Here is a 57671-nt window from a genome sequence, read left to right on the forward strand (position 1 = left end):
ATGGTGCCCATCAATAACGTAGCCGCCGTGACGACTCCCGACGCACGCAGCATCGCCATCAAGCCGTGGGACAAATCCATGTTCCGCGTGATCGAAAAGGCCATCATCGACTCCTCACTGGGCATCATGCCCGAAAACAACGGCGAAATCATCCGTATTGGCATTCCGCCTCTGACAGAAGAGCGTCGTAAGCAACTGGCCAAGCAATGCAAGGGCGAAGGTGAAACAGCCAAGGTAAGCGTGCGCAACGCCCGTCGCGACGCTATCGACCAGCTGAAGAAAGCCGTCAAGGAAGGCCTTGCCGAAGATGCCCAGAAAGGTGGAGAAGAAAAGCTGCAGAAAGTACACGACAAGTACATCAAGCAGATCGACGACATGCTGGCCGCCAAGGATAAGGAAATCATGACCGTATAACAATTGATAATTGATAATGGAGAATGGATAAAGAGATTCACTGGCAACATTCTATTCTTAATTATCAATTCTCCATTATCCATTTTCAATTCTCAATTCAATGAAAGGGCTTGTCATCAAGAATACAGGCAGCTGGTATCTCGTCAAGACGGAAGACGGGCGCTGCATCGAGTGCAAGATCAAAGGCAACTTCCGCCTGAAGGGTATCCGCAGCACTAACCCTGTGGCTGTGGGCGACTACGTACAGATCATCCTCAACCAAGAAGGCACTGCCTTCATCAGCGAAATTGAAGACCGACGGAACTACATCATCCGCCGCGCCTCTAATCTGTCAAAGCAATCGCACATCATCGCCTCCAACCTCGACCAGTGCATGCTCATCGTCACCGTCAACTACCCAGAAACCTCGACCACCTTCATCGACCGTTTTCTGGCTACAGCCGAGGCCTATCGTATTCCTGTAAAGCTCATCTTCAATAAGATAGATGCTTACGATGAAGATGACCTCCACTACTTGGACAGCCTCATCCACCTTTATACCACCATCGGTTACCCCTGCTTCAAGGTATCGGCCACACAGGGCACAGGCATCGACCTCCTCAAGTCCGAACTTTGCGACCGCGTCACCCTGCTTTCAGGTCATTCAGGCGTTGGCAAATCCACTCTGATCAATGCCATCCTACCTGATGCCTCAGCACGAACGGGCGAAATATCTGCTGCCCACAACAAAGGTATGCACACCACCACTTTCTCCGAGATGTTCGCTCTCGAAGGAGGCGGCTACCTCATCGATACTCCAGGCATCAAAGGTTTCGGTACCTTTGACATGGAGGAAGAGGAGATAGGGCACTACTTCCCCGAGATTTTTAAAACCTCAGCCGAATGCCGCTATGGCAATTGTACCCATCGCCACGAACCAGGCTGTGCTGTGCGCCAAGCTGTCGAAAAGCACTACATTAGCGAATCGCGCTACCAATCTTATCTCAGCATGCTCGAAGACAAGGAGGAAGGGAAGTATCGGACAGGATATTGATTCCATATCCCCTGCATCTCCAACTAAGATTCTTCTGTTAATAAAGCATAATCTTTCCGTTCGACATTAAACTATTCCCTATCTTAGCTCTCTAAATCAAAAGGTTGATTTTATATACTAATACCACGAACAAACTGAAAGAATGAAGAAGAGAGTAAAATGGGGGCTCGTCGCCATCGTTGGTGCTGGGCTTATAGGTTGGGGTATCTATTCACAAATGCCCAAACCCAACGAAGAACTGGCCGAAGCCGACAAAGTAATGGCCAATCAAAAACAAGGGAAAAAAGCGCTAAATATCAATGCTATCATTGTAAAGCCACAAGTGTTAACCGACGAAATTCCGATCATCGGCAGCCTGATACCCGACGAAGAAGTAAACCTTTCGTTCGAGACGTCAGGCAAAATTGTTGAAATCAATTTCGAAGAAGGAACTACTGTAAAAAAAGGCCAGCTGCTGGCCAAAGTAAACGACCGCCCGCTGCAGGCACAGCTGCAACGACTGGTTTCGCAACTGAAACTGGCCGAAGACCGCGTATTCCGTCAGGACGCCCTGCTGAAACGTGATGCTGTCAGCCAGGAAGCCTACGAGCAGGTCAAGACCGAACTCGCCACGCTGAATGCCGACATCGAAAGCGTCGAGGCGCAGATAGCACAAACCGAGTTGCGCGCCCCCTTCGACGGCATCATTGGTTTGCGCCAGGTGAGTGTGGGTACCTACGCTTCGCCTACTACCATCGTGGCCAAGCTCACCAAGATTTCTCCCTTGAAGCTGGAGTTTGCCGTGTCCGAGCGCTATGCCCGCGACATCAAGGTGGGCACCAACCTGAGCTTCACGCTGGAAGGCTCGCTGGACACCTACCACGCACAAGTCTATGCTCGAGAGTCGAGTCTTGATATCAACACACACACACTGACCGTACGTGCCCTCTATCCCAATCCCAGCGGCATCATGCCAGGCCGTTACGCCTCCATCACATTGAAGAAACAGGAATACAAGGATGCATTGGCCATTCCTTCTCAAGCCATTGTACCCGAAATGGGTAAAGACAAAGTATTTGTCTATCGCTCGGGGAAGGCTGAACCAACAGAGATAATCACTGGTATCCGCACCGATGCACAAGTACAAGTAGTCAAAGGTCTGGCTACTGGAGACACGGTTATCATATCAGGTACTCAGCAACTCCGCACAGGAATGGACGTTACCATCGATCATATCGAATAAATAAAAAATGGGAAACAAAGGGTGAAGAGTTTTTACGTGTAGATTTTATAAATCAACCGTCCCCTCTCCCCCCACTTGAGTTCATTTGTAATTCCTAATATCTAATTCTTCATTTAAATGAATATATCCGAACTAAGCATACGCCGCCCCGTATTGTCAACGGTATTGACCATCATCATCCTGCTCTTTGGACTCATTGGCTATACCTACCTTGGCGTGCGCGAATATCCGTCGGTGGACAACCCCATCATCTCCGTGTCCTGTTCGTACACAGGTGCCAACGCCGACGTCATCGAAAACCAGATAACCGAACCGCTGGAACAGAACATTAACGGTATCCCTGGCATCCGCTCACTGACCAGTGTCAGCCAGCAGGGGCAAAGCCGAATCACCGTCGAATTCGAACTGTCTGTCGACCTGGAAACAGCCGCCAACGACGTGCGCGACAAGGTATCGCGTGCCCAGCGTTACCTGCCCCGCGACTGTGACCCGCCTACCGTATCGAAAGCCGATGCCGACGCCGTGCCCATCCTGATGGTAGCCCTGCAGAGCAACAAGCGCTCGCTGCTGGAGCTGAGCGAGATAGCTGACCTCACCGTAAAGGAGCAGCTTCAGACTATCTCCGACGTAAGTAGCGTGAGCATCTGGGGTGAAAAGAAGTACTCCATGCGACTTTGGCTCGATCCCACCAAGATGTCGGGCTACGGCATCACCCCCGTCGACGTAAAGAATGCCATCGATCAGGAAAACATCGAGCTCCCGTCGGGCAGTATCGAAGGGAATACGACCGAGCTTACCATCCGCACCCTAGGTCTGATGCATACACCCGAAGAGTTCAACAACCTCATCATCAAGGAAGATGCCAACCGCATCATCCGCTTCAGCGATATCGGCCGTGCCGAACTGGGAGCCGCCGACATCAAAAGTTACATGAAGATGAACGGCGTGCCGATGGTAGGTGTAGTCGTCGTTCCCCAGCCAGGTGCCAACCACATCCAGATTGCCGACGCCGTGTACGAACGCATGGAGCGTATGAAGAAAGACCTGCCCGAAGATGTGACCTACAGCTACGGATTCGACAACACCAAGTTCATCCGCGCCTCCATCAGCGAAGTGGAAAGTACCGTGTATGAAGCCTTCGTGCTGGTTATCATCATCATCTTCCTCTTCTTGCGCGACTGGCGCGTCACATTGGTACCCTGTATCGTAATTCCCGTGTCGCTCATCGGTGCCTTCTTCGTGATGTACGTGGCTGGTTTCTCTATCAACGTACTGACGATGCTGGCCGTCGTTCTCTCCGTAGGTCTGGTGGTGGACGACGCCATCGTGATGACCGAGAACATCTACGTCCGCATCGAAAAAGGCATGCCGCCCAAGGAAGCAGGCATCGAGGGAGCCAAGGAGATTTTCTTTGCCGTCATCTCCACCACCATCACGCTGGTAGCCGTGTTCTTCCCCATCGTCTTCATGGAAGGTACCACAGGCCGACTCTTCCGCGAGTTCAGCTTCGTCATCTCGGGTTCCATCATCATATCCTCATTTGCAGCCCTTACCTTCACGCCGATGCTGGCCACCAAGCTGCTGAAACGACAGGAACAGAAGAACTGGTTCTATCGCAAGACGGAACCCTTCTTCGAGGGGATGAACCGCCTGTACAGCCGTTCACTGGCTGCCTTCCTGCACAAGCGGTGGATAGCACTGGCGTTCACCTTGATTACGTTCTGCATCATCTTCGTGCTGTGGAACAGCATACCTGCCGAGATGGCTCCGCTGGAAGACCGCTCGCAGATCACCATCAGCACCATCGGTGCCGAAGGTGTGAGCTACGAATACATCCGCGACTATACCGAACGCATCAACGACGTGGTCGACTCCATCATCCCCGATGCCGAAGCCGTCACGGCACGTGTATCAAGCGGAAGCGGTAACGTGCAAATCACGCTGAAAGATATCCGCGAACGCGACTACAGCCAGATGGATGTAGCCGCCAAACTGACCCGCGCCCTGAAACCTGAAACAGAAGCCCGCGCCTTCCTGCGCCAACAGTCTTCGTTCGGCGGACGCCGTGCCAGCATGCCCGTGCAATATGTATTGCAGGCCACCAACCTTGAAAAGCTGCAGGAAGTGCTGCCGAAATTTATGGAACGCGTCTACGAAAACGATGTTTTCCAGATGGCCGACGTCGACCTGAAGTTCAGCAAGCCTGAAGCCCGCATCAGCATCAACCGCGACAAGGCCGGCGCCATGGGCGTCAGCACCAAGAACATTGCCCAGACCCTGCAATACGGCTTGAGCGGCCAGCGTATGGGCTACTTTTACATGAACGGCAAGCAATACGAGATTTTGGGAGAAATCAATCGCCAGCAACGCAACAAGCCGGCCTATCTCGTCGGTCTGTACATCCGTAACGATGCAGGCGACATGATTCAGCTCGACAACCTCGTGGAACTGGTCTACGGCACGGCTCCTCCGAAGCTGTACCGCTACAACCGTTTCGTATCGGCCACCGTTTCGGCAGGTCTGGCCGAGGGCAAGACCATCGGACAGGGACTGGAAGAAATGGACAAGATAGCCGACGAAGTGCTGGACGAAACCTTCCGTACGGCTCTGGCAGGCGACTCGAAGGACTATAGTGAGAGTGCCTCCAGTCTGATGTTTGCCTTCATCCTGGCCATCTTCCTCATCTATCTGATTCTGGCCGCCCAGTTCGAGAGCTTCAAGGATCCGCTCATCATCATGCTCACCGTGCCGCTGGCCATTGCCGGAGCCCTGATATTCATGTATTTCGGTGACATCACAATGAACATCTTCAGCCAGATCGGCATTATTATGCTCATCGGTCTGGTAGCCAAGAACGGTATCCTCATTGTGGAGTTTGCCAACCAGAAGCAGGAAGCGGGCGAAGACAAGTTGCAGGCCATCAAGGACGCCGCCCTCCAGCGTCTGCGTCCCATCCTGATGACCAGCGCCTCGACCGTCATCGGCCTCATCCCGCTGGCTTTCGCTACAGGCGAAGGTGCTAACCAGCGCATCGCCATGGGTACGGCTGTGGTAGGCGGCATGCTGGTATCCACACTGCTCACCATGTACATCGTGCCCGCCATCTACAGCTATGTGTCAACCAACCGAAGTAAAGTAAGAAAGATATGAAACGAATCGCCTTGTCTATGATAGCCGCATTCTATACCCTTTGTTCCTTGCAGGCACAACAAGCGGCCACCTATACCCTGAAGTCGTGCCTCGAACAGGGGCTGCTCAACAACTACTCCCTGCGCATCACGCACAACGAGGAGCAGATCAGTAAAAACAATGCCACCCTGGCCAACGCAGGCGCCCTGCCCACTATCGACTTGACAGGCGGCTACCGGGCCACGTTAGACAACACCAACAGCACCGTGCGGAGCACAAGCGTTACGGAAAAACAGCATAACGTGTTCGACCAGACCGTCGATGCCGGCATCGACCTGAACTGGACCATCTTCGACGGCTTCAACATCTCTACCACCTACCAGCAGCTAAAGCTGCTCCGCGAACAGGGAGAGACCAATACACGCATCGCACTGGAAGACTTCATCGCCTCGCTGGCCGCCGAATACTACAACTTCATCCAGCAGAAAATCCGCATGAAGAACCTGCTCTATGCCGTACAGCTCTCCAAGGAGCGACTGCGTATCGTGGAGGCACGCTACCATGTGGGAGACTTCTCGCGCCTTGACTACCAGCAGGCCAAGGTGGACTTCAACGCCGACAGCGCCCAGTACATGAAGCAGCAGGAGCTGCTGCACACCTCGCGCATCAACCTGAACGAGCTGATGGGCAACGAAGACGTGGACCAGCTCATCCAGACGCCTGACAGCATCATCGACGTGAACCAGTCGCTCGACTTCGAAGAGCTGTGGAAAGCCACCCTGAGCGTGAACTCCTCCCTGCTGAAGGCCGACCAGAACACCCAGCTGGCACAGATGGACTACAAGAAAGTGAATTCACGCAACTATCCCTACGTGCGCCTGAACGCCGGATACGGCTATACGTTCAACAAGTATGACATCAACAGCTACAGCCGCCGCAACAACTTCGGATTCAACGGGGGCATCACCGTAGGGTTCAACCTCTTCGACGGCAACCGCAAGCGCGAGCGGCGCAATGCCAGCATCGCCGTGAAGAACGCACGCCTGCAACGCGACGAGCTGGAACTGGCACTGCGGGCCGACCTGAGTAACTTGTGGCAAGCCTACCGCAACAACCTGGAGATGCTGAACCTGGAACGGCAGAACCTCATCGCCGCCAAGGACAACCACGACATCGCCATGGAACGTTACATGTTGGGCAACCTTTCGGGTATCGAAATGCGCGAAGCACAAAAGAGCCTCCTTGACGCAGAGGAACGCATCCTGACAGCTGAATATAACACTAAACTTTGCGAAATATCGCTCCTACAAATCAGTGGAAAAGTGACAAAGTACCTGGAATAAAACAGTTTTTCGCCATCCGAATCCAAATATTACGCTACTTTTGTGACAATCAAACAGAAACGAAAACAGGAATTCTATCATGAGAAAAATTGTCTTGGCCTGCATCGCTGCATTACTTAGTTCTACCCTGACACATGCACAAAAGTCAGAAGTAACGTATAAAAGTAAACAACCCTATAAGAGTTGGGTAAAAATGGCTCCAAAACTGAACGGTGACTTTTTTAAAACTAAAGAAGCCATTCGTATCGGTGACAATGTCCTACTCTACCAACAGACAACAGGAGGATGGCCGAAGAATATTTACATACCTGCCGAACTGGATGAAAAAGAACGGAAAGAAGTACTGTCTGAAAAAGACGATGTCAATCAAAGCACGATTGACAATACAGCTACTACAACTGAAATTACCTATTTGTCTCGCCTCTATAACGCCACAGGCATCGAGAAGTACAAGAAAGCCGCCATTAAAGGTATCCGATACCTATTCGAAGCACAATACGATAACGGTGGATGGCCCCAATTTTATCCACGTCCTACAGGCTACTACACCCACATCACCTACAACGACGATGCCATGATCAATGTCATGGAATTACTACAGGACATAGCCAACGACAAGGCACCCTACACATATTTGCCCGAAGATATCCGCAAACAAGCACAAGCCGCAGTAGACAAAGGTATAGAGTGTATCCTCCATACGCAAGTAAAACAGAACGGAAAACTAACTGCGTGGTGTGCTCAACACGACGAACACACTTTAGCCCCTGCCAAGGCCCGCGCCTACGAACTGCCCTCACTCAGCGGAGCTGAGTCGGACAACATTGTGCTTTTCCTGATGAATCTTCCTCACCCTTCGCCCGAGATTATCGCCAGCATAGAAGGAGCTGTCAACTGGTTCAAACAAGTACAAATCAACGGCCTGAAGCGTGAATATTTCACCAATGACGAAGGCCAGAAAGACTATCGCATGATACCCTGTCAGGAAGGCGAAGCGTGTGACCCGCTATGGGCCCGCTTCTACACACTCGAAGACAACCGCCCCTTCTTCTGCGACCGCGATGGTATCAAGCGCTATGACCTGTCAGAAATTGGTCATGAACGACGCAACGGTTACAGCTGGTATAACAATGGCGGTCTGAAAGTATTCAAAAAATACGAGCAGTGGAAGAAAAAGTTGAAAAACTAACCCAATACCCAACGCGTCTTTCGGCCGAACACCCGATAGGCTAATGCTACCAACAACCACGACACTCCAAATGCCACAACCGAAGCGCAAGGTATTTGAATGCAGATGGGTACATCCAACATACGCATCAATACGACAGAAGGCCCTGTAAAGAAATAGTGGATCATGTAAACTCCAAAACCACAAAGTGTCAAGTTGGCCAGCATCCGACGAAGCCGTTCTGAGTGTACCTCTATCTTCTTACAGCACATGAATACGGGAACGGTCATCAAGACTACATTCAGTGAACAATAAGTGAAGAACAGTTCCAACATTTCGTCTGTACAATCTGGCAGAGCTGTCATATGACGAAAACCCAAATAAGTCACTGCATACCCAACGATAAACATCGGCACACCTACCAGTAACAGCATCCGTCTACTCCACTCCCGCTGACGCAAGACATGACCTAATAGCAGATAACCATTAAATCCTGCAAAATAGTAAAGCATACCGAACGAGTTCCACGAACAAGATCCCCACAAGTATTCGGACACAAACTCATTATAATAAGGAAGCAACAAGGTCACTCCCCACAAAGCCAGGAACCACAGCTTGGCTCGATCCGAAGCCTGAGCTACCCATGCTGAAAAGACTGGTAAATAGAGATAAAGTCCTATCAACAGATAGATATACCACATATGCACAGCTAAAATAGAGAAATTAAACGGTATACCGGCAATATAGCCCAAGCTTACCTCCAGCGACTGACGCATCACGTCTTCACCTGAATAGGGAAAGAAATCGAGAATAACCCGCGGCTCTACCCCCAACAATCCTGTTACCCATGGAAACAGGTTATAAAGTACCGACCAAATAAGGAAAGGAAAGAATACACGTGTGATACGTTTCTTGTAAAAAAACCTGCTACTCTCACGAACCGGCAATAACAAGGCTCCTGTAATCATAACAAATAGCGGAACACAAGGACGCAATAAAGCTCCGTAGGCTGCTCCCCAGAACTTGATCTCACCGATTTCGGGCGATGTACCCGGATAAAAATTAAAAGGATCCGTACAATGACAGCACACCACCATAAACATAGCTGCCAAACGGACAATGTCCAGCCACACGATGTGTCCGGACTTCTGCTTCGAAACCGTTTTTTCCATAAAGTCTATTCTTCAAGATTTGAGGGCATAAAGATAGAAAAGGATGGTGGTATTTCCTAAAAAAAGAAGATATAAAAGTTTCTTTCATAACACAACAAATTTATTGGTCATATCATCGTCCTTTTCAACATTCCTTTTTAACTTTGCCTATACAACATACTACTCCACACTAAGACATATACTTCCAATAAAGAAACAACGAATAAAGACAGGTAAAACGATGCTTAACTCATTAAAAAGTACCCTTTTCCTCCTTTGCATAGGAGGACTGTTCAGCCTGCCCGCCTATCCGCAGGGCACAGTAGAAGACTATAACCGGGCTTATAGCCTTCGCGAAAAATACAACCCGAGACACGTGCTATACAGCAACGTCGTCCCCCATTGGGTGGAAAACACCGATGTTTTCTGGTACATCCGTAACACAACCCGAGGCAAGGAATACGTCAAGATTGACGCCAAACAATCCAAACGCTCCGCCTTGTTCAGCCAGGAGAAACTAGCCACGCTGCTTTCCAAACAAACAGGAAAACATACTGATGCCTACAACCTGCCCCTGAACCAATGCCACTTGAACAGACAGGCTGACACCCTGCGCTTCGAGTCAGCAGGCCGGTATTGGGCATACGCCATCAAAAAGAACACGCTCGTGACGGAAGGCGAAGTACAACCCCGCGGACCACAACCTCACTGGATGGAGGTAGACGACGAGAAAGGCCGCGGACCTGTCACCTCGCCCGACGGGAAATATACAGCCTTCATCAAGAATGACAATATTTACGTGCGCGATGTCGCCAGCGGAAAAGAAAACCAACTGAGTATCGACGGTACAAAAGGCAACTACTATTCATCCTACATCCAATGGTCGCCCGACTCGAAAGCACTGGCTGCCTGCCGCATCCGTCCCGCCGAGAAACGCTATGTCTATTACGTAGAATCGTCGCCCTCCGACCAGCTTCAACCCAGACTCCATAAGCAGGAGTATGCCAAACCTGGCGACGAACTGCGCTTCAAGGTGCCCTGCATCTTCGAGGTAGAGAGCGGACGCCGGCTGATTCCCTCCACCGAACTCTTCAGCCACCAGTACGACCTGTACGGCCCCACTTGGAACGCCGACAGCAAGGCTATCACGTTTGAGTACAACGAACGGGGACACAAAGTCTATCGGGTACTGGAGATGTCGGCAACCGACGGCAGCGTACGCACGCTGATTGAGGAAAAGGAAGAAAAATATGTCAACTATCCCCGTATCTACCGCCACTACCTTGCAGACGGGAAGCGCATCCTCTGGTCGAGCGAACGCGACAACTACAACCACCTCTACATGTACGACCGTACGACAGGAAAGCCGACTCACCAAATCACCCGCGGCGAATGGTACGTACGCGAAGTGCAGTACGTGGACGAGCAGAGCGGCCTCATCTACTTCTCGGCCAACGGCATGAACAAAGACGAAGATCCTTATCTCATCCGCTATTATCGCATCGGCTTCGACGGTTCCGGCCTGACCTGTCTGACCCCTGAAGAAGGTATGCATAAAGTCTGGTACTCATCCAACCATCAATACTTGGTCGACGTGTACAGCAAGGTTGACCAGGCTCCCGTGACCGTCCTGCGCAACGCGACCGACGGCAGCATACGCATGACGCTGGAGCAGGCCGACATATCGGCACTGGTACAGAACGGCTGGAAAGCCCCCGAGGTGTTCACGGCCAAAGGGCGCGACGGAAAGACCGACATGTGGGGACTCATCTACCGCCCCACCAACCTCGACCCGAACAAGAAATACCCCGTCATCGAGTACATCTACTCCGGCCCGGGCGACCAATACGTACCCAAAACCTTTACTCCCTACAACTGGTGGATGACCTCACTGGCCGAACTGGGCTTCATCGTGGTACAAGTGGACGGCATGACTACCTCCTTCCGCTCCAAAGAGTTCGAAGAAGTATGCTACAAGAATCTGAAAGACGCCGGCCTGCCCGACCACATCGCCTGGATCAAGGCTGCCGCCGAGAAGTATCCCTACATGAACATCGACCGCGTAGGCATCTTCGGCTGCTCGGCCGGCGGACAGGAGTCTACAGGCGCCGTACTTTTCCATCCCGAATTCTACAAGGCTGCCTACTCGGCCTGCGGCTGCCACGACAACCGCATGGACAAAATCTGGTGGAACGAGCTGTGGATGGGCTACCCCGTGGACGAGTCCTACAGTGCCTGCTCCAACGTGGATAACGCTTACCGGCTGACTCGCCCCCTGATGCTGGTCGTAGGCGAGATGGACGACAACGTCGATCCGGCTTCGACCATGCAGGTAGTCAACGCCCTCATCAAGGCTGGCAAGGACTTCGACCTGGTGGTCATTCCCGGTGCCCGCCACACGATGGGCGAGGACTTCGGCGAACACAAGCGGTATGACTTCTTCGTTCGCCATCTGCTGGGTGTGACACCACCGTCGTGGGATCAGGTACGCACCAAATAAACCGCCACATCTCACCTGCCTGCCCAACGACAGAATCCGCCTTAACGGTAATCGTTCTGCAATCTTACGTCCGTTCCCTCCGCAGGAAACGCTTGTTTCCAAAGCTTGGACACGCCCGTTCCCTCCACAGGAAACGGACGTTTCCTGCGTATGGGAACGACAGTTTCCTTATACGGGAACGAGCGTTTCCACTCTCCGCCAGGCACAAAAAAAGGATGCACCCACAATCGGATGCATCCTTTTCTATCTCAAATGCCGTCGCTTACTTGCAGCAGCGGGGCTTCAGTTGCTTGAAGAAATCGTTGCCCTTGTCGTCCACGAGGATGAAGGCGGGGAAGTCTTCCACCTCAATCTTCCAGATGGCTTCCATGCCCAATTCGGGATATTCCACGCACTCGATGCTCTTGATGTTGTTCTGTGCCAGGATGGCTGCAGGACCACCGATGGAGCCGAGGTAGAAACCGCCGTGCTTCTTGCAGGCGTCGGTCACGGCCTGGCTACGGTTACCCTTGGCCAGCATAATCATGCTGCCGCCGTGGCTCTGGAACAGGTCGACGTACGGGTCCATACGGCCGGCCGTCGTGGGGCCCATCGAGCCGCAGGCCATGCCCTTCGGTGTCTTGGCAGGTCCGGCGTAGTAGATGGGATGATCCTTAATATACTGGGGCAGGTCTTCGCCACGATCCAGACGCTCTTTCAGCTTGGCGTGTGCGATGTCGCGGCCTACGATGATGGTACCGTTCAGGCTCAGACGTGTAGCCACGGGATACTTGGTCAGCTCCTTCAGGATGTCGGCCATCGGCTGGTTCAGGTCGATGCGTACAGCGTCGCCTTCGCCTGCCTGACGCAAAGCTTCGGGAATCAGTTCGCCCGGATGGCTGTCCAGCTTCTCAATCCAGATACCGTCCTTATTGATCTTGCAACGGATGTTACGGTCGGCCGAGCACGATACTCCCAGACCTACGGGGCACGATGCGCCGTGGCGCGGCAGACGGATGATGCGCACATCGTGTGCGTAGTATTTGCCGCCGAACTGTGCGCCAAGGCCGATGTTGTGGGCCTCTTCGAGCACCTTCTTCTCCAGCTCGATGTCGCGGAAGGCACGGCCGTATTCGTTACCCGTCGTGGGCAGGTTGTCATAGAAGCGGGTAGAAGCGAGCTTCACGGTCAGCAGGTTCTTCTCGGCCGACGTACCGCCGATGACAAAGGCAATGTGGTAGGGAGGACAAGCCGCCGTACCCAGCGTCTTCATCTTCTCTACGAGGAACGGAACCAGCGTCTCGGGGTTCAAGATGGCTTTCGTCTCCTGATAGAGGTAAGTTTTGTTGGCCGAACCGCCGCCCTTGGTCACGCAGAGAAACTCGTATTCCATGCCTTCGGTGGCCTCGATATCAATCTGTGCGGGTAGGTTACACTTGGTGTTCACCTCCTCGTACATGGTGAGCGGAGCGTTCTGCGAGTAGCGCAGGTTCTCCTCGGTATAAGTCTTGTACACACCCAGCGACAGGGCCTCTTCGTCGCAATAGCCCGTCCATACCTGCTGGCCTTTCTCGCCGTGGATGATGGCCGTACCGGTATCCTGGCAGAAGGGAAGCAGACCTTTGGCAGCCACTTCGGCATTGCGCAGGAAGGTCAGTGCCACGTACTTGTCGTTGTCGCTGGCTTCGGGGTCGCTCAGAATTTTGGCCACCTGCTCGTTGTGCGAGCGGCGCAGCATGAACGACACGTCGCGGAAAGCCGCGTTGGCCATGGCGGTCAATCCTTCCTTCTCAATCTTCAGGATGGGTTTTCCTTCAAACTCGCTTACAGACACGTAGTCCTTGGTAAGCAGATAATACTCAGTCGTATCCTTGCCCTTCTCGAACATGGGCTGATACTTGAACGGAGGTGTTGTTGCCATAATTACAATTTGTTTAAAAGGTTGTTCTATCTTGATTGATGCAAAGGTAAGAAGTATTATCGAAATATTTCTTTAATTGAAAGTCTTTTCTTCCATGGGGAGGGAGGTTTTTAGGAATAATTTTAGTTGCCCACCCTCTTCATCCGTTCTATCAGTTCCTCACCCAGCGCGCTCTTCACCTCGATGTGCTTCAACACGGCGGTGACAAACGGATTGCTCTCGAAGTCGCCGCGCACCTGCTCGAAATCCATTTCCTTCTCCAGTCGTGAGCCGTCGGCACCGAAACCCGTCATGGAAGCCAGAGAGAATTCCTTCTTGGCGTCTTCATAGACCATACGGTCAAGACCGATAACTGCATCTTTCCACTTCTCCACAATACGGATGATATCGGCAGCAGTCACCTCTTCGGGCTTCACGCCATAATATTCTTCCAATTTCTCGTAAGCCCAAGTCCATTCATAAGTATAGTAATTGCGATGCATTCGTTCGAACTCCGCATTGATTTCCTTCAGTCTATTCACCGTTCCGTTTTCAATATTGGCTATCAACATATCCACCTCGCTCTTCGGTGCTATCAGCCCCGAAATGTCCACCCATTCGCCACTGCCGATGGACGTATCGGGACAAAGGCGGGTACGGATTTCGTCGTCGTTACGGAAATCGATGCCCTCGAGGCGCTTGATGACGGAGTTGCCCAAGAACTTGTGAATCGCGATTTCGTAGAACCTGATACCGTTCACCAACGACGAATTGCGTATCTTGGCGCTGTGGAAAGAGTAGATGTCGGACAGCTCGCCGCTGGCCTGACGCAAGTTGAGCAGTGTATCGCGTCCCTTGAACATCTTCTGCACGGTATAAGGGCTGAGCAGGTTGTAGTTGATGAAATCCAGTTTGTTAGGATCCTTGCGTCCATCGCGTTTGGGCCATTTCTGAGCGTCGCGTATAGTTCCCACGCTGCGCAAGTTGACACCCGGTACCAGATAGGTGGTGTTGTTCTGCTCTATCAGATAAGAGAACGGCAAATTCGACGTATCAGAATGGTTGACATGACGCCCCATAACGAGCGAAAAAGCTCCTACACGAGCCGGCCAAAGGATGTAGGAGTCGGATGTCGTTTTGGCACCACGTTCCAATGTACCCTGATGGATGGGGCCCAGCTTATACATGTGGTTGCTCTGATTGGAACCCGAACCGGCGTTCATGAACGAGAACATCCCCGCAATGAGCAGCGTACTCTTGTGGTGCGTCACGGTGAAGGGACCGGCAAAGATGGCACAAGCCTCGCCATTCTCACCCTGGCAATTACTGAAGAACAGGGAATCCGAAGCCGAATAATTATGCCCCAGCTTGCAGGCCTGCCCCACGAAGCAGCGCGTCAGCATGGCACCATCGTCCACATATGAACCGCTGGAAAGAATAAAATCATCGCAGATGACCCCGTCGCCCACTCGTACAGGTGCCGCCTCATTGCTGTTGATGCTACCGTTGGACAGACGGCAGGTACCCGAAATATAGGCATAGTCTCCAATACGGACGTTCTTCACCGATCCTGTATTCAGGATGGTTACATGACAACCGATGGTTCCTACCGACGAAGCATGTTTGCCGGCATAATAATCGGCAATCTCTTTCAGACGGGCAGTCAGTTCGGGCCGGTGGCGGTAGAGTGCCATGATATAGGCCAAGTGTGCCGACAGCTTGTCATTGATAACCACCTCACGACCACCCGTCTCATTCAATACAGACACCTCCACCCCATTACCGAACTTCGATACCCCATCCACCAACAGGATATCCACATTTTCGATAAACGTATCGTGCCCGATTTCGTAATTGGCAATATAGTTCTGGATATTCTCTATACAGCAATTATCGCCCACCGTCACGTTGTGCAACGTCACGTGCCGCAGGCCGGAATGCTTGCGGATACCTCCCGGCAGCGTAAACTCCGTCTGAAAAACGCCTAATTTAACTTCTCCTGAAAAACGCGCGTGGTGTATAAACTCCGTTGAAAAGTTTTCTGATACACGAATCTTCTCCCAGTCGTCTGACAGACATGACTGGTTCTTCAACCGAAGAATCTCATCCCCGGTCAGTTTTCTGTAATTTTCCATGTTACTATTGTTTAGTTCCTTGTATAAACGCATGAAACGCAGGCGGACAGGCCGACAAACAGCCATATCCACCCACGTTTCATAGAGATTCTTATCCTAAGCCCTCCGAAGAGGTTTTCTTATATATTACAGCTCCCCGCTCTCGTCGTACGTCTGATAAAGGAAATCGTTATACGGGTACTTCTGCACATGCAGTTCCTTCACACGCTGGTAAACCATTGTCTTCATTTCCTCGATGTTGATTTTCTCACGGGCCGAAATGAACATGCAGTTATCCTCCAGTTTCGCCATCCACGTCTTCATCAGCTCTTCCAGCGATAGGTTTTCCTTGGTGCGCGGAGTCAGGTCGTCTTCATCCTTCTTCACATACGTATAGGCATCTATTTTATTAAATACCAAAATCATAGGTTTACCTGCTGCTCCAATGTCGGCCAAAGTCTTGTTCACCACCTCAATCTGTTCCTCGAAGTCGGGATGCGAGATATCCACAATGTGCAACAACAGGTCGGCTTCACGCACCTCGTCCAGCGTCGACTTGAAAGAATCCACCAGATCAGTAGGCAATTTGCGGATGAACCCTACCGTATCGCTGAGCAGGAAAGGCAGGTTGTCGATAATCACCTTACGCACCGTTGTGTCGAGCGTGGCAAACAACTTGTTCTCAGCAAACACCTCACTCTTGGCCAACAGATTCATCAGCGTAGACTTACCCACGTTAGTATATCCAACCAAAGCCACGCGAATCAGACGACCGCGGTTCTTGCGCTGCGTAGCCTTCTGCTTGTCAATCTCGGCCAAACGTTCTTTCAGTAACGACATGCGGTTCAAGATGATACGTCGGTCCATTTCGAGCTGGGTTTCACCCGGACCACGAAGACCTACCGAACCCTTACCACCGCCAGCACCGGAACCACCACCCTGGCGTTCCAAGTGCGTCCAAAGTCGTTGCAGACGCGGTAACATATATTTGTATTGCGCCAGCTCCACCTGTGTCTTAGCATTAGCCGTCTGTGCACGCATAGCGAAGATGTCGAGGATAAGCGAAGTACGGTCCAGTATCTTCACTTTCAGTTCCGCTTCGATATTACGAATTTGTTTAGCAGAAAGCTCATCATCGAAGATAACCATACCTATTTCCCGTTCCGCTTCCTCTTCGTCCTTTATATATTGTTTGATTTCGTCCAGCTTCCCTTTTCCGACATACGTCACCGAGTTAGCCTGATCCAATTTCTGCGTAAATCGTTTCACTACTTCCGCCCCAGCTGTCTCAGCCAAGAAAGCCAGTTCGTCCAGATACTCATTCGTCTTCCGCTCATCCTGCGTTTTCGTAATAAGTCCCACCAGCACCGCAGTCTCTACCTGCGCTTCGGAAATTACAAATTCTTTCATTGCCATTGTATGTACTTTCTATAGCTTATTATTATATCGGCAGCAAAGATACAACAAAGAAACGAAAGTGAGTGCGAAACGGGGAAAGAATGTTGTCTGTTAGCGATTTAACAGTGTTTGCCAAGATGTTGCAGTGCCATTAAATGCCAATGAAAAGCCAAGAAATGACAAAGTTTCGTTACTATACCGTTACTTTAATTCTTGACTTCAATAGGTTTATTCGATTGCCTTAACAGATTGAAAAACAATATCTGTATGACGATTTAGGATGCAAATATAGGGAAATTTCTCATATCTTCGTTTCGGTTTCGCTTCGGCTGATTCTTTTGCACCGATACGCTGTGTTCTGCTTACCGTCACTCAACTCTACCATAAATAATTTTGCAAACAAAAAAAGTAGAGTTATGAGCAGAAGCACTTTCAGAGTATTATTCTATCTCAAACGCAATGCCCCGAAGAAGAACGGGCTTGTACCTGTGATGTGCCGTATAACCGTAAACGGCAAGATTTCCCAATTCAGTTGCAAATTGGATGTAGAGGAAAAGTTATGGAATGTCAGTCTCGGCAGAATGTCGGGAAGAAGCATTGTTGCACAAGAAGCCAACCGAATGTTGGATAAAATCCGAATAGGCATTAACAAAGCCTATCAGGATGTTACTGATAAGGATGGTTATGTGTCTGCCGAGAAAGTCAGAAACGCATTTCTGGGTATGGGACAAAACCATAAAACCCTGCTTGCCGTATTCCGACGGCATAATGAGGATTATGCCAAACAAGTGGGCAAGATGAAAAGCCAACGCAGTTATTGGAAATATTGCACCGTTTACAACCATTTGGAAGAATTCATTAAACATCGCTACAAGGTTAGTGATATTGCTTTGCGTGAGCTGTCCCCTGCATTCATCACAGGCTTCGAGTTGTTCCTCCGTACCGAGAAGAATCATTGCACCAATACCGTATGGTCGTATATGATGCCGTTCCGCAGTATCATATATACAGCCATCAATAACGGTTGGTTGCTACGTGACCCGTTTTATGCCTATCGCATCACCAAAGAGGAAACCAAAAGAGGATTCTTAACCAAAGAAGAAATCACGATGCTAATCAATGGCACTTTCAAGAAGAAAAGTTACGAGCTGATTAGAGACCTCTTTATTTTCTGTTGTTTCAGTGGATTGAGTTGGAGGGATATGTATAATCTCACAACCGACCATTTGCAGACATCATTCGATGGGCACTTATGGATTAAGACCAATAGACAAAAGACGGGAACTGAAACAAATATCCGATTGCTCGATACCGCCAAACATATCATCGAGAAGTACAGCGGAATGGCAGAGGGTAATAAACTATTGCCCGTACCCTGCTATGCCAATTGCCGACATGGAATTAAAGCGGTAGCCAAATTATGTGGAATCAACAAGAACGTCTGCTGGCATCAAAGCAGACACAGCTATGCAACGACTATTTGTTTATCCAACGGAGTACCCATTGAAACCCTATCCAAATTGATGGGACATACAAGCATACGCAGTACTCAAATCTATGCAAAGATTACAGCCGAGAAGGTAAGCAACGACATCGAGAACCTATCCAAGCAAATAGAATCGATGGAGAATTTCATTTGCAATGCCATTTAACAACAATTCAAAACATAACTACAATGAAAACAGAAAGAAATATCATAACAATAGATGAATACGGACAAATCCATTTCCCGAGCACAACGAGCAATGACATTTGGATGAGCACAAATGAATTGATTGAGTTGTTCGGTATCACATATTCGACTTTAAGAAGCAATATCAAAGCCGTATACAAAAGCGGAATCCTTGATGAATGCGAGGTGCAAAGGTGTATCAAATTATACAATGGAATAAGCATAGATGTTTATGCACTCCCAATGATTGTTGCCTTATCCTTTCGGTTGAATACATTGGGAGCATACAAGGTAAGAGAATATGTAATAACCAACCTCATAACCAAGCCGAGAAACGGCATTCTTTTTTTTGAATGTGCGTACGCACGAATGTATGAATGAAAGCAAGTATGGCTTAAATTGAGAATTTCATTCATAGGCACTTTTTTGTCAATTCCCATCATACGTCCATTCCTCTATGGGCACAAAGGTATGTGCGAACATTATCTGAAATCAGCAAGTTCAAGCGGCAAGCCGTTTCCGGAACAATCTTCCTCTCATACTTCGAGAGTATTGATCCGAAAAAACTGGCATCTTTCAAGGTCGCACACATAAAGTACCCATAGAGAAGATGACCGACCGATGGGAAACAGGAAATTCATACGGATAGTAGAGCATTGACAGCTTTACTGTCCGTTTCTTTTTTATGAGGAAGAATCCCTCCCTCAAAGAAATAAGAAGCAGTAATTCTGTATTTGCCATAGACCGGTCGGCATGCTGACCTGCCGGCTATACGGCAGGCACACATGCAAGCTATACAGCTTTCTCGCCCACAAGCTTGACAAACCGCCATATTGCTTGCCTATGCTATGGTAGCCACCAATTACAAACCACGAATAAGAACTTTGGACTTGTGTTCTTCTGAACACAGCAAGGTATGTTTTCAGCCGCTCGAAATGAATGGAGCCGCTTCAAACTAGATGTTCGCCGGAACATGGCAAGGTATGTTTTGAGTAACTCAAAACCTTTCGGGTTACTCCCGAAAACCTTGCTGAAATCCGCGAACTTCTCCCTCCGAAGTCGGGATAATTGAACATCTTACGATAAAATAACAATGCTTTTTTATGTTTGTCGGCACAGCAGCCCCTCAATTTAAAATTAAATGAGTACTTTTGTACCTTGGATGTGGTATATACCGCTTTCAAAACAAGAAAGATAATGGACCGCCTGACAAAAGAACAACGATATAAGAATATGTCGGCAAACAAAGGGAAAGGCACCAAGCTTGAACTTTTGTTTGGAAAATTGTTGTGGAATGCCGGTGTCAGATATTGCAAGAATGATAAAACGGTCTTTGGAAAACCGGACTTTGTTATTCGCAAAATGAAAATTGCGATATTTTGCGATGGAGAGTTTTGGCATGGCAGAAATTGGGAAGAACGAAAAAACGACCATAAAAGCAATTGTGATTTTTGGCATTCCAAGATTGAGCGGAACATCAGGAGAGACAAAGAGGTTAATGAGCAATTGAAAGCACAAGGTTGGACTGTCTTTCGGTTTTGGGAAACGGAAATAACCAAGGAATCCGATAAATGCTTAAATAGAATTTTGAACTATATGAACGCTAAAACAAAAGCAACCGATAAAATCGCCATTACACAAATGTGCGGCGGCAGCAAAGTATCGATGCAGATGTATGGTCCCCATTCATTGAATGAGGATGGAACGATTATACCGTTTGAAGAGCAAATGGCGATAGTATCTCATTATCTCCATAATCAAGGATATAAATCCGCCAAGCCATATGAGAACAAAGCCGAAGGATTGATAGAGGATATATACAATGTTCATCAAAAGACCGTTGGAACCAATTGCGTGTCGGATGTAAGTGTTCAATATTCATTGTTCTCCGATTTATTCTCTGTTCCGTTTTTGCCAACAGACAAGCCTAAATTTACATTTATAGATTTGTTTGCCGGCATTGGCGGTTTCAGAATGGCAATGCAGAATCTTGGAGGCAAATGCGTGTTTTCTTCCGAATGGGATGCACAAGCCCAAAAGACATATCTTTTGAATTATGGCGAGGTCCCATTCGGCGATATCACCAAAGAAACAACAAAGGCATTCATCCCGGACGATTTTGATATTTTGTGTGCCGGATTCCCCTGCCAAGCCTTTTCTTTGGCAGGTAAAAGATTGGGATTTGAAGAAACGCGAGGTACGTTGTTCTTTGATGTGGCTGAAATCATCCGTCGCAAGCGTCCCAAAGCATTCTTCTTGGAAAATGTCAAAGGATTACTCATTCACGATAAAGGAAAGACCATTCAGACCATATTAAAAGTTCTAAGGGAAGACTTGGATTATTATGTACCGGACCCTCAGATAGTGAATGCAATGAATTTCGGCGTACCGCAACATCGGGAAAGAGTTTATATAGTTGGTTTCAGAAAAGACCAGAATGTAAACGAATTCACATATCCGTCACCGACAGATAAGACCAAGACTTTTGCCGATATTAAGGAAGAGCATACCGTTTCTGCCAAATACTATCTATCCACTCAATATGTAAAAACCCTTGTGGCACATAAGGAGAGACACGCAGCCAAAGGCAACGGTTTCGGTTATGAAATCATTCCCGATGACGGAGTGGCAAATGCCATAGTCGTTGGAGGCATGGGAAGGGAACGTAATCTTGTTATTGATACCCGGCTTGAAGATTTCACACCTGTTACCAATATTAAGGGAGAAATAAATCGAGACGGACTTCGCAGAATGACTCCGAGAGAATGGGCTCGTTTGCAAGGTTTTCCGGATAATTTTATAATCGGGGTTGCTGATGCATCTGCATATAAACAGTTCGGTAATTCCGTTGCAGTTCCTGCAATTCAAGCAACAGCAAAGGAAATCATTAAAAGAATAAACCTATCAAAATCTATTCAATATGGCACTGACAGGAAATAAAGGAGAATGGAGTGAAATATACACATTGCTCAAATTATTGGGAGAAGGGAAAGTATATGCAGGTGACCAAAATCTGAATAAGATTCAAGACTTGTTCTACCCAATCATTATGATTCTTCGTCAAGAGAAAGACGGTAACTATAATTACAGACTGCAAGACAAAGACGTAGTAATTCAGACACCGGCAGGTGAGGAATTGTTGCGTATTCCTGCGTCGGTATTCCTTGTCGAAGCAGAGAATCTGTTGAAAGCCATAAATGAAAATGACGGAGCTTTCGGAGTACCTCAAATAGAAGTATTCATGAACAGTATTTATTGCCATTCGTTGAAGGCAAAATCTTCCGATAAGACAGATATTCGAATCATATTGCATGACCGCAGAACAAAAATCAACTCCGAAATGGGATTCAGTATTAAGTCTCAATTAGGAGGTGATTCGACATTGTTAAATGCAAGTAAAGCCACCAATTTTAACTTTAAGGTAACTGGAGCTAATTTGTCAGATGATGAAATAACAGCAATCAATTCCATCAATCCCAAACGTAATAAAGTTATTGAAAGAGTGAATGCCATAAAGAAGAAAGGAGCATTATTGGTATTCGACAAAGTGGACAATTCTACATTCCGAAACAACCTTGTTATGCTTGATGGCGATTTGCCCGCTATTATTGCAAACTTATTATTGGAGCAGTTGAATACCGGTGTTTCGACATTGAAAGAATTGGCGGAAAAGATTACAGAAACCAATCCTTTGAAATACGACGTGGAGCAGGCTTCTCCGTTCTATGCATACAAAATCAAACATCTATTAACTTCGGCAGCATTAGGTATGATGCCGGCTACAGCATGGAGTGGCAAGTTTGACGCCAATGGTGGCTATTTGGTAGTGAAAAAAGATGGTGAGATACTTTGCTACCATTTCTACGACCGCAACAGATTTGAAGATTATTTGTTCTCAAATGCCTATTTGGAGCGTTCAAGTACAACTCGTCATGAGTATGCTACTATTGTAAAGGAGATAGATGGGACATTGTCGTTTAAGTTGAACTTTCAAGTCAGGTTAAAATAATAGGTTATGGGAGAACAACTAAATATTTTACCCAATATAGAAGTCGTAGACCTGTTTTGTGGAATAGGAGGGCTTAGTTATGGTATGAAGTGTAAGGGGTTTAAAATTAAGGCCGGTTACGACCTTGATGGCTCATGCAAATATGCATACGAAGCAAATACAGAAGCTACATTCAATTACAGGGATATTAAAACGGTAAGTTCAGGTGATATAAATGCTAATTTCAGTAATAATAGTATTCGTGTTTTAGCCGGTTGTGCACCATGCCAGCCATTTTCTTCTTATGCTTTTAAGAACAAGAAGAAGGATCCAGACAAATATGATTTATTGTATGAATTTGGTAGATTGGTTAGAGAAGTTCTTCCAGATATTGTTACAATGGAAAATGTCACTCAAATATTATCTTTCAAAGAAAAGCCTGTTTTGCAAGATTTTATAGATTGTTTAAGTGATTGTGGATATTATGTGGAAGTAAATAAAGTCTTTTGTCCTAATTATGGAATACCTCAAAATCGAAAACGTTTAGTGCTATTAGCATCCAGACTTGGAGAAATCAAACTAATATCCCCAACACACAATAAAGAAAATTATGTTACTGTTAGGGATACTATAGGAGATTTACCTGCAATTGCTTCGGGCGAATGTGACAAAAATGATCCTCTGCACAGAGCTAAAGATTTAACCCCATTGAATTTACAGCGAATACAACATACACCATATGGCGGAAGTTGGAGAGATTGGCCAGAGCACCTTGTGTTGAGATGCCATAAGACAACTGGAGGAAAGTCTTTTGGTAGTGTTTATGGAAGAATGATTTGGGATGCCCCATCCCCGACGATGACAACTCAATGTACAGGATTGGGAAATGGGCGTTTTGGGCATCCTATACAGAATCGAGCTATATCAATAAGGGAAGCAGCGTTATTGCAAACTTTCCCAAGGTCGTATAAATTTTTCCCAAATGAAGAAAGTGTTGCAATAACAAAAGCTTCGCGCTATATTGGCAATGCTGTTCCTCCAAAATTAGGAGAAGTGATAGCAGAAAGCATTTCTAATCATTTATTATGTTTTAAACACCTATGACTATGGCAAAAGAATATAATATAAACGTTGACCCAAGAATTCTGGAATTATTAGGTCCTAATTTGTATACCAACATCTACTATGTTTTAGCAGAACTTATAGCCAATGCTTATGATGCAGATGCAAAAAATGTTTATATCATCTCCAACAAGGATGACATCCGCATTGAAGATGACGGACATGGTATGTCATATGACAATGGAGATATAAAGAAGTTCTTAAATGTAGCAGGTGTATCAAGAACGAATGAGAATGAATCTTTTTCGCGTTCTGGAGAACGCAGAAAGATGGGACGCAAAGGCGTGGGTAAGTTGGCTGCACTTTCTGTTTCAGAGTCTGTTGATATAATGACTATTTGTAATGGAGAAAAATCAGGTTTTGTTTTAGCTCGTCGCCCAAATGATGGCAATAAACTGACACCAATAGAAGATGAAAATATAAGTTTTTGCTACATACAAAATAGCGGTACTGCTATTGTTATGCGTAATCCACAATATCGTTTACATAAATCTTTAGATGCAATAAAAAGAAATCTTTTGAAAATATTCCCTTTGGTTGATGACAATTTTAAAATTCATATTATACGTGGTAAAGAGGAAGAAATTGTAGAAAAATTCGATGAAAATGTAGCAAAGGAATTATGTTCGTTAATTATATTGGGAGAACAGCACGCTGACTTATTGAATTATGTTCCAGACTATTTCCCGAAACATCGTAGTGACTTAGTTGAAAAACGGGATGAGTATAGTGTACCTCTTACCATAAAAGACAACAACGGTAATGAGCATGAATATAATTTACAGATTGAAGGTTGGATTGGTGCATATAAAACAACACGCGGCAGAAAGTCTGAAGTGACAGATTTTCCAGACAATTTCATTTCGCTTTATGCAAATAAAAAAATGGGAGAGTTTAATATTCTACCAATTGTAGGACAAAATAAACTGAATGAGGTTTATATTGTAGGACAATTATATGTTGATTTATTTGAATTGTCAGAACTCCCTGATATGGCTTTAAGCAACAGGCAAGGATATAAATCTGATGATATACGTTATGAGACTGTAATAAAATATGTTAGAGAAATTCTACTTCCTGATATATTAAAGAAGAGAGTATTGTACACAGACCTAACGAAGGCTGCCAAAAAAACTCAAAAGATAGAAGAACAAAAGGATAATGAAGCAAAACTTCGTAAAATGGTGGATACGTTTAAAGACAAAGCCTCTGAAAGTGTTGCTTTAGCTATTGAACGATATAATTCAACAGATTCTCCGTACCAGTCAGAATTAAAGGGAATTATTTCAAATGCTATTAATGATAATATACCTGAACTCGGACTTAAAACTGTTGTTGATTCACAAAAGAAGAAGATTTTGATTAGTCACACATACAAGGATAAAGACCTTGCAGATGTAGTTTATAACATGTTGTTATTTAACAATGTTCCGTCTGAAGATGTCTTATATACAAGCTGTGATGATGAAGTTTGTAGAATTCCTGAAGGAGTATCCATATATGATTACTTGCGAGACTTTTTTGTAGAAAGTTATTCAAAACAAAAGTTGTTTGTGTTATTTATAACAAGCGATAACACTCCGAAAGCGTGGGGAGCTATGACAGAAATTGGAGCTTCATGGATAACTCAAATTGATAATAAAATATTTAATATTCCACCATTTAAACCTCAACATCCATTAAATGATGAAGCTTTATGGCATAGCACAAATAGAAACGAGGAAAATGTGTTATCTATGAATCCTCTTAATGCGGACATTTTTTGCCAAAAAGTAGAACATATTTGTGACGAACTTGGCTATAAAAAACGAATAAGGAAGGATAATAAAGATTATTTAAAGACTTTAGTTAAAGTGGAGAATTAGTAAAAGTAGCCAAACTCTTTGCACAATCAAGGAATTTGGCTACTTTTGCATCAGAGTTGTTTGATAAAGCATAACACAGAAATTTGGTGCCATCTCAAAGTCGCCAAATCGTTACCAACAACTTTCTATCATAGCATTCGCTATTTGTGTATCAATCAGATACGGGATAATTGATTATTCAATGCAAAGATAAGGATTTATCAGCAATGGCTAACAGAATCGATCATCTAATTAACACAATAGTACCTTCTAAATCTGATACCCAACCGCACATAAAAAAACTTACTCAGGAATACGTAAAATCGCAGACCTGAGTAAGTATTACACAAAATCAATATTGGGACTTATCAATATTACATCCCTTCAAGAACCAATTATTCTCCAAGCCAGGTTTGATATAATCCACTTGGATCAGGATTCTCATAGCCACGTAATGCTTCGTTATTATTCTCTTCGGTAATAACGATACAGAAGTTCATCCAAGCTGGTCTTCCATCTGTATTGAGACGCGCAGCATCACTCCAATTCGTTCCGGTATATCCACGTGTAACAGACATATCCAAACGCTTGATATCAAAGAAGGTCGTTCCTTCACCCCACAATTCAATACGCTTTTGCAATACAATTTCATCAATAACATCGGTATTCTCGCACACATAAGACGGATCACGATAATTCTTCATGAATGTCTCCAAAAGTGCTTTACCTTCGGCCGCATTGTCATGTGCGGCTGCCTCAGCCTCGATAAAATACATTTCTTCCACACGCATCAGCGGATAAGCAGAGGCAGAGCCCACAGTATAGTCGCTCATATTGCCGCTTCCCGGACGGAATTTTACACCTGTATATTCAGGTAAGTAGTTGTCTATAGTGGGATCAATATATGGTGTTTGGCCAACAAGAGCACTTCCTTTGGGTGCCTTCCACACCTTTTTACGGAAATCCGTATCCTTAATTTTAGCATATAAGCTGGCATCTATTTTACTCATGATTCCACCACCATTGGCCCATGCATAACCATACAGAGCTTCAGGCGACATAAAAGAGGCCCAATTCAGAATACCAGTTTGAACTACCGCATCTTCAGCCTGCATTTGTGAGCCCCACATCCAACAGGAAATATCATTGAATCCGCTCGTTGTACTCAACCATTGCTCTTCTGTCATCGGAGAAGTTGCTGTTGCCTCAATAGCTTTGCGTGCATAAGTTTTAGCATTTGCATATTCTCCCAGCCACATATAATAACGGGCTTTCAATCCATAGACAACATCAAGATGTGGCAGAGTTTTGGTAGCAATGTTCAGATTAGGAATATATTCTTCAGCCTTATTCAAATCACTCAATATGAACTCGGCCATTTCCTCACGCGTAACACGGGGATTGTTACGGGCTTCTTCCTCTGTCGTAGCTTCAGTAACAATAGGCACGGTCAGATTCAAAACATTATTTCCACTTTTGTTAGTGGCCGAAGTTTTGTCGTTCTCAAGGAATTCAAAAGACTGAGCCATATCAAGGTACAACATGGCACGGAAAGCATAGCCGGCCCCCAGATATCCCAACTGAACTTCTGAAGCACTTTCCGGCTTTACAGCACCAATCATGTTATTGGCTGTTTGTACAAATTGCCAATAATAATTCCATATAAATTGACTGGCTGAACTATTGGGGCCTATACCGGTATTGGTAAACCAGAACTGATACCAAATCTGATATGCGCTGGCATTTATAGCCAGGTCACCGGTCATGACGTCACGTATATGGATTAACGAACCATATCCCCATTCCCAGTCATTTCCTACAACATTTTCAAATTCGTTGGCAAAAGCAGGCATGGCCCATAACAAAGCTTCTATCGCTTTGGCAGAAGACCCTAATTGGTCAGTAGTAGCTACATTGGTGGGCATTGTTTCATCAATACAGCTGCCCAATGCTAAAGAAGCAGAACAGCAAATGCCCAATAGTATTTTTGATATATTCTTCATATGTTACAATTTTAATCTGTTAGAAAGTTAATGTGATGCCACCGGAAATCGTGCGCATAGGAGCGTAGTATGATGCAGTGGTTGAGCCTGAGATACTCTGTCTAGGATCCATACCCTTACGCTTTGACCATAGATAAACATTATCAGCAGCCATGTAGATACGTAATTTTTCAACTCCAAATGTGCGGCAAATATTGGCCGGCAGCGTATAACCAGCATTGATGTTTTGCAAGCTTAAATAAGATGCACTAGTAAGGAATCGGTCTGAAGCTTCAGCCGAATATTCGTCTCCATATTGGAAACGAGGAATATTACTGGATTTGTTTTCGGCTGTCCACGCATCAAACATATCTTTGTGTATAGCCTTTCCTTTATTTTGTGCCGTAGGAGAGGACATCATCATAGCATAATCGCTATCATAAACCTGTCCTCCAATTTGATATGCAAAATCTACAGAAAAGTCAAAGCCCTTATAACTTAATGACGTATTAAAACCACCGTAAACATCCGGCAATGCTGTACCACACAAATAGAAATCAGCCTCTGAAGGATTGGTAACGGTTTCTTGTCCCACGACATTACCGTTTTCATCTTTTACATTTCGATAATACAGAGCTTCACCTTCTTCGTTAACACCGGCATATTTATAAGTATAGAATGTATAAAGCGATTCTCCTTCACCAAAATATTTATTACCGCTACTGTATCCTTTTACTCCATCAACCTCCATCGTTTTGCGTTCTTCGGGCAGATACGTAATTTTATTCCGGTAGTGAGTCAGATTGAGGCCCAAGTCCCATTGGAAGTCTCTCGTTTTGATAACAGTACCCTTGAATTCAGCCTCAAGTCCCAAGTTGCGCATATCACCCACATTGGCATAATATGAAGTATAACCAAATGAAGGAGGCAGCGGGAATGAGAACAACATATCTGTAGTCTTACGGTTAAAGAATTCAATGGTACCGGTCAAGCGTCTTTTGAAAAGTTCAAAATCAAAACCAACATTGAAATTGGCATTGGTTTCCCATGTGATATCCTTATTTCCTAAAGTATTTGGAACAGCGGCAGGATTTCCAGATGAGTTTACAATATTGTAAGTATTGACGTAACGATAATTACCGATCTTGTCATTTCCTTGTGAACCATAAGAAACCTTAAATTTCAACATATCAACCCAATCTATATCAAACCAATCTTCATGGGTGATATTCCAAGCTGCACTCGCAGACCAGAAATTACCCCAACGGTTATCCGGATGGAAACGGGAAGAGGCATCACGGCGATAAGACCCAGAAACGAAATATTTTTCTGCAAAATCATATTGGATACGACCAAAATAACCTTCTGTGTTATAGTCAGTAATATAGGAGTCTGAATTTCCGTTTGTAATGGCACCTGCCAACTCATTGTTAGTTGGGTCAAACATATTCGACTTATTGGCTAATACTGAATAATATTTTTGCCTATAAGACTCATGTCCCAACATCACATCCATATTGTGTTCTCCGAAACTTCTTTTCCAGTTCAGCAACTGTTGGAAGTTATAAGAAAAAGTACGTGTGTGATATTTATACAAGATACCGTTTGAATTGGCATATTGCCCATAATAAGGGTTGGTAACCAACGAAGTTCTGGTTTCATCGACATACGCACTGTTCGTTGACGTAAACTTAAAATCTTTCAAGAAACGTACTTCAAAGAAGCCTGTTGCATTAATTGAGTTACCCTCATCATTATTGGTGTTAAGTTGAGATTCTGCAATGGCATTTGAGCCAAAGAATACCGGGCGTCCCATACCAGCATTTTCCCCTTGACCAAAGTCATACCAAACGAAACCGTTGGAGTCATACATGATATTTCCGTTTCCATCACGCAGATACAACGGATAGATGGGAGCTACCTGAGTAGCGATGGCAAAAACGTTGCCCGCAGAACCGCTACTACCGTCTTCGTCCAATGAATTCGCATCAAAATGCGTGTAAGCCATGTTTGCACCGACCTTCAACCATTCTTTCACCTGATAATCTGCTTTCAAACGTCCAGTCAGACGTTCATAGTCAGAGTTGGCTGTAATACCGTCATTACTCAAATAGTTTACAGAAGTATAAAATGAAGATTTGTCATTACCCGCCGTTACGCTTACATTATATTCCTGACGGAGGCTGGTACGGTATGTCTCGTCTATCCAGTTGTCCGGTCTTACCAAAAACTGCTGTCCATTTACATCAACCAGATTCCCTAAGGTCGCATTAGGATTCAGTTTGCCATTCTCGCCAATGAGATTTTCTCCATTAGGAACACTATAAACGTTATATCCCAATCCATAGTCATTGTATGCCGTCAGATTAGATGAAGCCCATTGATAAGCAGCAGCTGCATCCATACCTCTATATAAAGCATAACTATTCAATGCCCCATAATACATTTCATAATATTGTCCGGGATCCGTTATCATGTCGTAGTCACGGGTAGCACGTGAGTTAGCTCCCCATTTAGCATCAACCGTTACTTTTGCCTGTCCGGTACTTCCCTTCTTGGTTGTTATCATGATAACGCCATTGGCACCACGTGCGCCATACAATGCATTGGAAGCAGCATCTTTCAATACAGTCATAGACTCAATATCCTGCGATGAAAGGTTATTCAAATCACCATCGTAAGGCACACCATCCAAAATAACCAAAGGATCATTTTCCGCATTAATAGAACTTATACCACGGATGCGGATAGAAGGAGAATTAGAACCAGGCTGTCCAGAAGCATTGTTAAGTTGCACACCCGACACCTTTCCATTCAACGCATTCGCCACATTACTAGTTTGTATTTTACCGATCTCTTCAGAGGAAACTACACTTGCAGATCCTGTAAACGAAGAACGTTTTGCTGTTCCATAAGCAGTTACAACGACCTCATCCAAGAGCTCAGTATTCGCCTTCATCATCACTTTAAGATTAGGGCGAATTGTGACTTTTTGCTCCTGCATACCAATGTAGGAAACTACCAAAGTCTTCGCGGAACTTGGTACGTTCGCTATTTGGAACTTACCGTCCACATCAGTAATTGCACCGAGCTGAGTATTTTCAACTCGTACTGACGCTCCAATAACTGGCTGCCCGTCTTCTTCAGAAATCACAACACCTGTGACGGTCTGAGTTTGGGCAGTTACCAAGCCTATCCCCACAAAAAGGCAGGCCAATAACAGCATTAATTTTCTTTTCATAAATTCTCTCTTAAAGTTTAACTTTACATTAATTGTTTCTTTACTCTAACGAAGTGCAAATTTATTAAGAATTATGAAATGTGCAACTGTTTTAATAAGAAAAGCTTCAAAATCTGTCAAAATGCTATTTATTACTGTGAATATATGTTTAGCAGCATAGTTTTCAAGCATCGGACGTTCTATTTTTAGTCGATTTCCTTTCAATATGAAGTTCGATTTAAAAGCAAATATCTAAATAAACAGCGCTGTTTTATGTAAAATAGTTAAAAACGAGGGGCGATTTTATTGCAAAAAACAATATTGAAGAACATATTTCCTATAAATAGAAAGCAAAAATGGCAGGTTAGGCGACAAGCTAATTTCTATCTGAAGAAATAAAACAGGCTCAAATTACACTTATTTCCTACCTTTATTACCGGCCACAATGACAATCAACTGATAAAAGATAGAAAATGGATAAAATAGTTTACAACTTAGTCTACAACAGGAAAGGAAGCCTCAACAAGAAAGGAACTGCATTGGTTCAAATAGAGGCTTATCAAGGCAAAAGGAAGAAATATTTCTCTACCAAAGTCTACTTAAAACCCGAACAATGGGACAATAAAAAGCTGATCGTGAAAAATCATCCTAACAGTGAAGCGCTCAACTGGTGGTTGCATGAGTGTGTTGCCCATATCGAAAAGGTAGAGCTGGAACTTTGGCAACAAGGAAGACAGATTTCGTTGGAACTAATTAAAGAGGTACTTCGGAAAAAGGAAGACCTCCAGTCATTCATCGCTTTTTATCGGGACGAGGTTCAAAGATCTGCTCTGAAAGAAAGCTCTAGGAAGAATCATCTTACAACATTAAAACTGCTGGCTGCTTTCAGACCTGATATCCATTTCTCGGAACTGACCTTCGAATTCTTATGCTCATTTGAACACCATTTACGCCAGAAAGGTTATCATGTCAACACGATAGCAAAACACATGAAGCATTTGAAACGCTACATCAATGCCGCCATCAACACAGGTTATATGGACGAACGGCTCTATGCATTCAGAAAGTACAAGATAAAAACAGTAGAGCACAAACATACCCACCTGACACCCGAAGAGCTGGATCGGTTGGAACAACTAAGAAAGGTGAAAGGCTTGCAACGCTATCGAAAGACATTGGATGCATTTCTGTTTTGCTGCTATGCCGGACTGCGCTATTCCGACTTCATCCGCCTGAGGCCCGACAATTTGGTTCGTGTACGTGACGAAATCTGGTTGGCATACAAATCCGAGAAAACGGGTGTAGAGGTGCATTTGCCTCTATATTTGCTGTTCGAGGGCAAAGCACTGACCATTCTAAAGGAGCATCAGGATGATTTGGCCAACTTCTTCCAGCTAAAAGACAATTCGAACGTCAACAAGGTCCTAAGGAATATAGCCAGACAGGCAGGCCTTACAAAGAATATTTCATTCCACACAGCCCGACACACCAACGCTACCTTATTAATATATAGTGGTGTCAACATCACAACCGTACAAAAGCTACTGGGGCACAAGAGTGTAAAAACAACGCAAATCTATACCAGCATCATGGACCAGACCATCATTCATGATTTGGAGCAACATCGAGAACAACCCGTTTCGGCAAACGGAAAACGAAAGAGGCACTTTAGAGAGCCAAAGTAGATGTTTAGAAAGCTAAAGTAGGTGTTTACGATAGCCAAACAGGGCTTTGAAACGGATAATGTAAAGCTATGTTTTCCTTCAAAGAAAGCATTGTTTTCCTTTTAAGAAAACAATGTTTCACGCCTTCACATTCATCCGTATACGTATTAATTTTCAGTCGCATAGATTGAAACCAACGAGAAAAACAATCTTTCACCTAAAAAAGAAGTTTCAACGTAATCCGCTTATAGACAATTGGATACGTTGAAACTTCACATAAATACATTATATAAACCCTATTTTATTGGATAACTACCAGCACAAAAGGCTGTTGTTTCACGTCGTCGAGTGGAACAGCCCGATAGTTCACACGTGTGAAATCTATTTCAGAAAGATCAATCCGACGAATGGCACTGTTGTACATCGTGCGATAATAGATAACTCGATTTGTGATGTCTGTAACCGTAGTCCATTGTGTGGCACTGGGAATGTCGACAGGTATTTTGCCATCGGCAAACTCCACGCCAATGGGGATATCGAAATTATTCAGTATCTGGAACCCCTGACGTACAGCATCTTCCGCTTTGGCCTGCAATGGCGCTGTTGTTTGATAAAAAGCGGCACGAACGAAACGAGACGGGGGGGTGACATCGCCTGGAATCCCTAAGGAGCCACTTCCGGCACCGAAGGAAGCAATATGCACATCACCCATTTTCCGGGCTTCAGCCGTACCTGCGTAGAGGTTAACATAGTTGTTCAGGTTCGTCATCTGCCATTCAAAGCCGGGTGAATTGGTCAGTACTCCCAGTCGGTTCTCGTAGAAACAAGGTTTTCCACCTACGATTTCCAGCACAATCTGCCGACCCGATTTATCAGCAAACCTCCAATGTACGGTAGAAGCCCGCGGATCTATTGCAATAATATGCGCTTTGCTTACAGCTTCCTTCACCTGCTCTATCGTAGCACAACTACCCAGAATCCACGAGATGAGCTGCAAGTCGGTAACACTCTGTTCCTTCACTTCTTCATTATAAGCTTCATACTGCCCGTAACCAGGGAAATAGAAGAGCCCGGCAGACAATCCGACCTCATTCAACCCTTCGACTACAAATTCTTTTTGCTCTACGGAAAGGCCTACATAACCATATTGGGCCACCATTTTCATTCCATTCTGTGCGTATCCAGGCACGTATGAATGTTGTACGTATCCCCTCGGAACCACCACATATTGACTATTCAGTTCACTTCCACCCCATTCGATGGTGCGAGCTACTATGCGCGCACTGTCCTTAGCGGTTAGCGTGATGCCCGTGCAAGCATCGGCCTTTTGCTGTGTCAGTAGTACCATGGCTACAGCCATGCATGTAATAAAAATCTTTTTCATTGTCATCAGGTTTTGTACAAGTAACAAATTTAAAACGAATATGTTTACGTTGTATCACTATAAGCAAGAAATCTGCCTAAAAACAGGTCTTCATCTGTTAAAGATCTCCCGCCATACTATAAAATACGGTAGCAAACAGGTACCCCATTTTTCTTTTAATCATCTCCAGATACCCGTCTGAAGTAGGAACACATCTGCTACGCCATCCAAGTAGTGCATAGCTACCACATTCAGAAGTCAGGAGAGGCTAGTTGGAGTTCCGCGAAAACTTTGGTGATTTCATACATCGGTATGGAAACGCAGACAGTAACGATTAAGTCCAATCTGAAGATCGTATTGAGAACCAACTCGGAGATGCTTGACGAGGTGATGGTAGTTGCGTTCGGTACAGCAAAGAAATCAGCATTTACCGGATCTGCCGCAGTGATTGATAACAAGGAATTGTCTAAACGCATCACGACCAATGTATCCGATGCATTAGTAGGTTCTGTTCCAGGACTACAGATTCGTGGAACATCAGGAGCACCGGGATCTGACAGCAATAAGATCAATATCCGCGGTATTGCTTCCATGTATGCCAACACGGAACCTTTGATTATTGTTGATGGAGCACCCTATACAGCAAGTCTCACCAATATTCCACAAAATGATATCGAGTCTATTACCGTGTTGAAAGATGCTGCCTCAGCTGCTCTTTATGGTGCCCGTGGTGCTGCAGGTGTAATCATTGTAACTACCAAAAAGGGACAAACCAAAGAAGCAGAGGTTAACGTAGATATGAAATGGGGCGTAAACTCACGTGCAGTACAGGATTATGATGTCATCACTGATCCGGGAGAGTACTATGAAGCTTATTATGCCCAACTCTATAACTACTCATTCTTTGGTCAAGGTAATACACCTTCAGTAGCTAATGCCTGGGCAAACCAGACCATGCTCAGCCAATTAGGCTACAATGTATATACCGTGCCTAACGGTGAAATGCTTATCGGTATGGATGGACGTCTGAACCCTAATGCAACTTTAGGACGGCGTTTTACCAATAACGGAACAGAATACTATCTGACACCGGATGATTGGCAAGATCTGGCTTACCGGAATTCATTACGTCAGGAATATACAGTCAGTGTTAACGGAGGAAATGATCGGTCTTCTTTTTATGCGAGTATCGGTTATCTGAATGATGAAGGTATTATCATCAATTCGGATTACGAGCGTCTGACAGCGCGTGTACGCGCAGACTACCAGGTAAAGAAATGGTTGAAATTAGGAGCAAATGTAGGATTTGTACACTCTATCCAACACTCTATTCCGAATGGTGGTACAGACGCAAACGGATCAAACATGATGTATTATACCAGCTCTATTGCACCTATTTACCCAGCATTTGTACGCGTTGTTGATTCCAATGGTAATGTAGTTATTCAGCAAGATGAACAGGGACACAATGCTTATGATTTTGGTACGGGTAATCAGGGCTATGGTTTGAACCGTCCTTTTATGTCAACCACAAACCCATTGGCAAACAATCAGTATGATGTAGTAGAAAATGGTGGTAATCAGATGAATGGTACATTTACAGCCGATATCAACATTACCAGTTACCTAAAAGCCAATATCACCAGTACAGTAAACTGGGGGCAGACAAACTATTTCAGCTACATGAATCCTTACTATGGGTCAAAGGTTAGTGTAAATGGAGAGCTTACGAAACAATCTACATCATCCTTGCGTACCAACAATATCCAGACATTGAATTATTTTAAAGATTTTGGTTCGCATAGTGTCAGTGTATTAGCTGGTCACGAATACTACAAAACGACAACTCAGTATTTAGGAGCTCTTGCTCAAGGTGGCTTTTCGCCGGAAATAACAGAAATAGACGCTTTCGCCAAGATCTCCGATGCTTCTTCAAACAAGAGTCAATACAATGTTGAGGGTTACTTTGCAAGCGCGCAATACGATTACGATGACAAATACTTTGCGTCGGTTTCCTACCGTCGTGACGCATCTTCTTATTTTGCTCCAGAAAATCGTTGGGGTAACTTTTGGTCTGTAGGTGGTGCTTGGATGTTAAACAAAGAAAGCTTTATGGAAAACACTTCTGACTGGCTCAATGAGCTGAAAATCAAGCTATCCGTCGGCCAGCAAGGTAATGATAACATCGGTGCTTTTGCATATACAGACCTCTACACATTGGCTCCGACAGGTGACTTCTCAATGGGAGCTACCTTCATGAGAATGGGTAACCCGGACATTACATGGGAAACAACAACCAATTACAACCTTGGTGTAGAATTTGCTTTATGGGACAGCCGACTCACCGGCAATGTGGATTACTATGTTAAGAAAACTACCGATCTGCTGTTCTGGCTTTCTATACCGGAATCTTCAGGTACTCGTGGTTATTATGGCAATATCGGAGACATACGTAATATGGGGTTAGAAGTTTCTTTGACAGGAGCTATTATCCGGAACCGGAATGTAGATTGGACTGTAACAGCAAACCTGTCGCACAATCAGACAAAAATTCTGAGCCTTCCTGAATCCAAAACACGTGCTATGGGAGGTTTTAATGAGACCAACAGTACTGGTTTGGGAGGAAACTGGTATGAAGTAGGAGGCCCACTTTACAACGCCTATTGTATTGAGTATGCAGGTGTGAACGATAAAGGCGAAGCATTATATTGGGTTGATGATGAAGTAACTATAGCTGGCGCTCCGGGCAAGAACCACTCTTATACGACAACCGATCCGAATGGTGCCACTTACTATAAACAAGGTTCTATCTTGCCGAAGGTCTTCGGAGGGTTTAATACGACATTGCGAATTGGCGGTTTTGATGCAACCGTTGCATTTGACTACCAAATAGGTGGTAAAATACAGGACTACCGATATGCTTCTTTGATGACTCCGCGTGAGACAGGAAACGGCGCAGGATCTGCAATTCATAAAGATTACATCAAATCGTGGAGTCCCAACAATACAAGTAGCAATATCCCACGTTGGCAGTATGGCGACAGATATACCGTATTTGCCAGTTCAAGCCGTTTCCTGACCAATGCAAGTTATCTGAACTTCCAATCGTTTACTGTAGGTTATACCTTGCCTAAAAAATGGTCTAACTTTGTTTCAAAGATACGTGTTTATGCTGCTGGTGAGAATTTGTGCTTTTGGTCAGCACGTAAAGGGTTAGATCCACGTTATTCATACGATGGAAACTCATCTATCACTCCCTACTCACCGGCCCGTAATATTTCAGGAGGTATCCAATTGACATTCTAATAATACTAAATAAGGATTTTATCAACATGAAAAAAATAAAATTAAGTATAGCCATTGTTGCTTTAGGACTTTTGACAACAAGCTGTATTGATGAAATATATCCTCAGAGTGATTATGCCACGAACGATCAGACAGCTAACGCACCTAATTCTTTCCAAAATTTCGTAGATGGTATCACTTCCTCTATGCTGGGTCAGGTATTGTACAATAGCAGTTATCCGTTTGATTATGGTTATCCAACCTTCTTCCAAATACGTGATGTTATGGGGCAGGACGTTGTAGTTAATTATGATGGCCACTGGTATTCAACCTGGTACACTAGCTCTACAGGCTTGGGACCTCGTTACGCGTTGGCTCAGTTTCCTTGGACCATTTATTACGGTTGGATAAAGAACTGCAATACCGTATTGTCACTGGCTGGTGATGAGCCAAGTGAAGCCCACAAGGCCGGAGCTGGCATTGCATTGGCTATGCGTGCAATGTATTATATGGATATGGCACGTATGTTTGCTAACAAGACGTATGCTTTGGATAAAAATGCTGAAACGGTGCCTATCGTAACAGAAAAAACTGCACTGGAGGATTTGTCGAACAATCCACGTGCTACCAACGAGAATATGTGGAATTTTATCATTTCAGACTTGGACAAGGCAGAAGGGTATTTAGCTGATTATAAGAGAACAGATCTTTCCACACCCGACTTGTCTGTTGTATATGGATTGAAGGCTCGCGCCTATCAGGTAATGGAGGATTGGCCCAATGCAGAGAAATATGCCAAACTAGCTCAGGAAGGTTACACAATGATGAGTCAAGATGAATATCTGAGTCGTGAAACAGGCTTTAACACTCCTAATAGCTCATGGATGTTCGCCTTACAGTTTAAGAACACGGACCCTGCCATCATTGACAATGACGCAGACAGTTCATGGGGTTCCTTCATGTGCTTGGAGCTGATCGTAGGACCCGGCAATTGCGGTTATGCGTCCAACTATGGTCACCATTTCAGCATAGACAGACATCTGTATGAAACAATCCCAGCAACAGATTTTCGTAAGAAATGTTTCATAGACTTTGCCATAGACAATTTGGCTACACCAGAAGAAATGGTTGAGGCACTGGCCGACTATTCTGATTATCCGGAGTATGTTTATAGTAGCGGATACAACAACGGTAATACAGAAGGTGTTGGTGGACGTTCATTGAAGTTTCGTTTGGCAGGTGGTGCAGAGGGACATTTAAACCAATACATCGGATTTCTGATGGCTGTACCTCTGATGCGTGTAGAAGAGATGAAACTGATTGAAATAGAAGCTGCCGGTATGCAGGATGAAGGCAGAGGTATCGCATTATTGACAAGCTTTGCTCAGACACGTGATCCGCAATATGTATATGGTAAACACAATGAGGCTTATTTCAATCAGAGTACTTCGGCTTTCCAAAACGAAGTATGGTGGCAGCGCCGTGTAGAATTGTGGGGTGAAGGATTTGCAACCTTTGATATCAAACGTCTGAATAAAGGTATTATTCGTAGTTATCCTAATACAAACCATGTGGCATCTTATCGCTGGAATGTGCAGACTCCTCCCGACTGGATGAATCTTTGTATCGTAGAAACTGAAACCAACAACAATACAGCTTGTACAAATAATCCGACTCCGATACCTCCGGCTTCTGAGTCCAGTGAATACCAGTGGTAAACAAAGGTTAAATCGTTTAATCAACAGTACAAATATGAAAAGAAATATTTACAGAATATTCATGGGACTGCTTGTTCTCAGTTCCATAATTTCTTGTTCGGAAGAGCAAGGGACAGAAGTCGGCAATGATTCTGAACCCTCTGTCATTGTCTATCAGTACACTCCAGGTGAAGATTATAATGCAGATAATGATATTAAACTACGTATTGCTGCAAATAATCGTACACAGGAGGCCTATTATCTCTATGAATTGACAGAAGATAAAGAGAAATACATTGCAACCAATGGAGAAGCGGCTTATTTGGAGCATGTTGTAACAGATGGTATCAAGCTGGATGACATTTCCGGTGAATCCACCCAAGATGTTGTTCTGACAGGATTGATTGGTGACTATACCATAACTGCAGTAGCTGTAAATGGAAATCAGAAAAAGGCTTTTGAGACGACTTTTTACGGTATCCAATGGAATATTCTTGGTGAAGGCATGTTCCAATCGACTTTCTTTGGCGAAGTATTCCCTGTAGAGATACGTAAGGCCGCTCATGCTGAATGGTATAAGATTGTAGAACCCTATGCTCTTGGATTAGATTTGATTGTTAAATTTAACGGGACAGATGCTACAATAGAACAACAACAGGTGTTTACTGATTCCAACTATGGAGCTGTATATGCAGAAGGTATCGGCGTATTGAATAACGGTTTAATCTATATGAATATAGAATTTACCTGTGCTGCTGGAACTTTCGGAGAATATACCGAAGTTGCAAAATTACCTGTAGAGTAAGCAATTAAGAACCATGTCCTTTCTGCTATTCAACAATAGGGAATAGTCTAAAAGGAATATAAGATCGTAAGAGGCTGTCTCAAAATAAACTTGAGATAGCCTCTGTTGTTTCATTCCAGATTGAAGTCCTTTGTATTTTTCTCTAAACACGTAAAGGAGTGAAATGAAGCATTCCGAATACACTCCACTTACTTATCCAAATTCTTCACTCCATTTAGGAAGCATTTCTTTTAATCATGCCCTTCTGTTTTGGAATAATCTCATTTTATGGCAGAGGAGAATGTTCATTTCATTTGTCTCCTTAACCACTCTTCAAAGAACTTGTCATAAACACTATATATACCCAATTCGTAAGTAACAAAATCTTTATCAAGCAATCCTTTAATTGCCCCCTGAACTGAGCTGGCTGTCAACTTATATGTATTTAAGAATCTGGAGGAAGTAATTTCTTTAGCTTTTCCTTCCTTACAAATAGCCATAAGTACTTCTTTCTGTTTAGCTGGTAATTGAAACAACAAAGAAGAATAGGTGAAACTCAATTGGGCCAAGATATTGTCAATGGCAATTTCAACCTTGTCTATTGTACAAGTTTCTCTATCTTGCGTCAAGCTATAAAGGGAATTCAATACAAATTGAATGTACCAAGTTATTCCTTCAAAACGCTGATAAACATTGTGGACTGCATCGGTTTCTATATGTTTGCCATTGTTACTGAAATGGTGCTGTGCAAATTCACAATAGACCTCCTCTTGAATAGGTTTCAAATCCATAATGGCTGTACTCTGATAGAATGGACGTGAAGGACTGGTGAATATTTCCCCCATCATGTGCCGTTGCGAACCTGAAAAAATGAATGTTGCATTGTTGCAATGCTGTATCTGCGTACGCAATAAAGCCTCCACATTCTTTTCCGGATACTTCGCTATTACCTGAAATTCATCAATAGCTATCAAACAAGGTTTGTCGGCGTGTTCTATATATTGGAACACTTCATCCAAAGTAACAACTGGCGCTTTAATATCGCCCATTTCAAGATTCCAACTAGGATTTCCAGTGTAATCAAAAGAAATACTTGAACGAAGAGAACTTACACTATTTAAAAAGGCATCCCACGCTTTTCTGCCAAAAGGACGCAAACCGTTCAGAATACTTTTCCCTAATTCAAACACGAGCTCCTGCAAGTTTTTTGTAGCATAAATATCTATTAAAAAAGTATAGTATTCTTGTTGAATTTTATTTTGATGAAAAGAATGTGCAATCAATCCTGTCTTCCCCAAACGGCGTGGCGAGATTAGAGCCACATGATTGTTATTTGTAAGATAACGCAATAAAACGTTGGTTTCTGCAACCCTGTCACAAAAGTAAGTTGGAGAAACATAACCACTCGTGATAAATGGATTTATTTTTGTCATACTTCAAGTTTTATGCAAAACTAATTATAATCTTATTATAAAGCAAGTCTTTCTTACAAAAGTTATACTAGATGAGATTTTTATTTAACAATGAATTTAAATGATAGCAGAAACTGTTATGGCATAATGTCCAAGTGAAAGATGCTTACAAACAAATAACTCTTAAGTATTGTAAATGTTTTAGTGATTAAACTAATAGCAGATTAGTGCAACATACAATTTTACGTAAGTCGTAATCTTCATTTTTATCCTTATGTAACAACTTACATAGCTTTACAAACATGGAGTACAATCTATTTGTCTATAAATAAGATATTTATGATGAATTTTTAGTAGAAAAATGGTATTATTAATGTTCGAGAGAGGCGTTTTTATGCATTACGGCCAATAATTAATGTAGGTTTTAGCAAACAACAATTTTATTAATCCTCTAATTATCAGTAAACCTTAATTCCGCAACACTATTATAAATATAACTTTTTAAGTACCTGAGCAACAAAAAGTTGCCCAGGATTTTGCCGTGTCAGATTTTTCACTTATCTTAGTGTTGCAATTAGAAAACAAGCGAAAATCGTAACAAGGCATGGCAAAGGTACAAATAAAATCTGAGAAACTCACACCTTTTGGAGGAATTTTTTCAATCATGGAGAAATTTGACTCCATGCTTTCACCCGTTATCGACTCAACACTGGGTCAGAGATGCCGCAGTATCATCGGATATCAGTTCAGCGAGATAGTCCGTTCGCTGATGAGCGTTTATTTCTGTGGCGGCTCATGCGTGGAAGACGTAACGTCACAACTGATGCGCCATCTCTCGTATCATCCTACCCTTCGTACATGCAGCTCTGATACCATCCTCAGAGCCATCAAGGAACTGACACAGGAAAACATCTCCTATACTTCCGACCAAGGCAAGACCTATGATTTCAATACTGCAGACAAACTCAACACATTGCTTATAAACGCTTTGGTTTCTACAGGCGAGTTGAAGGAAATTGAGGAATACGATGTTGACTTTGACCATCAGTTTCTTGAAACGGAGAAGTATGATGCAAAACCGACCTACAAAAAGTTCCTCGGCTACAGGCCTGGCGTATATGTTATCGGTGACAAGATAGTCTATATCGAGAACAGCGATGGCAACACGAATGTGCGTTTTCATCAGGCAGACACCCATAAGAGATTCTTCGCTCTTCTGGAATCCCAGAACATCCGTGTAAATCGCTTCAGGGCAGACTGCGGTTCCTGCTCGAAGGAAATCGTCAGTGAGATAGAGAAGCATTGCAAACATTTCTACATCCGTGCCAACCGATGCAGTTCGCTCTACAATGACATCTTTGCTCTGAGAGGATGGAAGACGGAGGAGATTAACGGCATCCAGTTCGAACTCAATTCCATTCTCGTTGAGAAATGGGAAGGCAAGTGCTATCGTCTTGTCATCCAGAGACAAAGACGCAACAGTGGCGACCTTGACCTATGGGAAGGCGAATACACTTACCGTTGTATTCTGACCAACGATTACAAGTCATCGACAAGGGACATTGTTGAATTCTACAATCTGCGTGGCGGCAAGGAACGTATCTTTGACGACATGAACAACGGATTCGGTTGGAGCAGGCTCCCCAAGTCATTCATGGCGGAGAATACTGTCTTTCTTCTGCTTACTGCATTGATACACAATTTCTACAAGACCATCATGAGCAGGCTTGACACCAAGGCTTTTGGGCTCAAGAAAACGAGTCGCATAAAGGCTTTTGTCTTCAGATTCATCTCCGTACCTGCCAAGTGGATCATGACTGCAAGGCAATACGTGCTGAATATCTACACAGAGAACCGCGCTTATGCAAAACCCTTCAAAACAGAATTCGGATAAGAATCCTTTCTTTCCGGTTAGAATCTGCGTATTTCCTCAAGTCGCATCGTGGGGTAAGGGGATGTTGGCTACATATTGATGTTGTGCTGTTGCTTTTTACTGAAAGCTACTACTAACGACTCATAAATCTACCCTTAATCGTGTATTGGATGATAGTTGCGGATTTTAGGGTAAATAAAATATTCTCTTAGTTCCGCGAAGACTTTGGTAATTTCCTACATTGGTATGGAAGAACAAAGAGTTGCAATAGCTCCGAATTTAAAGGTTATTTTAAAGCCTAATACAGAATTGCTCGATGAAGTTGTAATTGTAGGTTATGGTACAGGTAAGAAGCTTGGTTCGGTAGTAGGAGCTGTTTCAACTGTAAACAACCAAAAACTGGAATCAAAACCCAGTATGAACTTCGCAGACGCATTACAAGGACAGGTCGCTGGTATGCAAGTATTTACTTCCAGCGGAGAACCAGCATCAGGTTCAAGAATGCGTATTCGCGGACGTTCCTCTTTGAAAGCAGGAACCGACCCTTTATACATTCTTGATGGCGCCCCAGTTTCCAGTGGTGTTTTTACATCATTAAATCCAAATGATATTGAATCGGTTACTGTTTTAAAAGACGCCTCATCTACATCTATATATGGTGCTAGAGCTGCAAATGGTGTTATTTATATCACCACCAAAAGAGGTAAAAGTGGAGAAAAAGCTGTAGTTAATGTACGTGGTATGTACGGCTTTGCAGAACTGCCAGATTTTGCTAAAAATGCAATGAACGCTCAAGAATTCATGCAATTTCAGATGATGTGTGATCCCTCTTTAGCTAATAATGCGGAATTTATTGCACGTAAACAGCAATTTGAGAAAGCGGGATTAAGTATGGACTGGAGTGATTACGTTATGCGACAAAACGCAGCCACATATAATGTTGATGCCAGCATTAGCGGGTCTACGGGTAATACAAATTATTTTGTTAGCGCTGGCCATTTTGACCAAGACGGTACATCATATCAATCCAATATGGCTCGTGAAAACTTCCGTGTTAATCTGAATACCAAAGTCAATAATTGGCTAAAATTTGGTGTAAATGCAGCTATTTCCTACTCAGATTATGTTACAACAATGGCTATTTCTGGCTCTGATGGGGTTTATATCAATTCTCCGCTAATTTTAGCTCGAATGGGACGTCCAGATGATTTCCCTTATGAAGTAACCTTTAATGAAGATGGAAGTTGGACTCGCGGAGAGGATCTACTGAAAATGAGCACAACCGGAAGCACTAACCCTATGAAGATGTTCCAAAATTCTTCGTATAAGAATGAAAAAGTTATGGGAAATTTAAATACTTATTTTGAAATTACGCCAGTTAAAGGATTAACTATCAAGGCAGCACAAGCCTATGAAGGATTTTATTACAAGTATAGAGGATTAAGTAAACCGTGGGAAAATAATGAGTTTAATGGAAGCGTAAGTGAAAATTTCCAACGTGGAACTCGATGGACTTTCACCAATACCGCAGAGTATAAACACACATTTGCAGATGTACATAACATGACTGTATTGATAGGACAGGAATCTACTTCTTATAATGCAGATAATTTTTCAGCTTCTGGTCAAGGAATAGAAGACAACCGTTTGACACAGTTGTCACATACGTCTACAGACTCAAGAAGTGTATCCGGAGGCCGTTCTGAGTATGTATTCAATTCTTATTTTGGACGAGCTGAGTATAACTATAACGAAAAATATTATGTAGAAGGTTCATATCGTCGTGACGGTTCCTCTAGATTTAGTAAAGACCATCGCTGGGCTGGCTTCTTCTCTGTTGGTGCGATGTGGAATCTAAAGAATGAAGTATTTTTAGAAGACATAACATGGTTGAACGATTTGCGCCTGAAAGCCAGCTACGGAACAACAGGTAATTCTGAGATTAAGAACTATGCTTCATTAGGCCTTGTTGCAGGTGGTAGTAGCTATAACTACAAAGACGATAGTGGCTGGGTAATAGGCACTGTAGGAAATAATGACCTAACTTGGGAAGAATTGCAAAATTTATCTGTTGGAGTTTCAACTAGAGTTTTTGATCGAGTTGATTTAAGTGTTGAACTCTACAATAAGAAAACCACGAACATGTTAATGGATATTCCTTTTTCATACACAACTGGTCACTCAAGCGGTATGGGCAATGTTGGAGAGCTAACCAATAAAGGTATGGATATAGACCTACGCGTGGACATTTTGAATACCAATGACTGGAAATGGAATGTCTATGCCAATTTCAGCTATAATACGACAAAAATAGACAAGCTTTTCAATGGTATTGATGAACTGGCATTCCCTGAGTCCGGATTAAAATATCAAATTGGACATAACCCCTATGAATACTATGCTGTAAAAATGGCTGGTGTTGATCCTAGAGATGGTTTGCCAATGTATTATGATTTAAATGGCAACATCACGAAAAACTTCAGCATGGAATATATGCAATTTGTTGGCAAAAATATGGACGCTAACTGGAGTGGTGGTTTTGGAACGACTCTTAGCTGGAAAGGACTGACATTAATGGCCGATTTTAGCTGGGTCGGCGAACGCTACATTATCAATAATGACCGTTTCTTTATGGAAGAGCCTGCTAATATGAGCGTTGTAAATATGGATAAGAAAATGCTCACAATGTGGCAAAAGCCAGGTGATATTACCAATGTAGCTCGCTATGATGTAAATAGACAGAATTTTCTAAACACAGACTATTTCTTAGAGAATGCAGCTTTCCTTCGTCTGAAGAATCTAACGATCTCATATGACTTACCCTCTAACCTGCTAAAAAAGACTAAATTCTTTGAAGGTGTCAGAGTTTTTGCAACAGGTAAAAACCTGATTACCGTAACTGATTTCTCTGGTGTTGATCCTGAAATCGATAACAATATAGCAATGGGTAATTATCCCAACGCACGTCAATATTCGTTTGGAGTAGAGGTGAAATTCTAAAATAATTAAAGAAGTACAAATTATGAAAATAGTAAAGAACATTATATTAACATCGGTGGTATTGACTACATTGGCATCGTGCGATATGGATAAATATCCTTATGATTCGATTCCTGTAGATAATGCCATACAATCAGTAAGTGACTGCGAAAAATTGCGTGCAGGTATGTATCGCGATTTACGTATTATATCTCAATCAACAAATTCTTTAGCTTCAGATTTCCAAGCTGATGAATTTATCCCTGCAGAATACTTTGGCAATCAGTTTGGTTCATTGTACAGTTGGGAAGCAACTCCATCTGAAGGATCATTCGGCACAGTGTGGGGAAATAGTTATACGACTATTGCCCAATGCAACTTACTAATTGATGGTATTCAAAAATTAATTGATGGAGAAAGCTTAGATACAGATGAGATAGCCACAGTTAAAAACATTCAAGGAGAAGCCTACATGGTACGCGCATATGCCTATGCTACCTTGGCAGACCGTTATTGTGCTAATTATGATGCTTCTACAGCAGCAAACACATACGGTGTACCCTTGGTTACCAAGTACTCACCTTCAGCGGACAACTCCACTTATCCAGGCCGATCTACACTGGAAGAGACCTATCAACGTATTAAAGAAGATATTCAGAATGCACGCACCAACCTGAGTGCGCCTGGTACTCAAAGTAGTGAATATCTGACAACTGACGCTTTGGATGCTTTTGAGGCACGTATAGCATTATTAACAAAAGATTATGACACTGCAATTAGTAAAGCAGAAGCTTTAATTAACAGCAATCGTTACCCGTTGATTAATGATGGAGCAGCTTTTCAAGCTATGTGGCTAAACGATGTTACAACCGAGGTAATTTGCCAACTTTATTCTAGCAAATTACAGTTAGCTCCAGCAATGGGTTCCTATTTCTTAGATGAGATATCACACAAACCATCATTCTTGCCATCTGCTGACATCATTAATTCATATAGTGAAAATGATATCCGCCTTCAAACATATTTTGCTATTGACAATGTTGTATTCTCAGGCAATGTAACCCATCCAATGGTTGTATTCAACAAATACCCAGGTAACCCAGATATGTATGAAGGGAGCAACAATTATGTAAACAAGCCAAAAATTTTCCGAATAGCGGAGCAGTATTTAATAGCTGCCGAAGCACGCTTCCAAAAAGGTGGAACAGACAACGAGTCTAAAGCATACAATTGGATATATACATTGATATCTGCTCGTGATCAATCTGCAATAAGAAATGAAGTAAGAGGTACTGCATTACAAAATCTAATTCGCCAAGAACGTGAGCGGGAGTTATTGGGTGAAGGATTCCGTTTAACAGACCTAAAACGTTACGGTGAAGGATTTACTCGTCAGAACCCACAGGATGCTTCATTAAGTTATCAATTGGGGCTAGGCATTAACGTTTCTGCTGATAACCCTCGTTGGATATGGGCTATTCCTCAAAGTGAAATTGAGGCAAATCCTCAAATCAAAGAGCAACAGAATCCAGGCTATTAATAAGTATAATGTTGAAAACTGACAAATTATGAAATATCTTAAATTATTAGCATTGTTGGCCTTACCATTATGTCTCAGTGCTTGTAGCGATGATGATGAATTTAATGTAGGCAATGCAACCGTTGGTTTTGCCACTCCGGAAATAACAATAAAGGAAAATACAACTTCCCTCAATGTTCCCATTACAGTGGAAGGAGATCATACCGGACTAATCAAAGTAAATGTCATAGTTAAAGATGCTCAAGGGACTAATGTAGAAATAGATAAAAATATTATTTTGACATCTGGAGATCTCAAATTACCTGCAAATGTTTCTACAATAAATGCGGAAATCAATTTATCAGTCTATACAAAAGAAGATGATTTTAATCGTTCTTTTACACTGGAAATCGAATCTGCTCAAGGAGCGACAGTACGTACATCAACTTGCAAGATCAACTTAGAAGAGGCTGTTGATGCTTATGATAAGTTAATCGGGAATTGGGTTATGAATGCTTCTGGAGCAGCAGGTAGCATACCTGTAAGCATCGCTGCAAATGCAGAAGGGACTGGCTATGATTGTGTCATGAATTATCAAGGAATAGATTGTAAATTCCGAATGAATTATTCTGCGACCGGTATAGAAATCATAGCAAAAGAAGCCATAGCATCCGGTTTAAATTTTGGAGATCCTATCGGTGTTGCAGATATTTATCTTGCTCTTCTTGCCGACGGTCTGTATTGGCAAAATATTCCAGGCATGTGGAATGACACTTTTGATACCATAACACTGGAAGCAGGTTTAGCAGGTGCTATTATGGTAAATGGTTCGTTTAGTGGTTCTGTATGGTTCCAATGGACAGACTGCATATTGACTAAATCGAATTAATCTCTTAATAAAATTATAAAGAAGGCTGCTTTCAGAAAGAGGTTATAAATTCTCTCTGATACAGCCTTTTTTTCATTCTTAATCTTTATACACATGAAAAAAATAGCATTTTTCTTGCCAACCATATGGTTATTAATCGTTTTATCTGCTTGCTCAAGTGAGGAAAAAATAACTCCAACATTAAATATCCAAACCCCTGAAGCGGAATGGGTAATAGGAGCCGAAGCCAATTCACAACTCATCATTAAATTTACATCTACTTTACCTTGGCAAGCACACTGCAATGAAAAATGGATAGTACTATCTTCTTTGGAAGGAGAAACTGGTGAAAACAGCTTACGTATCTTAGCCAACGGCAGTAATGATACTGGTGAAGAACGAATTGCGATATTAACCCTTGAATCTGGCAACCTTACCCGCGAAATAAATATACGCCAATTAACAGATCCTTTATTAAGAACCAAGCAAACCAATTATACAGTTTCTAATAAAGGGGAAGATATTAATATACAATATACAACTAATCTTAAATCAGGGGATCTCGTTGTTGCATTTAAAGACAGCCCAAACTGGATTATAGTAAAAGATAAATCAAATTCTCGAGCTTTACAAGAAGGAGTAGTTACATTAACGATCAGTCCTAATGAAGAACGAAAAGAACGTAAAGGGCAATTTTGGCTACAATGGATAGATGAAAAAAACTCTAATGAAATATTGGCTACATCAGAACCCATTACTATAACCCAAGAGGCCGCTAATGTTGGAATATCAACCGATTATAGCCAAAACAAAAAAGTCTTTCAACTTCAGCAGCATAGCCAAGGATTGGGGATACCTTTAATATTTATGGGTGATGGTTTTCTCGATAAAGAGATAGAGAATGGTTATTATCGTCAAGTCATGGAAAAAGGCATGGAAAATTTCTTCACTGAAGAACCGGTAAAATCTTTGCGTGATTATTTCGACATCTGGTATGTTAATGTTGTATCAGCTAATAATGCTTTCGGAGACAACTATAGTACAGCTTTCAATTGTTGGTTGGAAGGAAACGGAAGTACCTTGATAGAAGGAAATCACGAAAGAGTAATGGAATATGCGATGAATGTGCCAACATTAAAAGAAAATCCCAATTTATTTAATGAAGCGACTTGTATTGTCATCCTCAATACTGAAGAATATGCTGGGACATGCTATTTCGGCTTTAATAATGGAATACAAACCATCAATCTTGCCATAGGCTATTGTCCTATGATTTATGGAATGGAAGATGACATGTTCCGTCGAGTGCTTTGTCATGAATGCATTGGACATGGCTTCAGCAAACTATTGGACGAGTATTCATACCAAGAAATGGGAAAAATACCAACCTCAGAAATATCAGAGACACAAAAAATGCAGGAACTAGGATGGGCAGCCAACGTAGACTTCACCAATGATCGGAATTCTGTTCTCTGGAGTAAATTTTTAAAAGACTCACGCTATCAGGGGAAAGACAATTATGATGAAACATTAGGCATCTATGAGGGAGCTTGCACATATTGGAGCGGTGCTTATAGACCAACCAATGAAAGTATGATGCGAAGCAATATGCATGGCTTCAATGCTCCTTCACGTGAGGCAATCTACAAGCGTGTGATGAGCACAGCATATGGAAAAGAATGGGAATACAATTATGAAGAATTTGTAGCATTCGACCAGGCCCATCTCCCAATGCCAACAGAAGCAACCACGCGTGCTACTTACAAAGAAGCAACTCGTCCATTCAGTTTACCAGTATTTACCAATATGACTATACGTTTCGCCTACTGATAATTATAAAACATAAAAGAGACAAACTTAAAACAAAGAATATCAACATCTAATTACTCAAAAAAAAAAAATCAAAAGCATCTAATAACAAAATCTCTATATATTCATCACATTAATTTATAGTTTTATATGCTTACTCAGGTTTATGTCTTCACGTACTCCTGAGTAAGTTTTTTATAAAAAATTAAAGTTAGAATAATAATCATCATCTCCAATTACAACGCCTCATATTTTACTCTTCAGAACAATAACTAATCATCACACATAAACTTTGTATTCGTCAGTCAAAATTCTGCAAAATTAAAACACACAAAATGTATTTTACACTTCTATTGACTTAACATTTTTCTGGCATCCGTACAATTATCCATATATGTGTACCATTCTCAGTTTAATCGTACAAATTCACCTGCTATAATTCATTCCTCAAACAGAACGAAAGTACTATCTTCGCAAAGCAATCAATACTTTCACTAACACATTTTCGATACCATGAAAATCAATATCTGTAAAAAGGGAATCTTACCATTATTGGCAGGGCTAATACTTTACAGTTCTTGTACAACAGAACAGCCAAATGAAACACTACCATTTTGGCACGGTCAAGAACGTCAACTCCGATACAAACCCGAAGGAGAGTACTTCGTCGGAAAGAATGGCGACAAACGATTTACGCGTGCTATTTACGGAACTAATACAGGATTCCGTTTCGAAACCAGCGATTATCCCGAAATAGGACTTTACATGCCCCGACTAGGCGGTAGCATATATATGGCACTACAAACTGCTGACACAACGATATGGATGAAAGATCTGAGTAGTATTGAAACACGGTTCAGGTCTGGAGAACGTCGCTACATCATACAAGATAAACAGTATCTGCAAAAAGGAACTATCTTGATCGATATGTTAGCCCTCAGCAATGCAGATGGGATGATTGCATCCATCCAAGGAGAGAATTTACCAAAAGGAGTGAAACTGATCGCCATTTATGGTGGTGCCAGTAACAAACGTTTTTCCCGAGAAGGAGATTTGGGTGCAGATCCCAAAGATTGCTTTTATATTAAACCAGAAAATTGCAAGGGAAACTCATTCCAGATAGAAGGATGCCAAATCACGAATTTCTACGGAAAGGGAAAACAAATCATGTCGCAAGATGAAGCTTATGAAAATAAAGAAGCTCTGAAAGACTTAAAAGTAACAAAAGAAATCACTCAAGATGCCGAACAAGTACAAGGCATATTCTCAGAAGAGGTTAGATTCAGGCTGGCAGACGGAGGAGCCATTGACAATCTGACCGAATTATTGGAATCTGAAGCCACAGAACAGCCAGTAGCAATAGCAACACTCCCCATCGGAAAAGGATGCAAATACATGGAATGGGTAAATCCTCGGACTATAAAAGGAAAGATTGACCTTGCAACAGATTTCAAGTTGGCACAAAACTTTCGCGAAAAGATTGCGGGAAGAATGAAAATAAATACACCAGACCCTTATATCAATACATTAGGAGGAATCTTTGCCGGCGCAGAGGATGCTGTTTGGGAAGCACCAAGCTACCTGCATGGAGCTATCGGATGGCGAATGCCACTCACTGGATGGAGAGCTGCCTATTTGGGAGACCTAATAGGGATGCACGACCGAGCCCGTATGCACTTCGACGGTTACGCCGCAGCTCAAATCACCAATATTCCGGTCAGTCTGCCGCATTTACAGGACGACGAACTCCATGGAGCACGTTCGTTAAAAAAATGGGGAACGCCCATGTACAGTAACGGTTACATCTGCCGGAATCCCAACCGCACAGATGCAATGCATCATTATGATATGAACCTGGTGTATATAGATGAACTATTATGGCATTTAAACTGGACAGGCGATCTAAACTATGCACGTAAAATTTTCCCTGTCATTAAACGACATTTACAATGGGAAAAGCAGACCTTTGATCCGGATAACGATCATCTTTATGACGCTTACTGCTGTATTTGGGCTTCAGATGCTCTCCAGTATAATGGTGGAGAAGTGACACACTCCTCTGCATACAATTACAGATCTAATAAAATGGCTGCCAAGATTGCTGAAAAATTAGGTGAAGATCCGACTCCTTATAAAAAAGAAGCAGAAGAGATTCTAAAAGCCATTAACAAGACACTATGGATTCCCGAAAAAGGCTGGTGGGCCGAATTCAAGGATAACATGGGAAACCAAATGTTGCATGAGAACGCTGCCGTATGGACAATCTATCATTCTATTGATTCAGACATACATGATGCTTTCAAAGCTTACCAGGCCACACGATACGTAGACAACTACATTCCACATATCCCAGTCGTAGCCAACGGGCTTAAAGACACGAACAACTACGTAATAAGTACTACCAACTGGCAACCTTATATGTGGTCCATCAATAATGTAGCTTTTGGTGAAATCGTACACACAGCTTATAGCTTCTGGCAGGCAGGACGTGCAGAGGAAGCTTTCAAAATGTTCAAAGGAGCTATCTTGGATGCCATGTATTTAGGATCGGGACCTGGAAACATCACACAAATATCACACTATGACGCAGCACGAGGAGAAATGTACAGAGATTTTGCAGATCCGGTCGCTGTGGGTGTCAGAGCTGTTGTCCAAGGAATGTTCGGCATTCTTCCTGATCTCATGAACAAAAGATTGGTTATTCGCCCCGGATTCCCCCAAGAATGGAACCACGCTTCATTAGAGACCTTGAATATGAAATACGATTTCAAACGCGAAGGGTACAAAGATTTCTATAAGTTTACGCCCACATTACAGACTGAGGGAAATCTTATACTGGAAGTGGAAGTACGTGGAAACGAGATAGACTACATTAAAATTAATGGAAAACAGACTGGATACCAAATATTGGAACCAAGCATTGGGATCCCTCGTATTGCTATAGAAGCAGGGGTGAAAGAAAACTATGACATTGAAATTGCTTGGATAGGGAAACGTGATAAATCGTCTCAAGAAATCCAGACAGAAGTAGCCTCAGGTAACCATTTGGATATCAGGATTGAAAATGCTGTAGAATTGTATGACCCACAACATATTCTCACAGAAGCAACTCTATCCGAAAACAGATTGCAAGGAACAGCGAATGGAGTAGAAGGCCATCGCACGCTCTTTGTAAAATATAGGGAAAACGACTTATCGTGGTGGATCCCTATTAATATACATATCTTACAACCGCTGGAAATTATAAATAACCCAGATTCCGACTCTCTAAAATTCATGCTGGTGAACCATACAGGAAAAGCAATCAAAGGAAATATGCAAATAAACAACACGACTAACGTAGAAAATGTAAACATCCCGGCCGGTGGTAAACAGACATTTACTTATCAGACGCCCATCGCTTCCATGGGTACAAACCGAATCACAATAAGTACTCCGGACAAAACCTATACACTGAAAGCTATAAACTGGAATCTACAGAATCCAGCATCAACCTTATATGATACAGTAAGTATGGACGCATATTTTAACGATGAAGTCAATAATATATTCGCATACGGGAAATATAAATCTCCACGATGGCCCTATACAACTTTGTGCGTACCAACTCAAGGAATGGGACAATGGTGCCACCCGAATGACCTGTCTCCAATAGAAGATACGGGGTTACGTTCAAAAGTAAAAAATGGCATATTCATAATGCCTCAAGGAATTCCATTCAGGACTTCTGCCACTGAAGGTAAAAAGAACATAGCCTTCACCACCTTATGGGACAATTATCCGGATTCACTGTCTATCGCATTGCATGGCAAAGCATCAAAGGCTTATCTATTGGTAGCCGCTTCCACTTATCACATGCAATCCCATTGTCTGAACGGAACCATAACCGTCCGATATAAAGATGGCACTGAAAACGTATTGGAACTGGTACTTCCTGAAAATCTACTTCCACTGGATCAGGACATATTTATTGATAACGCAGCATTCTACAGTAATGATCCACGACCATACAGAATACGTCTGAAAACAGGTGAGATAGATACCTATCATGCCGGAAAGCTTAAAAAACAGATGTCTAACAATCCCATCTATATAGAAGGAGGAATGGCTACTCTATTGGACCTACCACTTGATTCTGATAAAGAATTAGATCGGCTTTACCTGAAAACGATAGCTAACGAAGTTATTATCGGACTAATGTCGGTAACACTGGTGAGAGATTAGTACTATTCTAAAATCCAGAAAACGAAGAATAAATCACAATTTATAAACAAATAAATATGAACAGAAAAGGCATATTAATTCTTTTAGGAACGGTTGCAATGGCTAATCTCAATGTCATGCATGCACAGGATTTGCGTGAACGAACCTATTATTATGAGATTCTCTCACCGAATCATCAGGAAAAGCCAGATGTAGTAGGATTTGCAAAAGAAAGAGTTAAAGAGAATTTAAATCGAGGACTTACAGCCATTCCTACGATTGATGGTAAAGGAGTATATTTGAGCTGGAGATTGTTAGAAAGCGATGGAGATGATGTACAATTTCATGTATACAAAGACACAGATGGGAAACGTATTCGCCTGACTCAAAATCCTCTATCAAACACATGCGACTTTATCGATCTTCATCCATCTACTGAAAAGGTCCATTATGAAGTAAGATCTATAAAAGAGATTGATAACAAAAACATACTGGAAGGTTCGCAAATCAGTATAAAATTCAGCGAACTAACGAACTACAAATCTATAAAAATTAATCCTAATATTAAAGCAGGGAAAGTAGCTGTAGCAGATCTGAACGGAGACGGAACGTTCGACTACATCATACGAACTCCAGACAGTAATATTGACCCTGGAATGCCAGGAGACAAAAACGAAACTACCTATCAAATTGAAGCCTATCTGAGTGACGGAACGAAACTATGGAGTAAAGATTTAGGTTTAGGTATTGAACCCGGTATCTGGTACTCGCCCTTCATAGCTTATGACTTCAACGGCGACGGAAAAGCAGAAATTGCCATCAAAACCGCGCCCCAAAATGCTGCACGCAATGCCGAAGGAAGAGTTGATTCTGGTGAAGAATATTTAAGTATTTGGGATGGTATGACAGGCAAAGAATTAGCCAGAGTAAATTGGCCAGAACGCAATGAACGTTACGGCAATCTGGTCAGACAAAACAGAAACCAAATGGCTATGGCCTTTTTGGACGGAAAGACTCCTTCTATTTTAGCTTGTCGCGGAACATATAAACTAATGGTAGTAGATGCTTGGCAATGGGATGGGAAAAAATTAAAGAGACAATGGAGATGGGATGGAGATGAAGAAAACCCGATTGTTCGAAGCATGGGGGCACACAGCATTGTATGCGGAGATGTTGATGGAGATTTAAAAGATGAAATTCTACTTGGTTCCTGTATGCTTGATGATAATGGAACTCTACTTTGGTCGACTGGACTAGGACATCCCGATAAAGCCTATCTGACAGATATAGACCCTACAAGACCAGGATTAGAAGTCTTTTTATGCTTAGAGCCATGGCAAACCAATGGAAGAGGGGTATGCATGGTAGATGCTAAAACCGGTAAATCTATCTGGGACATAAACAGAAAGACCTTCCACGTAGGCGATGGGATGGTCGCAGATATAACTTCCTCGATGCCCGGATTAGAATGTTTTGCCAGCGAAGATCGCAAAGGTGGAAGCAATGACAAATATTTATTAAGTGCAAATGGAACCTATGTTCAAGTCAATGGAGAGATTCCAGGATGCCGTAACTGGGCATGGTGGGATGCAGATAAGATAAGAGAAACTTTCATATCCGGTCAACACAAAAATCAATCCAATATAATCAAATGGAAGGGAGAGACATTAACCCATAACATAGAAGGAAGTATTTTAATGATAGGTGACTTATACGGCGATTGGCGCGAGGAAATTGTAACGTCTCTCCCTGGAGAAATCAGAATCTATTCGACCAATATCCCTGCAAAAGACAGAAGAACATGTCTCATGCAAGATCCTATCTATCGAAGCTATATTTGCCAACGCTCCATGGGATATCCACAAGCACCCGTACCTTCTTATTACTTAGGAGAATAGTATGACAACAACTTGTTAAAGGAACAAGTTTATTCCTTGATGACCTAAAAAAGAAAGCAGAAGAAGGCTCTAAAGAATTAAATTTTAGAATCTCCTTCTGCTTTCGTAGCCCCGAGGGGAATCGAACCCCTATCTAAAGTTTAGGAAACTTCTATTCTATCCGTTGAACTACAAGGCCTTTAAATGAAAATCCTGCATCTGTGTGCAGGAATAGGCCACAAAGATAATACTTTCTGCCGATTTTCCGAAAAAAGTTTTGTTAATCCGATTAACTTTCCGACATTTGCGAACTGCGTTGAACGCATATCCATAAAATTAACCTAAGAAAATCCTAAGTTATGGCAAACGACATGATGGTCAAAGACCTGGACGAAGTGGTAGTACGCTTCTCCGGCGACTCCGGCGACGGAATGCAGCTCGCCGGCAACATCTTTTCAACAGTTTCGGCTACGGTAGGAAACGACATCAGTACTTTTCCCGACTATCCGGCAGATATTCGAGCACCGCAAGGTTCACTAACGGGTGTCTCAGGCTTTCAAGTGCATATCGGTGCACAGAAGGTATATACGCCAGGTGACCAGTGTGACGTGCTGGTGGCCATGAACGCAGCCGCACTGAAGACACAATATAAATTCGTTAAACCCAACGGTACAATTATCATCGATACCGACGCTTTTCAGAAGTCCGATCTTGAAAAAGCAGCCTTCCAAACTGAAAACCCTATCGAAGAGATGGGTATCAAGCAAGAAGTTATTGCCGCCTCTATCACTACGATGGTGAAAGACTGCTTGGCTTCCACAGGAATGGACAATAAATCCATCCTGAAATGCCGTAACATGTTCGCCGTCGGCCTAGTATGCTGGCTTTTCGACCGTGACCTCAAGATAGCCGAAGACTTCATCCGCGAGAAGTTCGGCAAAAAGCCCGAAGTGGCCGAAGCTAATATCAAGGTTATCCATGCCGGATGGGACTACGGACACAACACGCATGCCTCCATCGCACATGCCACTTGCCGCATCGAAAGCAAGGTGAAGGTACCCGGACGGTACATGGACATCACCGGCAACAAGGCTACAGCATACGGCTTCATCGCCGCTGCCGAGAAAGCCGGACTGAAACTGTTCCTCGGCTCCTACCC

Annotated in this window: 33 protein-coding genes and 1 tRNA gene (2 of these 34 only partly in view); 25 read left to right on the plus strand and 9 right to left on the minus strand. The window is 43.4% G+C overall.

Annotated features, from left to right (window positions below; all coding sequences use genetic code 11):
- The 6 genes from frr to pelA all read left to right on the plus strand — a co-directional run.
- A protein-coding gene (gene frr, locus BQ8005_RS10950; RefSeq protein WP_021847480.1) for a ribosome recycling factor crosses the window boundary here: on the plus strand, nucleotides 1-414 show its 3' portion. Its footprint begins 147 nt before the window's first position; only the last 414 of its 561 coding nucleotides appear in the window; its start codon lies off the left edge, out of view; it ends in the stop codon at nucleotides 412-414.
- 100 nt (nucleotides 415-514) lie between these two features.
- Entirely contained in the window at nucleotides 515-1447 is a 933-nt protein-coding gene (gene rsgA, locus BQ8005_RS10955; protein WP_075318061.1) for a ribosome small subunit-dependent GTPase A, read from the plus strand.
- A gap of 142 nt (nucleotides 1448-1589) precedes the next feature.
- Entirely contained in the window at nucleotides 1590-2669 is a 1080-nt protein-coding gene (locus tag BQ8005_RS10960) for an efflux RND transporter periplasmic adaptor subunit (RefSeq protein ID WP_075318062.1), read from the plus strand.
- A 117-nt stretch (nucleotides 2670-2786) separates the two neighbouring features.
- On the plus strand, nucleotides 2787-5819 hold the full coding sequence (locus tag BQ8005_RS10965; protein WP_075318063.1) for an efflux RND transporter permease subunit: 3033 nt from the start codon (nucleotides 2787-2789) through the stop codon (nucleotides 5817-5819).
- Entirely contained in the window at nucleotides 5816-7141 is a 1326-nt protein-coding gene (locus BQ8005_RS10970) for a TolC family protein (RefSeq protein WP_075318064.1), read from the plus strand. Before BQ8005_RS10965 ends, BQ8005_RS10970 begins: the two co-directional genes overlap by 4 nt.
- Before the next feature lie 79 nt (nucleotides 7142-7220).
- Nucleotides 7221-8330, plus strand: a complete 1110-nt coding sequence (gene pelA / locus BQ8005_RS10975) for a pectate lyase (protein WP_075318065.1) — start codon at nucleotides 7221-7223, stop codon at nucleotides 8328-8330.
- On the opposite strand, the gene BQ8005_RS10980 is transcribed toward pelA, so the two are convergent.
- Complete coding sequence (locus BQ8005_RS10980) at nucleotides 8327-9481, minus strand: acyltransferase (protein ID WP_075318066.1); 1155 nt, start codon at nucleotides 9479-9481, stop codon at nucleotides 8327-8329. The genes pelA and BQ8005_RS10980 overlap by 4 nt on opposite strands.
- Nucleotides 9482-9701: 220 nt before the next feature.
- Between BQ8005_RS10980 and BQ8005_RS10985 the strand changes: the two genes are divergently transcribed.
- The gene (locus BQ8005_RS10985) at nucleotides 9702-11960 is read left to right on the plus strand and encodes a S9 family peptidase (RefSeq protein ID WP_075318067.1); all 2259 of its coding nucleotides are present in this window, start codon (nucleotides 9702-9704) and stop codon (nucleotides 11958-11960) included.
- A gap of 262 nt (nucleotides 11961-12222) precedes the next feature.
- On the opposite strand, the gene BQ8005_RS10995 is transcribed toward BQ8005_RS10985, so the two are convergent.
- The 3 genes from BQ8005_RS10995 to hflX form a co-directional block, all read right to left on the minus strand.
- A complete protein-coding gene (locus BQ8005_RS10995; protein ID WP_021847472.1) occupies nucleotides 12223-13860 on the minus strand; it encodes a fumarate hydratase in 1638 nt (545 codons plus the stop codon).
- Nucleotides 13861-13982: 122 nt separating this feature from the next.
- Entirely contained in the window at nucleotides 13983-15974 is a 1992-nt protein-coding gene (locus BQ8005_RS11000) for a DUF4954 family protein (protein WP_075319151.1), read from the minus strand.
- A gap of 126 nt (nucleotides 15975-16100) precedes the next feature.
- Nucleotides 16101-17363, minus strand: a complete 1263-nt coding sequence (hflX, locus tag BQ8005_RS11005) for a GTPase HflX (protein ID WP_075318069.1) — start codon at nucleotides 17361-17363, stop codon at nucleotides 16101-16103.
- A 404-nt stretch (nucleotides 17364-17767) separates the two neighbouring features.
- Between hflX and BQ8005_RS11010 the strand changes: the two genes are divergently transcribed.
- The 6 genes from BQ8005_RS11010 to BQ8005_RS11040 all read left to right on the plus strand — a co-directional run bounded on the left by BQ8005_RS11010 (nucleotide 17768) and on the right by BQ8005_RS11040 (nucleotide 25998).
- Entirely contained in the window at nucleotides 17768-19003 is a 1236-nt protein-coding gene (locus tag BQ8005_RS11010; RefSeq protein WP_075318070.1) for a site-specific integrase, read from the plus strand.
- A gap of 23 nt (nucleotides 19004-19026) precedes the next feature.
- On the plus strand, nucleotides 19027-19404 hold the full coding sequence (locus tag BQ8005_RS11015; protein WP_075318071.1) for a virulence RhuM family protein: 378 nt from the start codon (nucleotides 19027-19029) through the stop codon (nucleotides 19402-19404).
- A gap of 816 nt (nucleotides 19405-20220) precedes the next feature.
- The gene (vsr, locus tag BQ8005_RS17075) at nucleotides 20221-21963 is read left to right on the plus strand and encodes a DNA mismatch endonuclease Vsr (protein ID WP_159436242.1); all 1743 of its coding nucleotides are present in this window, start codon (nucleotides 20221-20223) and stop codon (nucleotides 21961-21963) included.
- Nucleotides 21944-23032 carry an HpaII family restriction endonuclease gene (locus BQ8005_RS11030; RefSeq protein ID WP_075318072.1) on the plus strand — a complete coding sequence of 363 codons (1089 nt, stop codon included), beginning with the start codon at nucleotides 21944-21946 and terminating at the stop codon, nucleotides 23030-23032. The genes vsr and BQ8005_RS11030 overlap by 20 nt, the downstream gene beginning before the upstream one ends.
- Before the next feature lie 6 nt (nucleotides 23033-23038).
- The gene (locus BQ8005_RS11035; protein WP_075318073.1) at nucleotides 23039-24115 is read left to right on the plus strand and encodes a DNA cytosine methyltransferase; all 1077 of its coding nucleotides are present in this window, start codon (nucleotides 23039-23041) and stop codon (nucleotides 24113-24115) included.
- 2 nt (nucleotides 24116-24117) lie between these two features.
- Nucleotides 24118-25998 (plus strand): ATP-binding protein, encoded by a 1881-nt coding sequence (locus tag BQ8005_RS11040; RefSeq protein WP_111936107.1) that lies wholly within the window; start codon nucleotides 24118-24120, stop codon nucleotides 25996-25998.
- A 374-nt stretch (nucleotides 25999-26372) separates the two neighbouring features.
- On the opposite strand, the gene BQ8005_RS11045 is transcribed toward BQ8005_RS11040, so the two are convergent.
- Entirely contained in the window at nucleotides 26373-27980 is a 1608-nt protein-coding gene (locus BQ8005_RS11045) for a RagB/SusD family nutrient uptake outer membrane protein (RefSeq protein WP_075318075.1), read from the minus strand.
- Nucleotides 27981-27999: 19 nt separating this feature from the next.
- The gene (locus tag BQ8005_RS11050) at nucleotides 28000-31200 is read right to left on the minus strand and encodes a SusC/RagA family TonB-linked outer membrane protein (protein WP_075318076.1); all 3201 of its coding nucleotides are present in this window, start codon (nucleotides 31198-31200) and stop codon (nucleotides 28000-28002) included.
- Nucleotides 31201-31652: 452 nt separating this feature from the next.
- Here BQ8005_RS11050 and BQ8005_RS11055 point away from each other — a divergent pair, with 452 nt between their 5' ends.
- Nucleotides 31653-32864 carry a site-specific integrase gene (locus BQ8005_RS11055; RefSeq protein WP_075318077.1) on the plus strand — a complete coding sequence of 404 codons (1212 nt, stop codon included), beginning with the start codon at nucleotides 31653-31655 and terminating at the stop codon, nucleotides 32862-32864.
- A 280-nt stretch (nucleotides 32865-33144) separates the two neighbouring features.
- Here the strand turns inward: BQ8005_RS11055 and BQ8005_RS11060 are convergent, their stop codons facing one another.
- The gene (locus BQ8005_RS11060; RefSeq protein WP_075318078.1) at nucleotides 33145-34227 is read right to left on the minus strand and encodes a linear amide C-N hydrolase; all 1083 of its coding nucleotides are present in this window, start codon (nucleotides 34225-34227) and stop codon (nucleotides 33145-33147) included.
- A 213-nt stretch (nucleotides 34228-34440) separates the two neighbouring features.
- On the opposite strand from BQ8005_RS11060, the gene BQ8005_RS11065 reads away from it, so the two are divergent.
- The 3 genes from BQ8005_RS11065 to BQ8005_RS11075 are packed head-to-tail and all read left to right on the plus strand — an operon-like array spanning nucleotide 34441 to nucleotide 39993.
- Nucleotides 34441-37512 (plus strand): SusC/RagA family TonB-linked outer membrane protein, encoded by a 3072-nt coding sequence (locus tag BQ8005_RS11065; protein ID WP_262484391.1) that lies wholly within the window; start codon nucleotides 34441-34443, stop codon nucleotides 37510-37512.
- A gap of 26 nt (nucleotides 37513-37538) precedes the next feature.
- Nucleotides 37539-39209: a RagB/SusD family nutrient uptake outer membrane protein gene (locus BQ8005_RS11070; RefSeq protein ID WP_075318080.1), complete on the plus strand. Its 1671-nt coding sequence runs from the start codon at nucleotides 37539-37541 to the stop codon at nucleotides 39207-39209.
- Nucleotides 39210-39243: 34 nt separating this feature from the next.
- Nucleotides 39244-39993 carry a hypothetical protein gene (locus BQ8005_RS11075; RefSeq protein WP_159436243.1) on the plus strand — a complete coding sequence of 250 codons (750 nt, stop codon included), beginning with the start codon at nucleotides 39244-39246 and terminating at the stop codon, nucleotides 39991-39993.
- A gap of 284 nt (nucleotides 39994-40277) precedes the next feature.
- Here the strand turns inward: BQ8005_RS11075 and BQ8005_RS11080 are convergent, their stop codons facing one another.
- Nucleotides 40278-41405, minus strand: a complete 1128-nt coding sequence (locus tag BQ8005_RS11080; protein WP_075318082.1) for an AAA family ATPase — start codon at nucleotides 41403-41405, stop codon at nucleotides 40278-40280.
- Between the two features lie 583 nt (nucleotides 41406-41988).
- On the opposite strand from BQ8005_RS11080, the gene BQ8005_RS11085 reads away from it, so the two are divergent.
- The 7 genes from BQ8005_RS11085 to BQ8005_RS11115 all read left to right on the plus strand — a co-directional run bounded on the left by BQ8005_RS11085 (nucleotide 41989) and on the right by BQ8005_RS11115 (nucleotide 56533).
- Nucleotides 41989-43278, plus strand: coding sequence for an IS1380-like element IS612 family transposase (locus BQ8005_RS11085; protein WP_005815306.1), 1290 nt, complete (start codon nucleotides 41989-41991; stop codon nucleotides 43276-43278).
- A gap of 174 nt (nucleotides 43279-43452) precedes the next feature.
- Nucleotides 43453-46257 carry a SusC/RagA family TonB-linked outer membrane protein gene (locus tag BQ8005_RS11090; protein WP_075318083.1) on the plus strand — a complete coding sequence of 935 codons (2805 nt, stop codon included), beginning with the start codon at nucleotides 43453-43455 and terminating at the stop codon, nucleotides 46255-46257.
- A 22-nt stretch (nucleotides 46258-46279) separates the two neighbouring features.
- A complete protein-coding gene (locus tag BQ8005_RS11095) occupies nucleotides 46280-47776 on the plus strand; it encodes a RagB/SusD family nutrient uptake outer membrane protein (RefSeq protein ID WP_075318084.1) in 1497 nt (498 codons plus the stop codon).
- A gap of 28 nt (nucleotides 47777-47804) precedes the next feature.
- Nucleotides 47805-48644, plus strand: coding sequence for a hypothetical protein (locus BQ8005_RS11100; protein ID WP_075318085.1), 840 nt, complete (start codon nucleotides 47805-47807; stop codon nucleotides 48642-48644).
- A 93-nt stretch (nucleotides 48645-48737) separates the two neighbouring features.
- Entirely contained in the window at nucleotides 48738-50453 is a 1716-nt protein-coding gene (locus BQ8005_RS11105) for a M64 family metallopeptidase (protein WP_075318086.1), read from the plus strand.
- A 492-nt stretch (nucleotides 50454-50945) separates the two neighbouring features.
- Nucleotides 50946-54656, plus strand: a complete 3711-nt coding sequence (locus BQ8005_RS11110; RefSeq protein ID WP_075318087.1) for a DUF4450 domain-containing protein — start codon at nucleotides 50946-50948, stop codon at nucleotides 54654-54656.
- Nucleotides 54657-54712: 56 nt separating this feature from the next.
- A complete protein-coding gene (locus BQ8005_RS11115) occupies nucleotides 54713-56533 on the plus strand; it encodes a rhamnogalacturonan lyase family protein (RefSeq protein ID WP_075318088.1) in 1821 nt (606 codons plus the stop codon).
- Between the two features lie 106 nt (nucleotides 56534-56639).
- Here the strand turns inward: BQ8005_RS11115 and BQ8005_RS11120 are convergent.
- Nucleotides 56640-56711, minus strand: a tRNA-Arg gene (locus BQ8005_RS11120).
- Between the two features lie 160 nt (nucleotides 56712-56871).
- Between BQ8005_RS11120 and BQ8005_RS11125 the strand changes: the two genes are divergently transcribed.
- Nucleotides 56872-57671 carry the 5' portion of a 2-oxoacid:acceptor oxidoreductase subunit alpha gene (locus tag BQ8005_RS11125; protein ID WP_075318089.1) on the plus strand. Its footprint extends 1051 nt past the window's final position, so 800 of the gene's 1851 nt are visible here — the first part of the coding sequence; its start codon is at nucleotides 56872-56874; the stop codon falls past the right edge of the window.

The organism is Bacteroides togonis (assembly GCF_900130135.1).
In the GTDB taxonomy this organism is placed as follows: Bacteria; Bacteroidota; Bacteroidia; order Bacteroidales; family Bacteroidaceae; genus Bacteroides; species Bacteroides pullorum.

Excerpts from the sequence above, each read along its gene's own strand:
- BQ8005_RS11115 (WP_075318088.1), top strand. The coding sequence starts at position 54,713 with ATGAACAGAAAAGGCATATTAATTCTTTTAGGAACGGTTGCAATGGCT.
- BQ8005_RS11045 (WP_075318075.1), bottom strand. The coding sequence starts at position 27,980 with ATGAAGAATATATCAAAAATACTATTGGGCATTTGCTGTTCTGCTTCT.
- BQ8005_RS11100 (WP_075318085.1), top strand. The coding sequence starts at position 47,805 with ATGAAATATCTTAAATTATTAGCATTGTTGGCCTTACCATTATGTCTC.
- BQ8005_RS11040 (WP_111936107.1), top strand. The coding sequence starts at position 24,118 with ATGGCAAAAGAATATAATATAAACGTTGACCCAAGAATTCTGGAATTA.
- BQ8005_RS11000 (WP_075319151.1), bottom strand. The coding sequence starts at position 15,974 with ATGGAAAATTACAGAAAACTGACCGGGGATGAGATTCTTCGGTTGAAG.
- BQ8005_RS11010 (WP_075318070.1), top strand. The coding sequence starts at position 17,768 with ATGAGCAGAAGCACTTTCAGAGTATTATTCTATCTCAAACGCAATGCC.
- BQ8005_RS10985 (WP_075318067.1), top strand. The coding sequence starts at position 9,702 with ATGCTTAACTCATTAAAAAGTACCCTTTTCCTCCTTTGCATAGGAGGA.
- BQ8005_RS11105 (WP_075318086.1), top strand. The coding sequence starts at position 48,738 with ATGAAAAAAATAGCATTTTTCTTGCCAACCATATGGTTATTAATCGTT.
- hflX (WP_075318069.1), bottom strand. The coding sequence starts at position 17,363 with ATGAAAGAATTTGTAATTTCCGAAGCGCAGGTAGAGACTGCGGTGCTG.
- BQ8005_RS11070 (WP_075318080.1), top strand. The coding sequence starts at position 37,539 with ATGAAAAAAATAAAATTAAGTATAGCCATTGTTGCTTTAGGACTTTTG.
- BQ8005_RS11095 (WP_075318084.1), top strand. The coding sequence starts at position 46,280 with ATGAAAATAGTAAAGAACATTATATTAACATCGGTGGTATTGACTACA.
- BQ8005_RS11035 (WP_075318073.1), top strand. The coding sequence starts at position 23,039 with ATGGGAGAACAACTAAATATTTTACCCAATATAGAAGTCGTAGACCTG.
- BQ8005_RS10970 (WP_075318064.1), top strand. The coding sequence starts at position 5,816 with ATGAAACGAATCGCCTTGTCTATGATAGCCGCATTCTATACCCTTTGT.
- BQ8005_RS11055 (WP_075318077.1), top strand. The coding sequence starts at position 31,653 with ATGGATAAAATAGTTTACAACTTAGTCTACAACAGGAAAGGAAGCCTC.
- BQ8005_RS11110 (WP_075318087.1), top strand. The coding sequence starts at position 50,946 with ATGAAAATCAATATCTGTAAAAAGGGAATCTTACCATTATTGGCAGGG.
- BQ8005_RS11075 (WP_159436243.1), top strand. The coding sequence starts at position 39,244 with ATGAAAAGAAATATTTACAGAATATTCATGGGACTGCTTGTTCTCAGT.
- BQ8005_RS11060 (WP_075318078.1), bottom strand. The coding sequence starts at position 34,227 with ATGAAAAAGATTTTTATTACATGCATGGCTGTAGCCATGGTACTACTG.
- rsgA (WP_075318061.1), top strand. The coding sequence starts at position 515 with ATGAAAGGGCTTGTCATCAAGAATACAGGCAGCTGGTATCTCGTCAAG.
- BQ8005_RS11015 (WP_075318071.1), top strand. The coding sequence starts at position 19,027 with ATGAAAACAGAAAGAAATATCATAACAATAGATGAATACGGACAAATC.
- pelA (WP_075318065.1), top strand. The coding sequence starts at position 7,221 with ATGAGAAAAATTGTCTTGGCCTGCATCGCTGCATTACTTAGTTCTACC.
- BQ8005_RS10980 (WP_075318066.1), bottom strand. The coding sequence starts at position 9,481 with ATGGAAAAAACGGTTTCGAAGCAGAAGTCCGGACACATCGTGTGGCTG.
- BQ8005_RS10965 (WP_075318063.1), top strand. The coding sequence starts at position 2,787 with ATGAATATATCCGAACTAAGCATACGCCGCCCCGTATTGTCAACGGTA.
- BQ8005_RS10960 (WP_075318062.1), top strand. The coding sequence starts at position 1,590 with ATGAAGAAGAGAGTAAAATGGGGGCTCGTCGCCATCGTTGGTGCTGGG.
- BQ8005_RS11030 (WP_075318072.1), top strand. The coding sequence starts at position 21,944 with ATGGCACTGACAGGAAATAAAGGAGAATGGAGTGAAATATACACATTG.
- BQ8005_RS10995 (WP_021847472.1), bottom strand. The coding sequence starts at position 13,860 with ATGGCAACAACACCTCCGTTCAAGTATCAGCCCATGTTCGAGAAGGGC.
- vsr (WP_159436242.1), top strand. The coding sequence starts at position 20,221 with ATGGACCGCCTGACAAAAGAACAACGATATAAGAATATGTCGGCAAAC.
- BQ8005_RS11050 (WP_075318076.1), bottom strand. The coding sequence starts at position 31,200 with ATGAAAAGAAAATTAATGCTGTTATTGGCCTGCCTTTTTGTGGGGATA.
- BQ8005_RS11080 (WP_075318082.1), bottom strand. The coding sequence starts at position 41,405 with ATGACAAAAATAAATCCATTTATCACGAGTGGTTATGTTTCTCCAACT.
- BQ8005_RS11085 (WP_005815306.1), top strand. The coding sequence starts at position 41,989 with ATGGCAAAGGTACAAATAAAATCTGAGAAACTCACACCTTTTGGAGGA.